Annotated in this window: 37 protein-coding genes and 4 pseudogenes; 26 read left to right on the top strand and 15 right to left on the bottom strand. The window is 66.2% G+C overall.

Going from position 1 to position 55,498, the window contains the following annotated elements; all coding sequences use genetic code 11:
• The 3 genes from N3J91_06245 to N3J91_06235 form a co-directional block, all read right to left on the bottom strand.
• The coding region (locus N3J91_06245) for an AAA family ATPase (protein ID MCX8156031.1) at positions 1-707 on the bottom strand (707 nt) is incomplete at its 3' end.
• A gap of 98 nt (positions 708-805) precedes the next feature.
• Positions 806-1,420: an ATP-dependent Clp endopeptidase proteolytic subunit ClpP gene (gene clpP / locus N3J91_06240; GenBank protein ID MCX8156030.1), complete on the bottom strand. Its 615-nt coding sequence runs from the start codon at positions 1,418-1,420 to the stop codon at positions 806-808.
• 98 nt (positions 1,421-1,518) lie between these two features.
• The gene (locus N3J91_06235; GenBank protein MCX8156029.1) at positions 1,519-2,400 is read right to left on the bottom strand and encodes a rhomboid family intramembrane serine protease; all 882 of its coding nucleotides are present in this window, start codon (positions 2,398-2,400) and stop codon (positions 1,519-1,521) included.
• A gap of 182 nt (positions 2,401-2,582) precedes the next feature.
• Between N3J91_06235 and rpsO the strand changes: the two genes are divergently transcribed.
• The 3 genes from rpsO (at position 2,583) to N3J91_06220 (ending at position 6,405) form a co-directional block, all read left to right on the top strand.
• Positions 2,583-2,837, top strand: a complete 255-nt coding sequence (gene rpsO / locus N3J91_06230; GenBank protein MCX8156028.1) for a 30S ribosomal protein S15 — start codon at positions 2,583-2,585, stop codon at positions 2,835-2,837.
• Positions 2,838-3,072: 235 nt separating this feature from the next.
• Positions 3,073-5,445, top strand: a complete 2,373-nt coding sequence (gene pnp / locus N3J91_06225) for a polyribonucleotide nucleotidyltransferase (protein ID MCX8156027.1) — start codon at positions 3,073-3,075, stop codon at positions 5,443-5,445.
• 69 nt (positions 5,446-5,514) lie between these two features.
• Positions 5,515-6,405 carry an SDR family oxidoreductase gene (locus N3J91_06220; protein ID MCX8156026.1) on the top strand — a complete coding sequence of 297 codons (891 nt, stop codon included), beginning with the start codon at positions 5,515-5,517 and terminating at the stop codon, positions 6,403-6,405.
• A gap of 27 nt (positions 6,406-6,432) precedes the next feature.
• Here the strand turns inward: N3J91_06220 and N3J91_06215 are convergent, their stop codons facing one another.
• On the bottom strand, positions 6,433-7,467 hold the full coding sequence (locus N3J91_06215; protein ID MCX8156025.1) for an alcohol dehydrogenase catalytic domain-containing protein: 1,035 nt from the start codon (positions 7,465-7,467) through the stop codon (positions 6,433-6,435).
• Positions 7,468-7,497: 30 nt separating this feature from the next.
• Complete coding sequence (locus tag N3J91_06210) at positions 7,498-8,229, bottom strand: SDR family NAD(P)-dependent oxidoreductase (protein MCX8156024.1); 732 nt, start codon at positions 8,227-8,229, stop codon at positions 7,498-7,500.
• Between the two features lie 600 nt (positions 8,230-8,829).
• Here N3J91_06210 and N3J91_06205 point away from each other — a divergent pair.
• The 3 genes from N3J91_06205 to N3J91_06195 all read left to right on the top strand — a co-directional run bounded on the left by N3J91_06205 (position 8,830) and on the right by N3J91_06195 (position 15,184).
• Positions 8,830-10,029, top strand: coding sequence for a DNA-binding transcriptional regulator (locus N3J91_06205; GenBank protein MCX8156023.1), 1,200 nt, complete (start codon positions 8,830-8,832; stop codon positions 10,027-10,029).
• 97 nt (positions 10,030-10,126) lie between these two features.
• The gene (locus tag N3J91_06200) at positions 10,127-12,613 is read left to right on the top strand and encodes a glycoside hydrolase family 127 protein (GenBank protein MCX8156022.1); all 2,487 of its coding nucleotides are present in this window, start codon (positions 10,127-10,129) and stop codon (positions 12,611-12,613) included.
• A 96-nt stretch (positions 12,614-12,709) separates the two neighbouring features.
• Positions 12,710-15,184 carry a DUF1080 domain-containing protein gene (locus N3J91_06195; protein MCX8156021.1) on the top strand — a complete coding sequence of 825 codons (2,475 nt, stop codon included), beginning with the start codon at positions 12,710-12,712 and terminating at the stop codon, positions 15,182-15,184.
• A 38-nt stretch (positions 15,185-15,222) separates the two neighbouring features.
• On the opposite strand, the gene N3J91_06190 is transcribed toward N3J91_06195, so the two are convergent.
• Together N3J91_06190 and N3J91_06185 are read right to left on the bottom strand one after the other, a co-directional pair.
• The gene (locus N3J91_06190) at positions 15,223-17,076 is read right to left on the bottom strand and encodes an ABC transporter ATP-binding protein/permease (GenBank protein MCX8156020.1); all 1,854 of its coding nucleotides are present in this window, start codon (positions 17,074-17,076) and stop codon (positions 15,223-15,225) included.
• A gap of 154 nt (positions 17,077-17,230) precedes the next feature.
• A complete protein-coding gene (locus N3J91_06185; GenBank protein ID MCX8156019.1) occupies positions 17,231-18,928 on the bottom strand; it encodes a hypothetical protein in 1,698 nt (565 codons plus the stop codon).
• Between the two features lie 143 nt (positions 18,929-19,071).
• Between N3J91_06185 and N3J91_06180 the strand changes: the two genes are divergently transcribed.
• On the top strand, positions 19,072-20,091 hold the full coding sequence (locus N3J91_06180) for a ThuA domain-containing protein (GenBank protein MCX8156018.1): 1,020 nt from the start codon (positions 19,072-19,074) through the stop codon (positions 20,089-20,091).
• Between the two features lie 30 nt (positions 20,092-20,121).
• Here the strand turns inward: N3J91_06180 and N3J91_06175 are convergent, their stop codons facing one another.
• A complete protein-coding gene (locus N3J91_06175; GenBank protein ID MCX8156017.1) occupies positions 20,122-21,477 on the bottom strand; it encodes a Gfo/Idh/MocA family oxidoreductase in 1,356 nt (451 codons plus the stop codon).
• A 600-nt stretch (positions 21,478-22,077) separates the two neighbouring features.
• On the opposite strand from N3J91_06175, the gene N3J91_06170 reads away from it, so the two are divergent.
• From N3J91_06170 to N3J91_06140, 7 genes are all read left to right on the top strand, one after another.
• Positions 22,078-24,315, top strand: coding sequence for a S8 family serine peptidase (locus N3J91_06170; protein MCX8156016.1), 2,238 nt, complete (start codon positions 22,078-22,080; stop codon positions 24,313-24,315).
• A 501-nt stretch (positions 24,316-24,816) separates the two neighbouring features.
• Complete coding sequence (locus tag N3J91_06165) at positions 24,817-26,628, top strand: ammonia-forming cytochrome c nitrite reductase subunit c552 (GenBank protein MCX8156015.1); 1,812 nt, start codon at positions 24,817-24,819, stop codon at positions 26,626-26,628.
• 48 nt (positions 26,629-26,676) lie between these two features.
• A complete protein-coding gene (locus tag N3J91_06160) occupies positions 26,677-27,510 on the top strand; it encodes a hypothetical protein (GenBank protein MCX8156014.1) in 834 nt (277 codons plus the stop codon).
• 18 nt (positions 27,511-27,528) lie between these two features.
• On the top strand, positions 27,529-29,619 hold the full coding sequence (locus N3J91_06155) for a hypothetical protein (GenBank protein MCX8156013.1): 2,091 nt from the start codon (positions 27,529-27,531) through the stop codon (positions 29,617-29,619).
• A gap of 91 nt (positions 29,620-29,710) precedes the next feature.
• Positions 29,711-30,034 (top strand): cytochrome c, encoded by a 324-nt coding sequence (locus tag N3J91_06150; GenBank protein MCX8156012.1) that lies wholly within the window; start codon positions 29,711-29,713, stop codon positions 30,032-30,034.
• 166 nt (positions 30,035-30,200) lie between these two features.
• On the top strand, positions 30,201-31,682 hold the full coding sequence (locus N3J91_06145; protein ID MCX8156011.1) for a NapC/NirT family cytochrome c: 1,482 nt from the start codon (positions 30,201-30,203) through the stop codon (positions 31,680-31,682).
• Positions 31,683-31,705: 23 nt separating this feature from the next.
• A complete protein-coding gene (locus N3J91_06140) occupies positions 31,706-33,862 on the top strand; it encodes a cytochrome c3 family protein (GenBank protein ID MCX8156010.1) in 2,157 nt (718 codons plus the stop codon).
• Positions 33,863-33,877: 15 nt separating this feature from the next.
• On the opposite strand, the gene N3J91_06135 is transcribed toward N3J91_06140, so the two are convergent.
• The gene (locus N3J91_06135; protein MCX8156009.1) at positions 33,878-36,034 is read right to left on the bottom strand and encodes a beta-galactosidase; all 2,157 of its coding nucleotides are present in this window, start codon (positions 36,032-36,034) and stop codon (positions 33,878-33,880) included.
• Positions 36,035-36,137: 103 nt separating this feature from the next.
• Here N3J91_06135 and N3J91_06130 point away from each other — a divergent pair, with 103 nt between their 5' ends.
• The 9 genes and pseudogenes from N3J91_06130 (at position 36,138) to N3J91_06090 (ending at position 46,111) form a co-directional block, all read left to right on the top strand.
• On the top strand, positions 36,138-36,983 hold the full coding sequence (locus N3J91_06130; protein ID MCX8156008.1) for an ABC transporter permease: 846 nt from the start codon (positions 36,138-36,140) through the stop codon (positions 36,981-36,983).
• A complete protein-coding gene (locus tag N3J91_06125; protein MCX8156007.1) occupies positions 36,980-37,624 on the top strand; it encodes an ABC transporter ATP-binding protein in 645 nt (214 codons plus the stop codon). The genes N3J91_06130 and N3J91_06125 overlap by 4 nt, the downstream gene beginning before the upstream one ends.
• 6 nt (positions 37,625-37,630) lie before the next feature.
• Positions 37,631-38,389, top strand: a complete 759-nt coding sequence (locus tag N3J91_06120) for a HesA/MoeB/ThiF family protein (GenBank protein ID MCX8156006.1) — start codon at positions 37,631-37,633, stop codon at positions 38,387-38,389.
• Positions 38,390-38,622: 233 nt separating this feature from the next.
• The gene (locus N3J91_06115) at positions 38,623-39,552 is read left to right on the top strand and encodes a hypothetical protein (GenBank protein MCX8156005.1); all 930 of its coding nucleotides are present in this window, start codon (positions 38,623-38,625) and stop codon (positions 39,550-39,552) included.
• 625 nt (positions 39,553-40,177) lie between these two features.
• Positions 40,178-41,125: pseudogene (locus tag N3J91_06110) on the top strand (SPFH domain-containing protein).
• Between the two features lie 434 nt (positions 41,126-41,559).
• Positions 41,560-42,075 (top strand): annotated as a pseudogene (locus N3J91_06105) (SPFH domain-containing protein).
• A 347-nt stretch (positions 42,076-42,422) separates the two neighbouring features.
• Entirely contained in the window at positions 42,423-43,508 is a 1,086-nt protein-coding gene (locus N3J91_06100) for a protease modulator HflK (GenBank protein MCX8156004.1), read from the top strand.
• 3 nt (positions 43,509-43,511) lie between these two features.
• Positions 43,512-45,560, top strand: a complete 2,049-nt coding sequence (locus N3J91_06095) for a cation-translocating P-type ATPase (protein ID MCX8156003.1) — start codon at positions 43,512-43,514, stop codon at positions 45,558-45,560.
• Positions 45,561-45,607: 47 nt separating this feature from the next.
• A pseudogene (locus tag N3J91_06090) lies at positions 45,608-46,111 on the top strand (ABC transporter ATP-binding protein).
• 514 nt (positions 46,112-46,625) lie between these two features.
• Here the strand turns inward: N3J91_06090 and N3J91_06085 are convergent.
• Positions 46,626-46,718 (bottom strand): annotated as a pseudogene (locus N3J91_06085) (energy transducer TonB).
• Between the two features lie 116 nt (positions 46,719-46,834).
• Between N3J91_06085 and N3J91_06080 the strand changes: the two are divergent.
• From N3J91_06080 to N3J91_06070, 3 genes are all read left to right on the top strand, one after another.
• Positions 46,835-48,220 carry a hypothetical protein gene (locus N3J91_06080; GenBank protein ID MCX8156002.1) on the top strand — a complete coding sequence of 462 codons (1,386 nt, stop codon included), beginning with the start codon at positions 46,835-46,837 and terminating at the stop codon, positions 48,218-48,220.
• A gap of 7 nt (positions 48,221-48,227) precedes the next feature.
• Positions 48,228-49,643, top strand: coding sequence for a hypothetical protein (locus N3J91_06075; protein ID MCX8156001.1), 1,416 nt, complete (start codon positions 48,228-48,230; stop codon positions 49,641-49,643).
• A gap of 78 nt (positions 49,644-49,721) precedes the next feature.
• A complete protein-coding gene (locus tag N3J91_06070; protein ID MCX8156000.1) occupies positions 49,722-51,047 on the top strand; it encodes a nucleotide sugar dehydrogenase in 1,326 nt (441 codons plus the stop codon).
• A gap of 1 nt (position 51,048) precedes the next feature.
• On the opposite strand, the gene aroC is transcribed toward N3J91_06070, so the two are convergent.
• From aroC to N3J91_06045, 5 genes are all read right to left on the bottom strand, one after another.
• On the bottom strand, positions 51,049-52,164 hold the full coding sequence (aroC, locus tag N3J91_06065) for a chorismate synthase (GenBank protein ID MCX8155999.1): 1,116 nt from the start codon (positions 52,162-52,164) through the stop codon (positions 51,049-51,051).
• Between the two features lie 148 nt (positions 52,165-52,312).
• Positions 52,313-52,927: a peptidoglycan-associated lipoprotein Pal gene (gene pal / locus N3J91_06060; protein ID MCX8155998.1), complete on the bottom strand. Its 615-nt coding sequence runs from the start codon at positions 52,925-52,927 to the stop codon at positions 52,313-52,315.
• 46 nt (positions 52,928-52,973) lie between these two features.
• Positions 52,974-53,594, bottom strand: coding sequence for a peptidoglycan-associated lipoprotein Pal (gene pal, locus N3J91_06055; protein MCX8155997.1), 621 nt, complete (start codon positions 53,592-53,594; stop codon positions 52,974-52,976).
• Between the two features lie 24 nt (positions 53,595-53,618).
• Positions 53,619-54,821 (bottom strand): hypothetical protein, encoded by a 1,203-nt coding sequence (locus N3J91_06050; GenBank protein ID MCX8155996.1) that lies wholly within the window; start codon positions 54,819-54,821, stop codon positions 53,619-53,621.
• Complete coding sequence (locus tag N3J91_06045) at positions 54,818-55,429, bottom strand: TonB C-terminal domain-containing protein (protein ID MCX8155995.1); 612 nt, start codon at positions 55,427-55,429, stop codon at positions 54,818-54,820. The genes N3J91_06050 and N3J91_06045 overlap by 4 nt, the downstream gene beginning before the upstream one ends.
• Positions 55,430-55,498 lie beyond the last annotated feature (69 nt).

Here is a 55,498-nt window from a genome sequence, read left to right as displayed (position 1 = left end):
AGATGTGTATAAGAGACAGGGGGGGGGACGTTGGAGACGGTGCCCTCGAGCATCTTGAGGAGGGCCTGCTGGACGCCCTCGCCGGAGACGTCGCGGGTGATGGAGATGTTCTCGCCCTTCTTGGCGATCTTGTCGATTTCGTCGATGTAGACGATGCCGATTTCGGCGGCCTTGAGGTCGTAGTCGGCGTTCTGGATGAGGGCGAGCAGGATGTTCTCGACATCCTCGCCGACATAGCCGGCCTCGGTGAGGGTGGTGGCGTCGGCGATGGCGAAGGGCACATCCAGCGCCTGGGCGAGGGTGCGGGCCAGGAGGGTTTTGCCGCTGCCGGTGGGGCCGATGAGGAGGATGTTGGATTTCTCGATCTGGACCTCCTTGTCGGTCGCGCCGGCGGGATGCGTGTCGGAGGCGGTGGTGTGGGCGATGCGCTTGTAATGGTTGTGCACGGCCACGGAGAGCACTTTTTTGGCGTGCTCCTGCCCCACGCAATATTCATCCAGCAGCCGCTTCAGCTCGACGGGGCGCGGGATGCGGGCCGGCCCCTGCGGCGGGGGCGGGGCGGGTCCCAATTCCTTGTCCAGCACGCTTTTGCAGAGCAGAACGCAGGTGTCGCAGATATAGACGCCCGGCCCCTGGATGAGCTTCTTAACTTCTGTGTGTGCCTTGCCACAGAAGCTGCACATGGGATTGGCTTTGATTCGGGCCATAGTTCAACCGGGCGGTTTCAGGTAAAATAAAATTAGTCCCTTTGCGGCAAACCGCCACTTTTTTATCATCAGCGGGGCCGGGGCGGGACTGAACGGGTTCAGTCCTTCTTTTGGGCGGGGATTTCCTTGCGGCTGACCACCACCTGGTCAATGAGGCCGTATTCCTTGGCCTCCTCGCTGGACATGAAGCGGTCGCGGTCGGTGTCGCGGGCCACCTCCTCCACGGAGCGGCCGCAATGTTTGGCGAGGATTTCGTTGAGGCGGTCTTTGAGGCGGAGGATTTCGCGGGCCTGGATGCTGATGTCGGTGGCCTGGCCCTGCACGCCGCCCCAGGGCTGATGCACCATGATGCGGGAGTTGGGGAGGCCGAAGCGCTTGCCCTTGGTGCCGGCGGCCAGGAGCACGGCCCCCATGCTGGCGGCCTGGCCGATGCAGTAGGTGTTCACATCGCAGGTGAGAAACTGCATGGTGTCATAAATGGCCAGGCCGGCGGTGACGCTGCCGCCGGGGGAATTGATGTAGAGGTGGATGTCTTTCTTGGGGTCATTCATCTGGAGAAACAACAACTGGGCGATGATGAGGTTGGCCACCATGTCATCCACCGCCGTGCCCAGAAAGACAATGCGGTCCACCAGCAGCCGGGAGTAAATGTCATAGCCGCGCTCGCCGCGCCCGGTCTGCTCGACCACCATTGGCACCAGAAAATTATTCATAATGACGATATCCTAACTTTGCCAACCTACTCGTGGGCCTGCCCAGCGTCAAGTTTTGCGCGGAAAAACCGGCGGGGCAGGCGGTTCAGGCCGGCCCTTCAAGGGGCGGCGGCCAGCAGGGCGGCGGCCCAGGCTGCCGCCAGCAGGGCGCCGCAGGCATACGCCAGCCAGGGGTCCCATTGCGCCAGGGTGGCCGGGATGTGCTGCCGCGCTTTGCTCAGGCCAAGGCCCAACAGCAGGCCGGCCCCCAGCCCGCCCAGGTGGGCCGTGACATCGCTGGCGGGGTTCAGGCCCAGGAGGACGGTGAGCAGGAGGGCGCCGGCCAGTCCGCGCGTGAGCCACTGGCGGCGGGGCTGGGCGCGGGCCTCGAGCACCGACTGGGCGGCGAGCAGGCCGAGCGCGCCCATCACCACGCCGGAGGCGCCCAGGCTCAGATGCGCTGGGCCGTGCACCAGGAGGGTGGCCGCGTTGCCGGCCGCCCCCGCCAGCAAACCGGCCAGCAGGGCGGCGCCCGGTCCAAACGCGCCCATGGCCAGGCCGAGGAGGAGCACGCCCGAGGCCAGATTGGCGAGCAAATGCGCTTCGTCGCCGTGGAGGGTGGTGGCGGTGAACAGCCGCCAGAGTTCACCCCGGGCCACGGCGGCGCCGTCCACCCGGCCGGCCAGCGACAAATCCACCGGCAACACCGCCTGCAGGTAAAACATCACCGCCAGGAAGGCCGCCCAAAACCACACCCGCCAGTCATAGATTTCGCCGGTCCCCCCCACGGGGCTTTGCCAGCGGCGGTTGCGGTTTTCCCGGAGGTAGAGGCGGAGGTGCTGGCAGGCGGCGGTCAGGTGGGCGGGGTCCAGCTCGAGGAACCACTGGCCGGAGGCGGGGTCCTGCTGCCAGGCCGACTCGATGCCCTGGCTGATGAGGACCAGGCTCCATTCGCGGGCTTGCTCTTCCGAGCGGACGGGCAGGCGGGCAGGGGACGCCATGGGGTACAAGCTAGCATTGGCGGGCGGCGGGGGCAATGCGGGGGAGGGGCAGGGAGGGCACTTTTGTGCGGAATAAACTTTACAGGCGGCTGGGGATGTGGTTATTTTGTCGCTTTATTGAAGTTAACGAAGCTGAAATAGAACGTTGAGATGAAAGACCGCCTGGGCGGTCGGAAGCCGATATGGACAAGAGCAAGACCATCGAGAAATTTAAGCTGCACGACAAGGATACCGGGTCGGCGGATGTGCAAATTGCGCTGTTGACCGAGCGCATCAATCAGTTGACGGAGCATTTGCAGAAGCACAAGAAGGATCACAGCTCGCGCCGCGGGTTGTTGATGATGGTGGGGCAGCGCCGGCGGTTGCTGGACTACCTGCACCAGACCGATGCCGCCCGGTATCAGGCAGTGACCAAAAAGCTGAAATTGCGCCGGTAGGAGCCGGTGACGGCCCGGGGCGGCGCGTCAGCCGCACCGGCCCGGGCAGGGGTTCAGTTTTTGGGGGGCGGGCCGTTTGGCAACGTGACCCGAGCGGCCCGTTTCCAGAAAAAACCGAAGTCACGAGAGATAGAAAGAAGCAACCGCCAGCCGAGGCATTTCCTTCAGCAGCCGCTCCCGGAGGAGGGTTGGATGTTGAACGAAGTACCCCGGTACTGGCGGTTGGATGTACAACATGGCAGAAAAAGTAACCGCCCAAGTGGGCAACCGTCCGATTCACATCGAAACTGGCAAACTGGCCAAGCAGGCCGACGGAGCCGTAACCGTTCAACTGGGAGAAACCATCGTCATAGTGGCGGCGGTGGCCGCCATCAAGGCCAAGGAAGGCCAGGACTTCTTCCCCTTAACCGTGGATTACCGCGAGAAGGCGGCCGCCGCCGGGCGCTTTCCGGGCGGCTATTTCAAGCGGGAAGGCCGCCCCACGGAGAAGGAAATCCTCACCAGCCGGCTGACGGACCGGCCGATCCGGCCGTTGTTCCCCAAAGGCTGGTTCAATGAGGTGCAGGTGCAGAGCATATTGCTCAGCGCCGACGGGGAGAATGATCCGGACATCCTGAGCGTCATTGGGGCGTCGGCGGCCTTGATGGTCAGCGACATTCCGTGGGCCGGGCCGCTGGGAGCGGTGCGGGTGGGGCGGGTGAACGGGCAGTGGATTGCCAATCCCACCCATCAGGAGCGGGATCAGAGCGATATGGACATGGTTTATGTGGGCAGCGAGACCGAGCTGCTGATGTTTGAGGGCTCGGCCAAGGAGATCAGCGAGGCTGATTTCATGGCGGCGCTGCAGTTTGGCCACGAGGCCATCCAGCCGCTCATTGCCGCCCAGAAGGAGCTGGCGGCCCGCGCCGGCAAGCCCAAACGGGCCATCACCGTGCAGGTGGTGCCGGAGGAAATCCTGGCCGAGGCCAAACGCCTGGCGGGCGACAAGATTGTGCCGGCGCTCCTGACCCCCGGCAAACTGGCGCGCGAGGCCGCGGTCAAGGCGGTGCAGGACGAGGTGGGCGCCCGGCTGGTGGAGAAATTTGGGGCCGAGAAGGTCACCGAGTTCGTCATCAACGACGCGTTTTACTACATACAGAAGGAGGCCGTGCGCAGTCTCATTTTGAATGAGAAGAAGCGGCTGGACGGGCGGCCGTTTGATCAGATCCGCCCCATTTCCTGCGAGGTGGGCCTGCTGCCGCGGGCGCATGGATCGGCCCTGTTCTGCCGCGGGGAAACGCAGGCGGTCACCCTGGCCACGCTGGGCACCAGCGAGGATGCGCAGGAGTTTGACGCCTACGCCGGGGGCGACACCACCAAGCGTTTTCTGCTGCACTACAACTTCCCCAACTTCAGCGTGGGCGAGACCGGGCGCATCAGCGGGCCGGGGCGGCGGGAGATCGGGCACGGGGCGCTGGCGGAGCGGAGCATTGAGCCGCTGCTGCCGCTGGAGAATTATCCATACGCCATCCGGGTGACCAGCGAGATCATGGAGTCCAACGGTTCGACGAGCATGGCCACGGTGTGCGGGGCGAGCTTGGCGCTGATGGATGCCGGCGTGCCGTTGCAGCGGCCGGTGGCGGGCATCAGCATCGGCCTGTGCACGGAAATGGACGCCCAGGGCGGCATCAGCCGCTATGAGCTGCTCACCGACATCATCGGCTGGGAGGACGCCTTCTGCGACATGGATTGCAAGATTGCCGGCACGGCCAACGGCATCACGGGATTCCAGTTGGATCTCAAGCTCAAGGGCCTGCCGCACCGCATCATGGCCGAGGCGCTGGAGCGCGCCAAAGCCGGGCGGCTGTACATTTTGGGCGAAATGAGCAAGGTGCTGGCGGCGCCGCGGCCGGAGCTGAGCAAGTATGCGCCGCGCATTGAGACGCTGAAGATCAATCCGGAGAAGATCGGCGCGTTGATCGGCCCGGGCGGCAAGAACATCAAGCGCATCGTCGAGGAGTCCGGCTGCGAAATCAACATCGAGGACGACGGCACCGTCAACATCTACTCCACCAGCGCCGAGGGCATGAAGATCGCCCGCGACGCCATCATGGGGATGACGGCCGAGGCCGAGGTGGGCAAGATTTATCGCGGCAAGGTGGTGACGATCAAAGACTTTGGCTGCTTTGTCGAATTCCTGCCGGGCAAGGACGGCCTCTGTCACATCAGCGAGCTGGCCAATTTCCGCGTCAAGCAGACCGAGGACATCGTCAAGCTGGGCGATGAAATCATGGTCAAGTGCCTGGGCGTGGACGAAAAAGGCCGGGTGCGCCTTTCCCGCAAGGCCGCCATGGCGGAGCGGGATCGCATGATGGCCGAGGGCCAGGAGGGCGCGCCGGCGGCCGATGACGCCGCGGCAGCCACCGAGGCCGCCGAGGAGCAGTCGGAGGCGGAGGAGGCGCAGCCCTACGAAGGCGAGCGCCGCGAACGCTCGGAACGCCCGGAACGCCCGGAACGGCGGGAGCGCCAGGCACCGCGCGGCGGGAGCCGTGCGCCGCGTGGCGGGGGCGGGGGCGGCGGGCGCGGCCGGCATGGCGGCGGGCGCGGCCATCACCGGCGCGACGACTAGGCCTGAGGCCCAAGGTTTGCCCAGGCCACCGGCCTGCGGGGCCCAACGCGCCGCGGTCCGCCCGGGATTATGCGCGCATTGATTTTGGGTTGCGGCTACGTGGGCACGGCGCTGGCGGCAGAGCTTCTCCAGCGCGGCGCCGAAGTCCACGCGGTGCGGCGCAGTGCGGCGGAGCCGGTGCCGGCGCCGCTGGAGCGCGTGCGCTGGCTCACCCTGGATCTCACCCGGCGGGAGGCGGTGCAAACCCTGCGCCAGCGGTGGGAGGTGGTCATCAACTGTGTTTCCTCCAGCCGCGGCGGGGTGGAGGTGTATCGCCAGGTGTTTCTGGAGGCGGGCCGGCATCTGCGCGAGGTGCTGGCCGCGGATCCCCCCGATTTGTACATCCATTTGAGCAGCACCAGCGTTTATGGTCAGACGGATGGAGGCTGGGTGACGGAGGACAGCCCCACCGCGCCGGCCAGTGAAACGGCGCAGGTGCTGGTGGCCACCGAACAGGAATGGCGCGCGGCGGGACTGCCGGTGACCATTCTGCGGCTGGCGGGCATCTACGGGCCGGGGCGGTGTTTCTGGCTGCAACAATTTCTGGCCGGCCAGGCCCGGCTGGGGGAGGGGGAAGGCCGCTGGCTCAACATGATTCACCGCGATGACGTGGTGGCGGCCATTCTGGCCGCGTGGGAGCAGCGCGCCGCGGCGGCGGGGCGAGTTTATAATGTGGCCGATGATCACCCGGTCACGCCGCGCGAGTTGTATGGCTGGCTGGCGGAGGTGCTGCACCGGCCGCTGCCCCCGGCGGCGGAAGCCGGCGAGCGCGCGCCGCGCAAACGGGCTTTGACGCACAAGCGCGTCAGCAACCTGCGGTTGAAAGCCGAGCTGGGCTGGCAGCCGCGCTATCCGGACTTCCGGCGGGGATTTGGGGAGGAAATCCGGCGGCTGCAGAGCGAGGGGCTGCCGGCCGGTTGAGCGGCGCCGGGGCGGAGGCGGGGGAGGTTAGAATTCAATCATGGCCTTGATCACACCGTCGCGATAGTCCGCCACCATGGCGAAAGCGTCGGCGGCTCCTTCCGGGCCGACGGTGTGTGTAACGAGGAAATCGGGTTGCACCGCGCCGGTGGCCACGAGGTCCATGGCAGGCTGCACGCACTGATTCTGGCGGCGGACATTGACGAGGGTGATTTCCTTGCGGCGCAGCGAGTCAATGTGGAAGGAGACGCGTTCTTCGCGGGGAATGCCGACAATCGCCAGCGTGCCGCCGGGCTTGAGGAGGTCCACGGCCTGGTCCAGGGCGGCCTGCTGGCCGGCGCACTCGAAGACGACATCCAACCCGTGAGGCTCGGCGTTGAGGATGTGGCGGACGACATCTTCGGTGTCGGGGTTGCCGGCCCAGCGCGCGCCGTGGTCTTGGGCGAATTGCACGCGATAGGGCAGGCGGTCGGTCATCCAGATGCCCGCGGCGCCGGCGTGGCGGGCGGCCAGCATGACGCACAGTCCGATGGGGCCTGCGCCGAGGATGCCCACGCTCATGCCGGGTTGCAGGCGGGCGAGGCGCACGGCATGGAGGGCGATGGAGAGCGGCTCGCAGAGGGCGGCCTGGACCAGGTTGATGCGCCGGAAGGTGCGATACACACTGGTTTCGGGCATGACGATGAACTCGCTCAGACAACCCGGCGCCTCGGTGGGGCAGCCCAGGAAACGCAGATGGCGGCAGGTGTGGGGACGGCCGGCACGGCATTGATCACACGCGCCGCAGCTCATGGCGGGGTCCACCGCCACTTCATCCCCCAGTTTGACCCGTTGCACAGCGGCGCCGGTGGCCATGACCACGGCGGAGCATTCGTGGCCCAGGACGAACGGGAACTGGACGCGGCGGGAGGCGATGCGGCCGGTTTCGTAATAATGCAGGTCCGAGCCGCAAATGCCCACGCAGCGGACTTGCAGCAGGACATCGTGCGGCGAGCGCAGCTCGGGCATTGGCAGCTCCATCCATTCCAGACGGCGCAGGGCGGTGAGAGCGAGAGCTTTCATGGCATGACTGATCCGCAGTCGGCCCGGACATCAAGTCCACGAATGCACCCGGCTGTCCAGTTGAAAGATTTGACCGGAGACATTCCGCATGCCTGCCAGAAACACGATGAAGCGGGCCACCTCGGGCAGGTCGTTCATCCGGCGCAGCAGGTTGGCCTCGGTGAGCGCGGCCAACTGCGCGGCGGTGAGTGATTGCGTCATGCCGGTGGGCAGCACGCCGGGGAGGACGGCGTTGACCTGCACGTTGTGGGGGGCCGCCTCGCGGGCCAGGCTCACGGTCAGGCCCAACAGGGCGGCCTTGGCGGCGGCGTAGTTGGCCTGGCCGCGCGCGCCGGCGCGGGCGGCAAAGCTGCTGATATGGAGGATGTGGCCGGCGCGCTGGCGGGCCATCACCGGCAGCACGGCGCGGGCGCAGAGGAACGCGCCTTTGACGTGCACCTGCATCACGGCGTCCCAGTCGGCGGGCGGCATCTGCGCCAGGAGGGTGTCGCGGGTGATGCCGGCGCAGTGGACGAGCAGATCGAGGCGTCCCCAGCGGGCCAGCAACTGCTCGACGGCCGCAGTCACGCCGGCGGTGGAGGTCACGTCCAGCGCCAGCGGCAGCAGGGCCTCGCCGGCGGGCGTCAACGGCTGCCGATGCCAGCCGGCGCCCACGCGCCAGCCCTGGGCCAGCAGCTCGTGGATCACCGCGTTGCCCAGGCCGCCCGCGGCGCCGGTGATCAGCGCCACCGGGGGAGGCGGTGTCGCGTGTTCGTTTGCCACGCCGGCAGTGTAGAGCGAGGCCGCGAAGAAGAAAAGGCGCAATGCCCCAGGCGCTCGCTTCCCATGCGCGCGAGGTTTTATCGCGGCTGGCGGAGAGAACGCGGCGGCGGGCCGCATGATTTATTGGCGCGGACACGCAGACGCAGAAAAAATTTCATGCGTGGAGCGGCGCGGGGACAGATGACGAGCGAAGCCACAAGTGCAGATTTTTTTGCGGGACAGTTGACGAAAGCAGCGGAGCGTGTCATATAAATGCCATGACACACCATCAGCAGCCTGCGCGGTGCACGCCAGAAGCCGCAGGGTGGTTTGTCTCTTCTGGTTCCTCCGGCGGTATTCAAGGAAGCGTGATTTTCTCTCCTCTCTCTCCCGACGCAAGTTTGCGCAGAAAGGAGGTGAAACACGATGGCCGATAAGAAGGCGAAGAAAGCGCCTGCCAAGAAGAAGGCAGCCGCCAAGAAGAAGAAATAACCTGAACCTTTAACCAACAAGCCAGAGTTACATGGGTTGGGTGCAACCGAGGTCCATTTAACTCTGGCTTTTGCTTTTAGCGGGGGGCGGCCGGGGGAGGGGGAAGTAACCGGTGAAGCAAGCTGGGGCATGAGCCAGGTCAAGCGGAGCAAATCTGCCGGCCGCGCCGGGGCACGGCGGCGGCAGGTGGCGCTGATTGTGGAGACCTCCGTGGTGTACGGACGCCAGATCTTGCGCGGCATTGCGCGGTATCTGCGGCGGCACGGCGGGTGGTCGGTTTTTTTGGACGAGCGCGAGCTGCGCGCGCCGCCGCCGGACTGGCTGCGGCGGTGGAAGGGGGACGGCGTGATTTGCCGCTCCACGACGCCGGAATGGGCGGAGGTGTTCCGGCAGCGGGGGCTGCCGGTGGTGGATTTGAATGATCAGCATCTGGAGCTGGGGCTGCCGCGGGTGGCGTCCGACATGGTGGCCATTGGCCGGCTGGGGGCGCGGCATTTGTTGGAGCGGGGATTCCGGCAACTGGCGTATTGTGGATTTCTGGGGGAGACGTGGTCGTTGCAGCGGCGGCAGGGTTTTACGGAGGTGGCGGGGCCGGCGCTGAAACGGGAGTGGATATTTGAGACGCGATGGCTGAGCGTGCGCGAGCGGCCGTACGAGGAGGAGCGCCAGCGGCTGGCCTGCTGGCTGCAAACGCTGCCGCTGCCCATCGGCATCATGGCCTGCAACGATGTGCGCGCGCAGCACGTGCTGGACGCCTGCCGCCAACTGGGGTGGTCGGTGCCGCGGCAGGTGGCGGTGTTGGGGGTGGACAACGCGGAAACGTTTTGCGAGCTGTGCGAGCCGCCGCTGTCGAGCGTGGTGCCCGATGCGGAGCGGGTGGGGTATGAAGCGGCGGCGATGCTGGACCGGTTGATGGCGGGGGCGGCGGCGCCGGCGGCGCCGCTGCTGCTGCCGCCCCGCGGGGTGATTACGCGGCAGTCCACCGAGGTGTATGCCTTTGCCGAGCCGCTGGTGAGCCGGGCCATGGAGTTTATCCGGCAGCACGCCTGCCGGGGGCTGCGGGTGGAAGAGGTGGTGCGTCATTTGAAATGCTCGCGCTCCTGGCTGGAGAGCGCCTTCCGGCGGCATGTGGGGCACTCGCCGCAGCGGGAAATCCGGGCGGTGCAAATGCAGCGCGCCCGCGAGCTGCTGCTCGCCACGGACTGGAAGTTGCCGCAGATTGCGCAGGCGGTGGGGGTGGAGCAGGCCGCCTACCTGGTGTGTCTTTTTCGCAAGTTCTACGGCCTGCCGCCCGCCCGCTACCGGCGCCAGTACGGGGTGGCGGACTAGTCCCGCCGCCAGCCCCGGCGGGCGCCCCTAAAAATACGAAATTTTCCAGATAAAAGATTGCAACCGCGGCGGCGGACGATGTGGTAAGGTGCGGGGCATGGAATGCAGCAGCGCAGCACACACAGCGGCACGGGGTCAGGGACAACCGGCGGCAAGGGCCCGGGCGCGGTTCTGGCGGCTCTGGCTCCGGGTGGGTCTGGTGGCGCTGGGGTTGACCGGCGGCGTCAGGGGGGCGCCGGCCCCGCTCACGCCCGTGCCGGTGGCACAGGTGGTGATCGAGGATGCGTTTTGGTCGCCCAAACTCAAGGTGTGGCGGGAGGTGACGATCCCGGACTGTTTCGCCAAGTTTGAGCAGGACGGGGCACTGACCAATTTTGACCGGGTCCGCGAAGGCCGCAGCGGCCAGCATGCGGGGCCGCCGTGGTATGATGGTTTGATCTACGAGATGATCCGGGCGAGCGCGGATTTTCTGGCGGCGCGGCGGGAGGCCGCGCTGGAAGGGCGGGTGGATGGTTACATTGAACGCATAGCGGCGGCGCAGGCGCGGCATCCGCAGGGTTATCTCAACACCTACACGCAACTGGAGCGGCCGCATCAGCCGTGGGGGCTGAACGGGGGCGACGACAACTGGCAGCACGATGTCTATAACGCAGGGGCGCTGGTGGAGGCGGCGGTGCATTATTACCGGGCCACGGGCAAGACGCGGCTGCTGGAGGTGGCGGTGCGGCTGGCGAATCACATGGCGGACGTGATGGGGCCGCCGCCCAAGGCGAACGTGGTGCCGGGGCACTCGCTGCCGGAGGAGGCGCTGGTCAAGCTGTATGGATTGTTCAAGGAGGAGCCTGGCTTGAAGGCGCGGATGCCGGTGCCGGTGGAGGAGCTGCAGTATCTGCGGCTGGCCGAGTTTTGGATCGAAAACCGGGGGCGGCATGCCGGGCGCAAGAGCTTTGGGGCGTATGGGCAGGATCATCGGCCGGTGCTGGAGCAGGAGACGCTGGAGGGCCACGCGGTGCGGGCCACGCTGTTATGCGCCGGCGTGGTGGCGGCGGCGCGGGCCAATGGGCGGGCGGATTATCTGGCGGCGGCCACGCGGCTGTGGAGCAATATGGTGCAGCGGCGCATGTACATCACCGGCGGGCTGGGGGCGGTGGCGCAGCATGAGGGGTTTGGCGGGGATTATGAGCTGCCCAATGACGGCTATCTGGAAACGTGCGCGGCGGTGGGGGCGGGATTTTTTCATCACCAGCTTAATCTGGCGCTGGGCGAGGCGCGCTACGCGGATGAACTGGAGCGGGTGTTGTACAACGCCATTCTCACCGGTGTTTCCCTGAGCGGGGACCGGTATTTCTACGACAATCCGCTGGCCGCCGGCCCGCAACGGCAGCGCTGGGCGTGGCATTCCTGCCCGTGTTGTCCGCCCATGTTTCTCAAGATCATGGGGGCGCTGCCGGGCTGCATTTATGCCCAGGCGCCGGGCGAGGTGTATGTCAATTTGTTCATCGGCAGCCGGACGACGGTGCCGGTGCAGGGTGTGCCGGTGCACTTGCGCCAGCTCACGCGTTATCCCTGGGAGGGCGAGATCAAGCTGGTGGTCACGCCCGAGCGGGCGGTGGATTTTGCCTTGTATGTGCGGTTGCCGGGGTGGGGTGAGCAGCCGCGGCTGCGGGTGAACGGGCGCGGGGTGGGCACGGTGGAGGTGGTGCGGGGTTATGCGCGCCTGCAGCGCACCTGGCGGCGGGGCGAGGTGGTGGAATTGTCCCTGCCGCTGCCGGTGCGGCGCGTGCAGGCGCATCCGAAGGTGGAGGCCAACCGCGGGCGGGTGGCGCTGCAACGCGGGCCGCTGTTTTACTGTTTGGAGGGCGTGGATCACGGCGGCAGTGTGCGGCATCTGGTGATTCCGCCCGAGGCCCCGCTGCGGGCGGAGCATCAACCGGGCCTGCTGGGCGGGGTGACGGTGCTCCGCGGTCCGGCCGTGGCCGTGCATCGGGCGGAGTGGCCGGACACGTTGTACCTGCCGCAAAACCGGGTGCCGGGAATGTCCAACGCCACCTTCATGGCCATTCCTTATTTTGCACATGCCAACCGGCAGGCCGGGGAAATGCGGGTGTGGATGGCGGAGACGCCGCTGGTGGCCGAGCCGCTGCCGCGGCCGACGCTCGCCAGCGGGGCGCGGGCCTCGGCGTCGCATTGTTTTGCGCGGGACACCGTGGCGGCCTTGAATGACCAGGTGGAGCCGGCGGCGTCGGATGACGCCAAAATCCCGCGGTTCACCTGGTGGGATCATCGGGGGACGGTGGAGTGGGTGCAGTATGATTTTGGCCGGCCCGTGCGGGTGCGCGCGGTGGAGGTGTATTGGTGGGATGAGCGGCGCATTCAGGCCCATTGCCGGGTGCCGCAATCATGGCGGGTGCTGTATCGGGACGGGGAGGAGTGGCGGCCGGTGTCCCAGCCGAGTGGCTATGGCACGGAGATGGACCGGTTCAACCGGGTGACTTTTGCGCCGGTGGAGACCCGCGCCCTGCGGTTGGAGGTGCAACTGCAGCCGGGCTGGTCCGGCGGGATCCTGGAATGGCGCGTGGAATAGAAAGCGCGCAGGCCAACGCCTGGGATTAAGAAAACATCAGAAACTGGGCGATATTCAATCGAGCCGGCGGAGCTGGCGCAGGAAAAGGTGAAGAGCATGAAAATGAGGGTGTTGCTGATAGGTGGTTGGTTGATGCTCGGGGCCGGACTGTGGGCGGCGCCCGAGGCCGTGATTACGGTGGATGCCGCGGCGCGTGCCCACCGGATTTCCCCTTATCTGACGGGGGCGTGTTTGGAGGATGTGAATCATGAGGTGTATGGCGGGCTGGACAGCCAGATGGTGTTTGGCGAGAGCTTTGCCGAGCCGGCGCCGCCGCTGCCGGTGCGCGGTTTCACGGCTTACGGCGGGAGCTGGACGGTGCAGGAGGGGGTGCTGCACGCGCCGGGCGGGGACGGGCCGAAATTATTGTGCGATCTGGCGCCGGCGCTGAGCGAGGGCGAGGTGAGTGTGGAGGTGTTTTTCCCTGAGCGCGCCCCGGGCAATGCGGGACTCATTGTCAAGGTCAGCGAGCCGGGAGTGGGGGCGGATCGTTTCACGGGCTATGAGATCGCGCTGGAGACGTCCGGGCGGCTGGTGTTGGGGCGGCACCGGCAGAATTGGGAGCCGATTCGCACGGTGCCGTGCGAGGTGGCGGTGGGGCAATGGAACAAGCTGGCGGTGCGGATGGAGGGCACGGCGTTGGAGGTGCGGGTCAATGAGCGCCTGATCACCCGTTATGAGGATACGCAACATCCGCTGGGCGCGGGGCTGGTGGGGCTGCGCACGTGGCAGCGGGAGGCGCGTTTCCGCAACCTGGTCCTCACCACGGGCGGCGCGGTGCGGCGGGTGGAGTTTGCGCAGGCGGAGGCGGAGCTGTGGGGGCGGGGCGTGAGTGGCATGTGGCGGCCCCTGCGCCGCGGCAGTGCGCGGGGCGAGTTCGGGCTGGAAACCCGGGATGCGTATTCAGGGCCGCAAAGTCAGCGCCTCACCTTCAGCAGCGGCGTGGGGGAGATCGGGATCGAGAATCAGGGCTTGAACCGCTGGGGCATGTATTTCCAGCGCGGCAGGGTGTACGAGGGCCTGGTGGTGGCGCGCGCGGCGGAGGACACCGAATTATGGGTGGCGCTGGAGAGCCGCGACGGGGCGCGGGTGTATGCGGAGCGGCGGCTGCCGGTGGCGGCGGGAGGCTGGCAGAAGCTGAACTTCAAGCTGACGCCCGGCGCCACGGACCCGGCGGGGCGGTTGGCGCTCAAGCTCAAGCAGCCGGGCAGCGTGGTGGTGGGCTATGCCCTGCTGCAACCCGGCGCCTGGGGGCGGTTCAAGGGCCTGCCCGTACGGCGGGATGTGGCCGAGGCGCTGGTGGCCCAGGGGCTGACGGTGATGCGTTATGGCGGGTGCATGGTGAATGCGCCGGAGTATCGGTGGAAAAAAATGATTGGCCCGCGCGAGCAGCGTCCGCCCTACAAGGGATGGTGGTATCCCTATGCTTCCAACGGGTGGGGCATTTTTGATTTTCTCAATTTCTGCGAGGCGGCAGGTTTTTTGGCCATTCCGGCGGTGAACATGGGGGAAACGCCGCAGGACATGGCGGATTTCATTGAGTACGTCAACGGCCCGCCGGAGACGCCCTGGGGGCGGCGGCGGGTGGCCGACGGCCATCGGGCGCCATACCGGCTGCGGCATTTGCAACTGGGCAACGAGGAGCGCGTGGACGAGGCGTATTATGCGAAATTTAAGGCGCTGGCGGAGGCCATCTGGGCGCGTGATCCGGAGATCATTCTGGTGGTGGGAGACTTTGCCTATGAGGAGGTCATTACCGATCCCCAGGCCGTGCGGGGGGCGGCTTCGCGCATCACGCATCTGAACGCGCAGCGGCAGATTCTCGAGCTGGCCCGGCAGCACGGGCGCGAGGTGTGGTTCGATGTGCACGTGTGGACGGATGGGCCGCGCCCCACGGGCTCGCTGGAGGGCGCGCTGAGTTTCCGCGATGCGCTGGAGAAGCTGGTGCCGGACGCGCGGTTTCGGCTGGCGGTGTTTGAATTGAACGCCAACAACCCCGCGCAGCGCCGCGCCCTGGCCAACGCGCTGGCGCTGCAACGTTTTCAGCGCGACGGGCGCGTGCCGGTGGTCTGCTCCGCCAACTGCCTGCAGCCCGACGGGCAGAATGACAATGGATGGGATCAGGGGCTGCTTTTTTTGAATCCCGCGCAGGTGTGGTTGCAGCCGCCAGGGTATGTGACGCGGCTGTTTGCGCGCCATTATCAACCGTGGGCGGTGCGGGCGGAGGTGCAGGGCGCCGGCGAGGCCCTGGAGGTGACGGCCACGCGCAGTGAGGACGGCCGCGCGCTGGTGGTGCAGGTGGTCAATCTGAGCGATCAGCCCGTGCCGGCGCGGCTGGAGCTGGCCGGGTTTGTGCCCGCCCGGGCGGAGGCCGTGGTGGAAGAGCTGGCCGGGCCGCTGGATGCCCGCAACACCGCCGCCGCACCGGAGCGCGTGGCGCCGCAGAGCCGGCGGTGGCGGCACGGCGCCGCCGGCGGTCCGCCGCGGTGGGTTTTTGCGCCGCATTCCGTGACGTTCCTGCAGTTCAAGTAAGCGAAATCGCCGGCGGGTGCCGCGGCGCGGCCTGGCCATCAACCCAGTCCCTGGCGGCGGGCCATGCGGGCGAAGACGCCGTCCTGCGCCAACAGTTCGGTAAAAGTGCCCTGCTCAATGATGCGCCCTTTTTCCAGGACGATGATCTGATCCATGGCCTGAAGAGTGGAAAGGCGGTGGGCCACGCAGATGACGGTGCGGTTCTCCTCCAGTCGTTCAATGGCGGCCTGCACCTCGGCCTCGGACTGGGCGTCGAGGGCGGCGGTGGCTTCGTCGAGGACGAGGATGGGGGCGTTGCGGATGAAGGCGCGGGCGATGCAAATGCGCTGGCGCTGGCCGGCGCTCAGCTCGACGCCGCGCTCACCCACGGGCGTATCGTAGCCCTGGGGTTTGGCCATGATGAAATCATGGGCATAGGCCATGCGGGCGGCCTGTTCGATCTCGGCGCGGGTGGCGCCCGGTTTGCCGCAGGCGATGTTTTCGGCGATGGTGCCGTCAAACAGGACGACCTCCTGGCTGACGAGCGCCATCTGGCGGCGGAGGTCGGCGCTGTTCAGGTCGCGCAAATCCACGCCGTCGAGGCGGATGGCGCCCTGTTGGGGGTCGTAGAAGCGGAAGATCAGATTGACGAGCGTGCTTTTGCCGCTGCCGCTTTCGCCGGCGATGCCCAGGCGCAGGCCCTTGGGAATGGTGAGTTGAATGTCCTGCAACACCGGTTGATCGTGGTAGGCGAAGGTGACGTGTTCAAAAGTGATGGCGCGGGCGAAGGCGGGGGCGGGCCGGGGGTGGGCGGGTTCCTTGACGGTGGGCTGCTCGGCAAAGATTTGCATGAGCCGTTGGACGCCCACGCTGGCCTGGGTAAAAAACATGGGCACATTGGCCAGGCGTTTGATGGGGGTGAACATGACGGCCACGCCGGTGAAAAAGCCCACCAAGTCCGGCACGGAGACCTGGCGGTAAAAGACCACCACAATCAGCAGGCCCAGGCCCAGCATGCCGATGACCTCCATGAGGGGGTTGACCAGCTCCTTGGCCTGGACGTTTTTCATGCTGTGGTGGACGGACTGGCGGATGTACTCGCGGTAGCGCCGGCTCTGCTCGGCCTCGAGGCCGAAGGCCTTGACCACGCGGATGGCGCTCAGGGCCTCGACGAGCAGGTTGGCCTGGGAGACGGTGGCCTGGACCAGGCGTTGCATGGCGTGGCGGACTTTGCGGCCGAGGATGATGAGCGGCACCACGCACAGGGGGAGAAACACGATGGCCAGCAGGGTGAGCGGCGCGTTGACCATGAGCAGGGCCAGGAAGACCACGGCGATGGTGAACGGTTCCTTGATGAGGTCATTGAAACCGTTGGTCATGCAGCGCTGCAGGGCCGCGGTGTCGCTGTTGATGCGGGTCAGCAAATCGCCCAGGGTGGAGCGGTTGAAGAAATCGAGCGACAGGGCATAGAGCTTTTCCAGCAAACTGACGCGGACATCGGCGATGAAGCGCTCGCCCACCCAGTTGTTGCAATAGGTGGCCAGATAACCGAGATAGCGGCTCACCGCCACCATGAGGGGGAGGATCAACAGGCCGCCGAGCATCTGCCGCCAGTCGGGTCGCCGTCCGGCCTTGGGCAGCCAGGGGTCGAGGGCGGCCTGCACTTTTTCCGAGGCTTGCGGCAGCCAGCCGGGCTGAACGAGTTGGGGGGCGGCGGGGGGCCGGGCTTTTTCCTCGGCGCGGCGGGCGGCGTAGGCGGGGTCCATGCGCTCGAAGAGCGTGCGCGAGACCCAGACGAAACTGGCGTTGGTGAGGCCGAAACTCACCGCCAGCAGGATGCCCATGAGCAGGCGCGGCCAGTACTTGCGCAAGTACGGCCAGCCAAATTTAAGCACCGTCCAGATATGGCTCATGATGATGAACCGCGAGTCCGCGGGGACCAACATAACGGTTGGGGCGGTCTGGCGTCGAGCCAGAAGCGGCGGCCGCCGTCACGGCCTCCCGTCCCAGGGGGCGGGCGCCGCCCCGGAGGGCGGGCTTGATGCCGGGGCGGTTGGCGGCCGGGAGTCATTCCCGATACGGGCGCAATTCGTGCTGGGGCGGGGATTTCATTTGATCCCGCACCTGGGCCACGGGCAGCTCGGATTCGAGCAGCCAGACGGTGCGGCCGGCAAAGTATTGGAGCAGCCGCCGGTTTTTCTCCGGGCCCATGTCGCGCGCCCAGAGGACGGGGGCGCCGTCGAGGTCGGCGCCGTTGTGGACCCAGTCATCATGCACGGATTGTTTGGGGCCGTAGCGGACAAGGATGAGGTGCTGACCGCCCTGGCGGGTGAGGCGGGCGATCATTTCCTGGCGCTGGTAGTCCCAGTCGCGGCGCTGGTTTTCCCAGCGGCGGGTTTTCAGCCACAAGGCGGTCTGGCCCAGAAAACCGAGCAGGATCAACACCACCACGGCGCGCCCCAGGGGCCGGCCGCCGGGGCGCCAGCCCGCCCATTGGCGCAGGCCGTGGAGCAGGACGACAAACAGGAAACCGCCGATGGGGGCGGCGTAGCGGTCCCACATCCAGGTTTCCTGCAGAGTGAGCAGCCCGAAAGCCAGCACCGCCCCGAGGGCAAAGCGGGGCCAGCCGCCGCGGCGCCAGACCCACGGCAGCGCCAGCAGGGGCAGGGCCAGGACGTAGAAGCGCCCCAGATAATCCCGCGCCAGGCGCTTGAGTTTCACCCCGGACTGGCGGAGGAATCCCGTCAGCGTTTGCTGGGCGTAATATTCCTCGCAGGCATAGCCGACAAAGTGCTCGCGGATGAGGGCGTGATGGTAGGCTGGTTCCGGGCGCGGTTTCATCCACACCAAAAACGGGGCCACGGCGTAACGTTCCTCATAGACCATGTAGGGAAACTTGAGATATTGGCCGGTGAGGCGCGCGTTGTAATAACCCTGCCAGCCGAGGTAGAGGCCGGCGACGATGGCGGCGGGCAGCAGGGCGCGTTGCAGTGTTTTAATGTCCAGGGTGGCCCGCTGGCGCCACGTCCACACGGCCAGGCCGGTGAGGGCGATGAGGGCCACCAGCAGCCCCTCAAAGGGGCGGCTCAAGGCCATGCAGGCGCCGCCGGTGGCCAGCCAGAATCCATGGGCGGGCCGGGGGCCGTTGACCCAGCGGCGAAAGGCGCCGGCCACCAGCGCGCCGCCCAGGAGGGCCTCCGCGCCGCCCCAATAAACCTGGCCCCACTTGAGCAACACCGGATGCAGGGCCACCAGCAGGCCGCCCAGCACGGCCCAGCGCGGCGGCAGCCAGGCAAAAAAGGCCCAACACAGGGCGGCGCAGGCCAGGGCCACGCTCAGCCACATGCCCACGATGGGCTGGCCCACGGTCACCTGGCCCAGGGCCAGCATGAGGCCTTGGGCCGGGGGGTATTTGGACATGCGCACGGGCGTGGGCGAGTGGGGCGGCTCGCAGAGGACGTGGATTTCCTCGAAAAATTCGGCCAGGGGATGGGCCGGGTTGGCCAGGCGCCCGCGGGCGAAGGTGTCGGCGGCCAGGAGATTGGCAAACTCATCGTGGATGTGGGGCGCCGAGCGGCCCACCACGAGCGTGAGGCCGCCGTGCAGTGCAAAAGTGAGCAGCCCCACCAGGGCGATGGTGAGGCGGGGCCGGCGGCCGAGCGCGCCGGTAAGCAGCTCAAGGCCGCGCAGGGCGCGGGAAAACCAGCGGGGTTGCCAAAGGGCCAGGGCGGCGAGGGCGGCGGCAAGCAACAGGATTTTGGTCATGGTCGTGACGCCCGCAGGTCATACCATAAGCGGCGGCGGAGTGCCAGTGCGGTGTGGGAGGGCGCGGCTGGCGCGGGGGTTGGAATATCGGATTGCTTTTTGGCGTCCAATGCGGCAGAACGCAGATGCACAAAGCCAATACTATGAAGCAATCCATATTCTCCTGGGCCTTGCTGGCGGGACTGATCTGTGGGGGGGGGATGGTGTTTGCGGCGCCGGCGGCGCCGTGGGTGGTGTATGACGGTTTTCCCGGCCCCGGCAAGGGCAAACACATCGTGCTGGTTTCGGGCGACGAGGAGTATCGGTCGGAGGAGGCGTTGACGCAACTGGGACGGATTCTGGCGCGGCATCATGGGTTCAAGTGCACGGTGTTGTATGCGATTGACCCGGCGACCGGCGAGATCAATCCCAATGTGAACAGTAATATACCCGGGCTGGAGGCGCTGAAGACGGCGGACTTGATGATCATTTTCACGCGCTGGCGCAATCTGCCGGACGAGCAGATGAAGCCCATTGTGGATTATGTGGAGGCGGGGAAGCCGGTGCTGGGGATACGCACGGCGACGCATGCGTTCAAGTTGAGCAACAAAAACAGCCCGTATTTCAAATACAGCGACGGCTACGGGGGCGCGGATTATGAGGGGGGCTTCGGGCGGCAGGTGCTGGGGGAGAAGTGGATTGCGCATCACGGCAATCACGGCACCGAGGCGACGCGCGGGATGATCGCGCCGGGCGAGGCGAATCATCCGATCCTGCGGGGAATCAAGGACGGGGAGATTTTCGGGCCGACCGATGTGTACCGGGTGCGCCTGCCGCTGCCGGGGGACAGCCGGCCGCTGGTGCTGGGGCAGGTGGTCAAGGGGATGAAGCCGGAGGATCCGCCGGTGGAAGGGGAGAAGAATAATCCGATGATGCCGATTGCGTGGACCAAGACCTACAAGGGCGGGCGGGTGTTCACTTCCACGATGGGCAGCGCGGTGGACATGCAGAATGAGGCCTTCCGGCGGCTGCTGGTCAACGGGGCCTACTGGTGCCTGGGCATGGAGGCGCAAATCCCGGCGCGCAGCCGCGTGGAAATTGTGGGCGAGTGGAAGCCGACGTACTTCGGCTTCGGCAAGCATGTCAAGGGCATCAAGCCGGAGATGCTGGCGGAGATTAAGTAGGCGGCCGTCCCGCCGCGGGCGGCCGGCCGGCTAGACTTCCGGATGTTTCCACGGTTTGCGGTAGGCGCGGCGCAATAATTTGGTGGCGGCGGCATCGCCTACGACCACCCGTTTGACGGGGTCGTAGGTGACGGGCCGGCCCAGTTGCATGGCGATGTTGGCCAGGATGCAACTGGCGGTGGAGATGTGGCCTTCCTCGATGTCCGCCACGGGGCGGCGGCCCTCGGTGATGGCGGCCAGCCAGTCGAGCATGTGGCGGCGGGTGGCGGGGGCGGCGTGCAGCTCGATGCCCTTTTCGGTGACGTCTTCCGGGAATTGCTCGCGTTCGTAGAGGCAGTCCTTGCGGATGGGTTTGCTGTTTTTGTCGCGGGGGATGAAATCGTAGCGGGTGACGCTGGCCTTGAGGGTGCCGCGATCGCCGTAGAGGAACATGGCCCAGGGATAATCCGGGTCGGGCGGGTCGCCCCAGGTGCGGTGCTGCCAGACGATGGTCAGCTCGGGGTACTCAAAGACGGCCGTCTGGGTGTCGGTGATGTTGGACTTGCCTTCTTTCTGCACAAAGATGCCGCCGCTGGAGCTGATGCGGCGCGGCCAGCCCAGGCCCAGCATCCAGCGGACGGTGTCGAGCATGTGGATGCACATGTCGCCCACGATGCCGTTGCCGTACTCCATGAAGGTGCGCCACCAGCGGACATGCGGGAGGCCGTCGTAGGGGCGCCAGGGGGCGGGGCCGGTCCACATTTCATAATCCAGGAAATCAGGAACGGGCTGAACGGGAGGATTGCCATTGGCCCGCATGTGGTAATAGCAGCAGATTTCGATGTGGGAGACCTTGCCCAGCAGGCCGGCGTCCACGATGTTTTTCTTGGCCTCGACGAGGTGGGGGGTGCTTTTGCGCTGGGTGCCCACCTGCACCACGCGGCGGTGTTTGCGGGCGGCGGCCAGCATGGCCTCGCCCTCGAGGACGTCCACGCTGATGGGTTTCTGCACATAGACATGGGCGCCGGCTTCGAGGGCGGCAATGGTTTGCAGGGCGTGCCAGTGGTCGGGCGTGCCGATGAGGACGAGGTCCAGATCCCGCTCGGCGAGCATCTGGCGGTAATCGGTGTAGAGGCGCGGCACTTTTTTGGACTTCTGGCGCTGGCTGACCAGCTCGCCGGCCTCCTTGAGGAGGTTGCGGTCCACATCGCAAAGGGAGATCACCTCCACCGGCGCCACCTGAATGAGGCGGAAGAGATCGCTCTTGCCATACCAGCCGGTGCCGATCAGGCCGACGCGCCAGGTTTTTTGCTGGATGAGGTCCGCGGCCCGGGCGCCGACCACCGAGAGGGCCAGCGAGGCGGAAGCGGTTTTGAGGAAGTGGCGGCGATTGATCATGAAGCTCATAGGACGGGAGGTGGCATGGAGGTTGAACACAGGGCAGGCCACGGCCGCCGGCGGCATGCTCCCGGCAGGCGGGCGGTGATTTCCGTGGTCCACTGCATGGGGGTTAATGTGTCGGTTTTGCCGGGCGGGCGCAAGTCCAAGTGAAGTGGCGGGCGGCGGGCGTTTTTGGGCCGGCCGCCCGCGGAAAAGGGCGAAACGGCGATGGAAAAAGGGGGAGATTGCCATTATGGTTAGGCGTTGTTCATGCGTGGTTTATGGCGATGGGGCGGGGCCGTGTTGCTGGCGCTCGCGGCGGTGGCCGGGGCGGCGGAGACGCGGCGTTTTGTGTGGCGCGAGCCGGAGCTGCGGGTGGTGGAGGTGACGGCAGCGCTGGGCGTGAGGGAGGCGGCCACGCTGCCGGGGGTGCGCGAGGATGGCGTCCGGCGGGAGTATGGGCGGCGGGTGGTGGTGGGGGTGGCGGCGCCGGCGCGGGTGCGGGATTTTCTGGCGCGCGAGGGGGTGGAGGCGGAGTTTTTGATCGGGGAGCAGATGGCGGTGGTGGCGGCGCCGGCGGCGTGGGCGGCGCTGGAGCTGGCGGAGCGCTGGAGCCGGCGGGCGGAGGTGCGGGTGGCGAGTCCGGAGGAGTATCGGCCGTTGCGGCGGGAGGGGCCGTATGCGGCGGCGCCGAATGATCCGTGGTTTGGGCGGCAATGGCATCTGGAGAATCGGGCCACCAACGGGCTGCCGCTGGGGGCGGATTTGAATGTGCGGGCGGCGTGGCCGTTGAGCCGGGGGGCGGGGCAGATCATCGCGATTGCGGACGGGGGGATTGATCTGGATCACCGGGACTTGACGAACCGCCAGGCGGCGGGGCTGCACTACAATTTTGACACGCTGCAAACCAACGGCTGGCCGAGCATGGCCAATGACGCGCATGGGACGTGGGTGGCGGGGCTGGCGGTGGCGGAGGCGGGCAACCGGCGCGGGGTGGCGGGGGTGGCGCCGGAGGCGCAGTTTGCCAGTTGGGTGATCCTCAGCGCGAACGGAAATTTTGTGAGCAATCTGCGGCTGGCGGAGATGTTTCAACACCGGATCCAGCGGGTGGGGATTCAGAATCACAGTTGGAATGAATCGAATGAAATCCGGCAGACGCGGCCCACGGAGGCGGAGCGGCAGGCGCTGGCGGTGGCGTTGGGCGAGGGGCGGGGCGGGCGCGGGGTGATCATGTGCCGGCCCAGCGGGAATGCGCGGCCGTATGTGCGGCTGGCGACGGACGACGGTTATTTGAACGATCCGCGGGTGATCACGGTGGGGGCGGTGAAGGCGGACGGGCGGGTGGCGCCCTACAGTTGTCTGGGGACGTGTGTGCTGTTGGCGATGCCCAACGGGACGGGGCTGTATTGGAATGGGGTGTGGAGCACGGACTTGAGCGGGGCGGCGGGCTGGAGCACCAATGCCGCGGGGTGGCCGGAGAACGACGCGAGCGATTACACGGGGGATCTGGCGGGCACGTCCTTCAGCGTGCCGCAGATGGCGGGCCTGGCGGCGCTGGTGCTGGCGGTCAATACGAATCTGACCTACCGGGATGTGCAGCAGGTTTTGCTGCTCTCGGCCGGGCACTATGATCTGGCGGATCCGGCGGTGAAAACCAATGGCGCGGGGCTGCGGGTGAGTGTGAATGTGGGCTTCGGCGTGCCGGAGGCGGGGCAGGCGGTGCGGCTGGCGCGGGGGTGGAGCAACCGGCCGCCGGCGGTGGAGGTGTCGGTGGTGTCCACGCAGGCGGTGGCGATTCCGGAAAATCCGTTGCGCTTGGAGGTGGCTCGGGAGCAGGGCGGCAGCCCGGAGTTGTCGTTCCCGGCGGAGCCGAATCGTTGGGGGCCGCGGGCGGACCGGCCCACCGCGTGGCTGCCGCTGGTGGCGCTGAACGGGGCGGAGGAGCTGTCGCCCACGAATGCGCAGGGCAGGTATGTGGTGTTGCCGGTGGCGGGGACGAATTATGAGGCGGTGATCCAGGCGGCGGCGGCCGCCGGAGCGGGCGGCGTGTTGTTTTATCTGACCAACGCGGGGACGCCCGCGGCGCTGGCGGTGTCGGAGTTTTGTCCGCTGCCGGCGGCGTTGCTGGCGCAGACGCACGGGGCGCAGTTGCGGGGCTGGCTGACCACCAACGCCGGGGCGACGGCGCGGTTGCGGTTGCAGGCGGCGGCGGTGGATTTTACGGTGACCAACGGCCTGGTGTGCGAGTGGGTGGGGCTGCGGGTGAAGACCACGCATCCGCGGCGGGGGGATTTGCGCATCACGTTGCAATCGCCGGCGGGCACGGTGAGCGAGCTGCAGATGCGCAACACGGATACGAGCGCCGGGCCGAGCGACTGGACGTATTACACGTGCCACCATTTTTACGAGGCCGGGCGCGGGGTGTGGCGCGCCCAAATCAGCGATGAAGTGAGCGGTGCCACGGGGGTGTGGACGTATGCGGAGCTGGTGTTGCAGGGGGTGTCCATCACCGACACCAATGCCAACGGGTTGGACGACGCCTGGGAGCTGGCCTGGCTCCAGACCACGCAGGGCCAGCCGCAGGGGGACCCGGACGGGGACGGCTACAACAACGCGGTGGAGCAGGTGTTGGGGACGGATCCGCGGGCGCCGAATCAACCGCTGGTGCTGGATTTGTCACCGTTCAATGCGCACTACCTGCGGTTGAGCTGGCCGGCGGGCGGGGGCGAGCTGTTTGAATTGTGGACGGCGGGGACGCTGGGCGGGGGGTTCAGTCCGGCGGCCGCCATCCCGGGACGATTTCCCGAGACGGAGGCCTTTGTGCCGCGGACGGAAAGCAGCCGGTATTTCCGGCTGAGGCGCTAGCGGGCGGCCGCGAGGAGGGCTTGGGGGTGAGGGTTGCCGGTGGCGAGTGGTGAGGAGGTGGGGGCCATCTGCCGGTGGGGAGGACGCCGGGGGTGCGGTGAATAATGTCATGCGCATATAAGAATATCTCAATCGCCGAAGATTATTTTAGTTCTACTAATATATATTATTAGTCCATGCCCCACCGGGGCGGGCTGGGGCGGGACGGCGGCCCGGGAGCGCATTATTTAAGAAAATATTAAAATAATTAACCATAAACTTGTATATAATCACGATAACTTATTATGTCGGCTAACCGTGGCCAGTAGGGGCGGGGCAAAAAAGGTTATGAGCTTACCAAAATTGGTGTGGCTGGGGTGAGGGCCGGCGCGTACAAATGGTAACGTGCATGCTGGTCAACAACGGCAAGTGGCGTCCGGTCCTGCGGCGGTGCCGCACGGGCGCCGGCCAGCCCCCCGGCGCGGTAGGCCGGGTTGAACCCTCCACACAGTACCGGTGGCTATGAAGACGATGGCATCTGGTTTTCGGCAACAGGCGCGCCTGGCGTGGCGCCGCGGCGTGGTTTATGGACTGGCGCTGGCGGCGGCCGGATGGGCGGCGGCGATCCAGGGGGCGGCGCATGGGGATCCGTATGAGATTCATTTGCAGGAGCCGCACGAGGGCGGGATGCCGGCGCGGCCGATCATCACCAGCATCCGCACGACCACCAACAACCAGGTGGTGGTGACGTGGCGCGGGTTTGTGGATCCGGTGACGCCGTTCCTGTTGCAGGGCAACAGGGGGTTGCGGAGCAACGGGTGGCAGACGCTGGCCACGACCTACGGCTTCAGCGCCACGGTGCCGCTGGGGGACAATGCGACCTTCCGGGTGGCGGGGCCGTCGCCGGTGTTTGCCGGGAGCACGGAGTGCTCGGCGTGCCATCGCAGCGCGCATGGCGGCTGGCTGCAGACGCGCCATGGCAATGCGCTGGCCTCGCTCAAGCGGATCAACATGCACAACAACAGCCGGTGCCTGCCGTGTCATACGGTGGGGTATGGGCTGCCGACGGGGTACAAGAGCGAGGCGCTGACGCCGGATCTGGCCAATGTGGGCTGCGAGAGCTGCCACGGGCCGGCGGCGGCGCATGCGGCCAATCCGTTTGATCCGACGACGCGGCCGGTGAAGGAGCTGGCGTCGCAGTTGTGCGGCGGCTGCCACACTGACGCGCATCATCCGACGTTCAATGAATGGGAGACGCATTTGCATGCGGAGGTGAACGAGGAGCTGGTGGCCGGTTTTCTGGGGACGGAGGCGACCTCGCTGGGGCGGATGAATTCGTGCGGGGCGTGCCATTCGGGCAGTGTGCGGTATGCGATGTTGAAGGAGCCGGCGACGACGAATGCGCTTTCGACGCTGATGACCAATGTGTTCCGGCTGCCGCCGGGGGTGTCGGCGGGGCGGGAGGCGGCGGCGATTGGGATTACGTGCGTGGTATGCCACGATCCGCACAGCAAGACGCAGTACGGGTACATGCTGCGGTATCCGTTGTTCTCGACCAATGCCTACAACATGGTGACGTCGGGGACGAACCTGGTGCAGAAGGGGTACAATGCGAGCGTGCAGGTGTGCGGGCAGTGCCACAACGGGCGGGGGGCGGATCCGTATGGGACGGCGCGGGCGCCGCATTATTCGCCGCAATATAACATTCTGGTGGGCAACCTGGGGGTGGTGCCGACGAATGCGCCGGTGCCGATGTCACCGCACTGGCAGTTGCAGAAACAGTGCGTGGACTGCCACATGCAGAAGGTGACGGTGACCAATCCGACGGCCAACAACCCCAATCACACGGGGCACAATTTCAATCCGACGCAGACGTTTGACAAATGCCGGGACTGCCACACGGGCCAGGATGACGAGTGGATGGAGCTGCTGATTGAATTCACGCAGGAGGTGACGCGCAACAAGATGGCGGAGGTGCAGAGCAACCTGGTGTTGTGGGCGCGGACGAAGGCACCGGCGGCCCTGCGGAATGCGGGGCGGGTGGTGCAGGTGGTCAACGGGGTGCGGGTGACCAACAGCGTGCCGGAGCTGGCGTGGGAGTTCAACACGCCGGGTTCATTGTCGCCGGCGCCGGCGGGGGCGTTGTCGTGGACGGGGCCGACGGCGGCGCAGCAGACCAACCCGACCAACGGGCTGCCGCGGGCGATCATGGAGGCGCGGTTCAATTTGTACATGGTGAAGCAGGACGGGAGTTATGGCGTGCACAACAACGCCTACACGCGGTATTTGTTGAAGGTGGCCAATGACAAGGTGAAGGCGGAGCTGGCCAGGTAGCGCGGACGGCGGTGTGCAACAGGCAACACGCAACAGGTGAGGCCGCTTATGTTAAAACGAATGCTGGACGGGATACCGGGCGGGGGCTGGGGCCTGGCGGCGGCGGGGGCGCTGGCGGTGCTGGCGGCCTCATGCGCCACGGTGACGCGCACGGTGGTGGTGCCGCCGGACATTCCCGGGGCCAAGTATGTAGGCTCCAAGGAATGCGAGCAGTGCCATGAGGAAATCTACAAGGATTTCCAGACGGCGGCGCATGCGCGGCTAATGGCCAAGGGACCGAATGCGATCAACATGGGCTGCGAAAGCTGCCACGGGCCGGGCAGTCTGCATGTGGAATCGGGCGGGGAGCGGCGGATTGCGAGCCACAATCTGACGCTGGAGGCGGCGGTGGTGAGCGACCGGCCGACGATTTTGAATCCGCGGAAATCGAGCGAGACGTGTTTCACCTGCCATGTGGACAAGCGCGGGGCGTTTCAGGCGGCGCATCATCATCCGGTGCCGGAGGGGCGGATGAGCTGCACGGACTGCCACGATCCGCACAAGGGGCCGGCGACGCGGGGCGGGGGGACGGCGTGGCTGGCGCAGAACGAGGCGTGCCTGCGATGCCATGAGGCGCAGCGGGGGCCGTATGTGTTTGAGCATGCGGCGATGCGGGAGGGCTGCACGAGCTGCCATGATCCGCACGGGACGGTGAACGCGAAGCTGCTGACGGCGCGGAATGCGAATTTGTGTTTGAAGTGCCATTTCCAGCAGGTGACCCCGGGCAAGATTCTGATCGGCGGGGTGGATCACAAGATCAGTTTGCAGCAGGGCACGTGTTGGACCGCGGGATGTCATGAGGCGGTGCATGGCTCGCGGGTGAATCCCTCATTGCGGTTCTAACCTCCCGGAGTACATCCCATGAAAACGACCATGCTTTGCCGGGGTTCCACAGCCAGAACGGTGGGCTGTTTGTTGGTGTGCGGAGGTTTGGCGGCGGCCTTGGGCGCCCAGGCCGCCGAAACCTCCGAGGCGGCGGCCAAGTCGCTGGAGGAAAAACTCGAGGCCTACAACAACTGGATCGAGTTTTCCGCGGGCGGGTTGTCACTGGACGGCAACCGGGCGGCATTCCAGCAGCGGCAGCAGATCCGCCGGCGCACCTTTGGGGGGATGGAGGACTTCCATTACCAGCGGGATTTGGGGAAGAAGGTGACGCTGTTGATGGATGGCCGCGTGTTGTTTGACAACCAGGACTACAAGGCCCGGCTGGAGATCACCAAGGAGGATCTGGGCTTCCTGCGGGGCGGCATGACGTACTACCGGACGTGGGACGACGGGAGCGGCGGGTTTTTCCGGCCCACCGAGGGGTGGTACGATCTCTATGATGACGCGCTGGCGCTGGATCGGGGGGAGATCTGGGTGGAGGGCGGCCTGCGGTTGAAGAAACTGCCGCAACTGACGTTGAAGTACACGCATCAGATGCGGGAGGGGCTGAAAAGCTCGACCTCGTGGGGGTATGTGCATCCGTACGGGCTGGGGCCGGTGCGGGGCATCGCGCCGTCGTTTTACGACATTGATGAGGAGCGGGACATCTGGCAGGCGGACCTGCGGCATACGGTGGGGAAATTCACCCTGGGGGCGGGCGTGCGCTATGACAAGAGCGATCTGGACAACGCCCGCAAGATGCGGCAGTGGCCGGGCGAGGCGGCGGACCGGCGGGTGACGCACCGGGAGACGGTGCGCTCGGAGGCGTGGAGCGCGCATGCGTTTGTGGAGAGCCGGCTGCATCAGAAGCTGTTTTTCTCGACGGGCTATGGGTACACCACGCTGGACAGCGACGTGGGAGGGAGCCGGATTTACGGGAATGATTATGATGTGCAGTTTGTGCCGGCGCTGGCCAGCGGGCTGGGCTTCTACGGATTGAGCGGCGGCTCGCAGTTGAAGGATCACGTGGCCAACCTGAACCTGATGTACACGCCCTGGCCGAATCTGACGCTGGTGCCCTCCTTCCGGCTGCAGCGCACGGGGACGGACAGCGAGGCGTGGTATTTCCAGACGGGCGTGGGGCCGGTGACGCCGGTGAGCGCGCGGAGCGAGCGGGACGTGCTGGAGCTGGCGGAGCAGTTGGAGCTGCGGTACACGGGGGTGACGAACTGGGTGTTTTACGCGCGGGGCGAGTGGAGCCAGGGCGAGGGCGATCTGACGGAGATCGGGGCGGCTTTTCCGCTGCCGGTGAATCATTATGTGGAGGATTCGCGCTTCGGGCAGAAGTACACGGTGGGGGTGAACTGGTATGCTTCGCGGCGGGTGACGCTGGACGCGCAGTATTATCGGAAGATGCGCTCGACGGATTACGATCATCTGGTGGACAACACGGCCAATGATCCGCTGAGCAACAACCGGTATCCGGGCTTCCTGGCGGGGCAGGATTTCACCACGGACGACGTGAATGCGCGGCTGACGCTGCGGCCGCATCAGAAGGTGACGCTGGTGTCGCGGTATGACTACCAGATCTCCACGGTGGACACCAAGCCGGTGAACGAGGCGGGGCTGGGGGCGGTGGAGAGCGGGCGGATCACCTCGCATGTTTTTGCGCAGAACCTGACTTATGTGCCGTGGACGCGGCTGTATTTGCAGGGCGGCTTCAATGTGGTGTTCAGCAAGACGGAGACGCCGGTCAGCTCGTTCACCCAGGCGGTGCTGGACGCGCGGAACAACTACTGGAGCGCGAGCGCGACGGTGGGGTGGGTGCTGGACAACAAGACGGACGCGCAGGCGACGTATTTCTATTACCGGGCCTTTGATAATTACAGCGACAACTCGACCTTTGGGGTGCCGTACGGGGCCAATGCGCGGGAGCACGCGGTGACGGCGGGGCTGACGCGGCGGCTGCGGGACAACATCCGGCTGGCGTTGAAGTACGGGTTTTTCACGCACCGGGATGCGACGGCGGGGGGCCGGAATGATTTTGATGCGCACATGGTGTATTCGTCGCTGCAGATCCGGTTTTAGGGGACGCGGGGCTATTTGACGGAGACACCACACAAAGAATGAAACAAACAGCGCCCGGGAGCGTCCAAGAGACAGAGAGATTGACATGACTATGATGAAACACCTCGTCATTATCGGGGCCGTCGCGCTGGCGGCGGCCGGGTTGCAAGCCCAGGATGCCAAGGCCATCTACGAGAAGGAGTGCGCCAAGTGCCACGGCTCGGATGGCAAGGGCGACACCAAGATGGGCAAGAAGCTGGGCGCCAAGGATTACACCGATCCGAAGGTCCAGGAGAAGATGAAGGATGAAGACGCCTTCAAGGCCATCAAGGAGGGCTTGAAGGAGGGGGACAAGACCCTGATGAAGCCCACCGAGGGCCTGACGGATGACCAGATCAAGGCGCTGGTCAAGTACATGCGTTCTTTCAAGAAGTAAAGGATACCGCCGCTCCGCGGCTCTGCTCCAGCCGTTCCGTGGAACGGAACGGTGCACGAAACAGCCCGCCAGCGCCCACGGTGGCTGGCGGGCTTTCGTTGTGCGGGGCAGGCAGCGGGCCGGGCGGCCGGGCTGAACGGGACGGGGAATATCATTCATAAGGCTTATGGCTGAACCAACGCCGCGCGAGAGTCCCGCCAATCCGCTGCTGCATCGCAACTGGCTGCTGGTGGCCGGCTTGATCATCATGGCGGGCAGCCTGTTTTCGTTTTTGATGCTGTTCGTCATGCACGGCATGAAGGGCGGCAGCAATGCGTATGTGGGGATTCTCACCTTTTTTGTGGCGCCGGCGTTTTTGTTTCTGGGGCTGGGGCTGGCGGTGTTTGGGGTGTGGTGGCGGCGGCGGCAAATCTTGAGGGCGGGGGGTCCGGCGCCGCGGCTGCAGTTTGACCTGAGCATGGCGCGGGACCGGCGGGTGGTGTTGGTGGGGGTGGGCGGGCTGCTGGGCTTTCTGTTGATTTCGGCGCTGGGGAGTTATCAAACATATCATTTCACCGAGTCCACCGTGTTTTGCGGGCAGGCGTGTCATCAGGTGATGGAGCCGGAGATGACGGCCTATCAAAGCGGGCCGCATGCGCGGGTGAGCTGCACGGAGTGCCATATCGGGCCGGGGGCGGAGTGGTTTGTGAAGTCGAAGCTGAGCGGGAGCTACCAGGTGTATGCCACGCTGGCCAACAAATATCCGCGGCCCATACCGACGCCGATCAAGGATTTGCGCCCGGCGCAGGAGACGTGCGAGCAGTGCCACTGGCCGGCGAAGTTTGTGGGGAATACGGACCGGCTGTACACGTATTATTTGGGGGACGAGACCAACACGGTGCATCATTTGCGGCTGCTGTTGAAGGTGGGCGGGGCGGATCCGACGCACGGGCCGGTGGGGGGCATTCACTGGCACATGAATGTGGGGCACATCGTCGAATATGTGCCGGCGGATGATTCGCGCATGGTGATCCCCTATGTGCGGCTGACGGACCTGCAGGGGAAGGTGACCGAGTTTCATCTGCCCGGCTACACCAACCGGGTGGACATGAGCCGGCTGCGGCGGATGGATTGTGTGGACTGCCACAACCGGCCGGCGCACATTTTCAAGGCGCCGAATGACGCGGTGAATCTGGCGATGGCGCTGGGGCAGATTGATCCGGGGCTGCCGTGGATCAAGACCAATGCGCTGTACATCCTCACGCAGAATTATGCGAGCACGGCGGAGGCCACCAACCGGATCGCGCAGTTCATCCGGGGCAAGTATCCGGGGCATCCCCGGGCGGAGGCGGCGGTGGCGGCGCTGCAGGAGATTTACCGGCGCAACTTTTTCCCGCAGATGAAGGTGAACTGGCGGGCGTATCCCAATCACATCGGGCACAAGGACTGGCCGGGGTGCACGCGGTGCCACGATGACAAGCATGTGTCCACCGACGGGCGGAAGAAGATTGTGTTCAAGGATTGCAGCATCTGCCACATCATTCTGGCCCAGGGGGACGGGGAGAAGCTGCTGCAGCTCAACGCGCGGGGCCAGCCGTTTGAGCATCCGGGGGATGAGATTCCCTCGGGCTATCAATGTCACGAATGTCACAACGGCGGCCCGATGTAGCCGCCGGCTTACCAGGTTGAATTATGTCAAGGTATCAACGCCTGCGCCGGGCGGTGGCCGGGTGGGTGGCGAGTCTGGGACTGGCCGCGGTCTGTCTGCCGGTGGCGGCAACGGCGGCGGAAGTTCTCAGCAACGCCGATTGTCTGGATTGTCACGGAGAGGCGCAGGTGCGCAAGGTGAAGGGCAAGGAGGTGCCGTTGCCGGCGTTTCCCACCAACCTGTTTGCGGCGTCGGTCCACGCCAAAATCAACTGTGTGGACTGCCATGTGGGGATCAAGGAGGCGGTGCATGACACGCCGCTGCCGCGCCCGCAATGCGTCACCTGCCACACGCCGCAGACCAATCACGTGCAGGCGGCGGCGGAGTATGCCACGAGCATCCACGGGTTGAGCCACGTGATGGGGGCGTCGGCCTCGGCGCAGTGCTGGGACTGCCATGGGGCGCATGAGATCATTCCCACCCAGCATCCCGGCTCGCCGGTGTACAAGCTGAATCTGGCGCGCACGTGCGCCAAATGCCACGACAATCCGGGGCTGACCAAGGAGTACCGGATGCGGTTTCCGCATGTGGCGGACGAGTATCAGGAGAGCATCCACGGGCGGGCGCTGCAGGTGAAGGGGTTGATTGTGGCGCCGAGCTGCAACGACTGCCACGGGGTGCACAACATCAAGCGGACGGTGGACCGGAGCGCGCCGATCAATCCGGCCAACGTGGCCCGGACGTGCGGCAAGTGCCACGTGAAGGTGGAGGAGATTTATGAGCGCAGTGTGCACGGGCAGTTGTTGGCGAAGGGGGACAAGCGGGCGCCCTCCTGCAATGACTGCCACACGGCGCACACCATCGAGCCGCCGCACAGCGGGCACTTCAAGAGCATCAGCGACCGCATCTGCGGGCGGTGCCATGAGGACCGGCTGACCAATTACCGGGACACCTACCATGGCAAGGCCATGGCGCTGGGCAAGCCGAATGCGGCGCCGGATGTGGCGGCGTGTTTTGACTGTCACGGGCATCATGATGTGCAGCCGGCCAGCCATCCGGAATCGCGGCTGCATCCCTCCAACATTGTGCAGACGTGCGCGCAGTGTCATCCGGGGGCCACGGCGAGCTTTGCGCGGTATATTCCGCATGCCAACCCGATGGACCGGAAGAATTATCCGGTGCTGCACGCGGTGTTTGTGGGGATGACGGGGCTGCTGCTGGCGGTGTTTGCGTTTTTTGGGGCGCACACGCTGCTGTGGCTGGTGCGGTCGGTGTACCTGTATTTGACGGATTCCAAGAAGTTCCGGGAGGCGAAGATTCAGACGCAGCAGGGGGATGAATGGTTCACGCGGTTTGTGCCGTTTGAGCGGTTTTTGCATGTGCTGGTGGTGAGCAGTTTTCTGCTGCTGGTGATCACGGGCATGCCGCTGAAGTTTTATTACACCGACTGGGCCAAGGCGATGTTCCGGGTGATGGGCGGGCCGGATGTGGCGCGGATTTTGCACCGGTTTGGCGCGATCATCACCTTCCTGTACTTCGGCCTGCACCTGGCGGATCTGGGGTGGAATGCGTGGCGCAACCGGCAGGCGGTGCGGGATCCGGCCACGGGCCGGTGGTCCTGGCGGCGGTTGAAGGCGGTGCTCATCAGCCCGGACAGCATGATCCCGACGCTGCAGGACTGGCGCGATTTCATTGCGCACAACCGCTGGTTTTTCGGTAAAGGGCCGAAGCCGCAGTTTGACCGGTGGACATACTGGGAGCGGTTTGATTACTTTGCGGTGTTCTGGGGGGTGGCGATCATCGGAGTGTCGGGGCTGATCATGTGGTTCCCGCAGTTTTTCTCGCACTTCATGCCGGGCTGGATGATCAATGTGGCGTTGATCGTGCATTCGGACGAGGCGCTGTTGGCGGCCGGTTTCATTTTCACCATCCATTTCTTCAACACGCATTTCCGGCTGGAGAAGTTTCCGATGGACACGGTGATTTTCTCCGGGCGCATTTCAAAGACGGAGATGCTGCACGAGCGGCGGCGGTGGTATGACCGGCTGGTGGCCGAGGGCCGGCTGGATCAATTCCGGGTGAAGGACGAATGGGCGCGCTGGCAGGCGATTGCGCGGGCCTTTGGGTATTTCTTCTTCGGCACGGGGGTGGTGCTGCTGCTGCTGATCATCTATGCCATGACTTCGCGCCTGTTGCACTGAGCGCGGGGAGGTTGCTCAGGGCGCGGGGCGCGTCTGGGCCAGCAGGCTGGGGAGGAGCTGCTCCTCGGGCACGGGTTCCGGAAGCAGGGCCAGGAGGGTGGGGCGCCAGGGATCGAGGCGGCAGGGGACTTCGCGGAGCCGCCCCAGATACTTTTGGGCACGCAAATCATAGACGTGGGCCGGCTCGGCGAGGGTGGCGGTGATCTGCAGGGGTTGTTCAAGCGCTTCATTGCCGCCGGCCTGTTTCAAGTCTTCGCTCATGTGGTAGTCAATGCCGCGCTCGAGGGCCACCAGGCGGGCGGCGCCAAGCCGGAAGCGGTGCACGCGCACGCGGGCTTCGAGGGGGACGATGACCGGGCGGGGCAGGGGCAGGCGATGGGAGGCCACCCATTGCGCCCAGCTCAGGTCGGGGTTGGGTTTGAGCCGGTCGCGGGCATAGGCGCCGAGGTCGCCGCTCCGGGACTGGGGCGGACCTTTTGAGGCGTCCCACTGGGCGAAGGCCGCGGGCAGGGCCACGGCGGGGGGCAGATGGTTGTCCTGGTAAAAGCGGGCGGTGTAGTTGGTGCGGAGGCGGCCGTGGGCGTCAAAGAGGCCCGGGAGATCGTTGCCATAGACAGCCAGCGGGTTTTGGGCACGGCGCTGGGCGGCGCTGATGGCCTCGCGTTCGCGGTCGGACAGGGCCCAGGAGGAGGGCAGGACGAGGAGGCGATAGCCGGCTTTGTCGAGTTCGCCCTGTTCGATTTGCTCCTGGCTGACGAAGCGGGGGGTGTAGCCGAGGTCCTGGAAGATTTTGAGCCAGCTATTGCGTACTTTGGCCTGGTGATTATGGCTGGCCTCGAAACTGGAGAAGCGGCGCAACCAGGTGGAGCCGTCCACGGTGGATTCCAGGAGCCAGGCGACTTGAATGCTGGGCTGGGAGTAGTGGAGGGCGATGGGATCGTGCTCTTTGGTGGCGAGCATGAAAAGGCGGGCCAGCGGGGAGGTCATTTCGCGCAATACCGGCTCCAGGGCGCGGGCCTTGGGGGTGAGGGGCAGCTCGGGGTTTTTCCAGTCCAGGCAGTCTTCGCTCCACCAAATGATGCAGCCGCGGTCGCCCTGCAGCAGGAGATGCCAGAGGCGGCGGGCGGCGGGGAGGGTTTCCTTTTCAAAGACGGTGGTGAGGAAGAGTTTGCCGGGCATGAAGGAGCCGAAGATTTCGCGGGCGTTGGCGATGTCGTAAGGCTCGACCCAATCGAGGACGCGGGAGAGGCGCCAGAGGTCGTAGCCGCCGAAGGCATGGGGCATCTGGGTGCCTTCGATGCCCACCGGGGTGTGGGGATCCAGGAGGCGGGCGGCCTGGCGGAAATCGTCCAGGGCGCGGGCGAGGGAGAGGTCCATGTAGGTGCGGTGATCCGCCCAGGGGGAGAAATTCCAGCGGGTGGGTTGCTCGCGGGCGGTGCGAGGGTTGAAGCGGAGGCGCTGGAGGGCCTGCCAGTCGGGGCGGCCGCGCGGGAGGGCTTCGCCGCTGGCCATGCGGTTTTTGATTTGATCCGTGGTGAAGGGCTTGATTTCGTCCCAGGCCTTGAACTGGGTTTCCCACTGGGCATTCAGGGCGGCGAGGGAGGGGTATTGGGTGGTGAGCCACTCGCGGAAGGCGGTGAGGGCAAGCGGGTGGAAATCGTAATCAAACGGATTGGCGGAGATGGTGACGGAGAGTTCATCGCGGATGTCGTAGAGGAGGGGCGAGTAGTCGCGGTTGCCGCGGGCGACTTTTTGCATTTCGGCGCGGCCCCAGGCGCGCCATTGGGGGTCGTCGAGGCAATAATCGCGCACCAGCGAGGCTTCATCGCGGGGATCTTTCCAGCGGGTGACAAACTTGTCCCAGTCGGTGACGCTGGAATGGAACTTGAGGCAGAGGCCGCGGTTGATGATGTTTTCGACGTAGTAGGGGAACTGGCTGGCGACCCAGGGGCGGGGATCGCCGCCATCATAGACCATGCCGGCGGTGACGCCCATTTCGCGCAGGCGCTGTTGGAAGCGGCTCCACTGGTGTTTTTGTTGGTGGATGGAATCGCCCACCCACATGATGACGTGGTAGTTCGTCCAGGGGCGGAGCGCGGGGGCGGTGTCGGCGGCCAAGGCGCAGGCCAGGCCGCCCGCCAGCAGGGCGGCGGTGAGGCGAAGTGCGGTCATCGGGCCCATTCTGACGTGGGGGCAGGGGGAGCGCAAGCGCGGCATGCGGGGCGGGTGGTTGGGAGTGGCGGTTTGCGGGGGCAGCCGTTATACTGGCTGGCGGATGACGGCACCACCGACAAGTGCGGGCACGCGCCAGGGGCCGCGGCGGCGGTCGGATGCGCCGTTTCTGGTGGGCTTGTCGGTGTTGGGAGGGGTGTATGTGGTGTTGATTGTGGCGATGTTGGTGGCGGATCTGGCCTACACTTCACCCGGGCATCTGCTGGCGGCGCTGCAGAGTGAGAACATCCAGTACGCGGTGCGTTTGAGCCTGTTGTCGTGCAGCATCACGGCATTGTTGTGTGTGTGGATTGGGGTGCCGCTGGGGTATGTGCTGTCGCGTTGCACGTTTCGCGGGAAGGGATTGTTGGAGGCTTTGCTGGACATTCCGATAGTGCTGCCGCCGCTGGTGATTGGGCTGAGTCTGCTCATCTTGATGCAGACGGCGCCGGGGCGGTGGCTCGAGCGGTGGGTGCCGGTGACCTACGCGGTGCCGAGTGTGATCCTGGCGCAGTTTGCGGTGGCCTGCGCGTTTGCGGTGCAGACGATGCGGGTGACGTTTGATCAGATCAGCCCGCGCAGCGAGCAGGTGGCGCGGACGCTGGGCTGCACGCGGCGGCAGGCCTTCTGGCGGGTGACCCTGCCCGAGGCGCGGCGGGGGGTGCTCACGGCGGGCACGCTGGCGTGGGCACGGGCGCTGGGGGAGTTTGGGCCGATTCTGGTGTTTTCCGGGGCGACACGGATGAAGACGGAGGTGTTGTCCACGTCGGTTTTTTTGGAGCTGAGCGTGGGGGCGCTGGAGGCGGCGGTGGCGGTTTCGCTGTTGATGATCATCGCGGCGGTGGTGGTGTTGTTGGTGGTGCGATGGTTTGGGTCGGGGGCAAGTTTTCATCAGGGGCAGGCGCCATGATCCGGGTGGAGCAATTATGTGTGCGGGCCGGGACGTTCCGGCTGGGGGCGGTGAGCTTTGAGCTGCCGGCAGGGAGTTACACGGTGTTGATGGGGCGCACGGGTTGCGGCAAGACCACGCTCTTGGAGGCGTTGTGCGGGCTGCGGCGGGTGGAGAGCGGGCGCGTGTGGGTGGATGGGGAGGAAGTGACACACTGGGATCCGGCGGGGCGCGGCATCGGGTACGTGCCGCAGGATCGGGCGCTTTTTCAGACGATGACCGTGGAGGAGAATCTGGCTTTTGGATTGACGGTGCGGGGGGTGGCGGCGGCGGAACGGCGGGCGCGCGTGCAACATCTGGCGGAGCTGCTGGGCATTACGCATTTGTTGGAGCGGCGGCCGGCGGGGTTGAGCGGGGGGGAGGCGCAGCGGGTGGCGCTGGGGCGGGCGCTGGCCATCGCGCCGCGGATCTTGTGCCTGGACGAGCCTTTGAGCGCGCTGGATGAAGAGACGCGGGGGGAGATGTACGCCCTGCTCAAGGCGGTGCGGGCGCAAACCGGGGTGACGACGTTGCACGTCACGCATCATCCCGAGGACGCCCGGCAACTGGCCGATCAGGTGTTTCGTTTGGAGAACGGGAAGATGACGCAAGTTACCCTCTAATTGGCCATGGATACCTCCCCTGCCTTGCTGACGGATGCCGAGCGCGAGCGTTATGAATGGCAGCTTTGGGTGCCGGGCTGGGGCGAGGCCGGCCAGCAAAAACTCAAAGGGGCGACGGTGCTGGTTTCGCGGGTGGGGGGCGTGGGGGGACAGGTGGCCTATCAACTGGCGGCGGCGGGGGTGGGGCGGCTGGTGCTGGCGCATGGGGGCGTGTTGCGGCTTTCGGATTTGAACCGGCAGTTGTTGATGACCCATGACTGGGTGGGCCGGCCCCGCGTGGAGTGTGCGGCGCGGCGGTTGCGGGAGCTGAATCCGCACGTGGAGATTATGGCGGTGGCGGAGAATATCAGCGCGGCCAACGCGGCGCGGCTGGTGGCGGAGGCGGATGTGGTGGTGGATGCGGCGCCGTTGTTTGAGGAGCGGTATGAGTTGAACCGGCAGGCGGTGCGGCAGCGCAAGCCCATGGTGGAGTGTGCCATGTATGAGCTGACGGCGCAGGTGACCACGATTTTGCCGGGCGAGACGGCCTGCCTGGCCTGTTTGTGTCCGGAGAAGCCGCCGGACTGGCGGCGGCAGTTTCCGGTGGTGGGGGCGGTGGCGGGTCTGGCGGGGTGTGTGGGGGCGATGGAAGTGTGCAAGCTCATCACGGGGGTGGGGGAGGTGTTGAAGAACCGGCTGTGGCAATGCGACTTGCGGACGATGACATTCAAAACCGTGCGCACGCGGCGGGCTCCGGAGTGTGCGGTGTGTGGCACGGTTGCGTGAAAAACGAGCAACGGGCGGGGGCGGGTGGGTGCGGTTGAGACGGAAAATGCTGTGCGGGAGTCACTTGCATGAGGTGGGCGGGCGTGGCACGGTTCTGGCTTGAACAGAAGCTGTTCAGACCCTGTCCAAGCGGATAGGATGGGGAGTGCGCCGGTTGAAGCAGCGGCGGGGGCGGTTGGGAAAGGGATGAGCGGGACATGCGGCAATTTTGGACCATCGCAGCCAATACATTCATGGAGCTGATACGTCAGCCGGTGTTTCCGTTGTTGGCGACGGCTTCGGCGTTTTTCGAGGTGTTTTTGGCGTGTGTGCCGTATTTCGGGCTGGGCGATGATCCGAAGATGGTGAAGGACAGCGTGCTGGCGGTGATGCTGCTGGCGGGGCTGCTGGGGGCGGTGCTGAGCGCGTCGGCGTCGCTGGCGCGGGAGATCAAGTTTGGCACGGCGCTGGCGGTGCTGGCGAAGCCGGTGGGGCGGGCGCGTTTTTTGCTGGCCAAATATGCGGGGCTGGCGGGGGCGATGACGTTGATGACGTACCTGAATTTGCTGGGGGCGCTGCTGGCGAGCCGGATGGCGTTTGATGCGTATGGGCGGGCGGATCGGCTGGGGCTGGCGCTGTGGGTGGTGTCGCTGGGGCTGGCCTACGGGCTGGCGGGGTTGAGCAATTATTTTTTGCGCCGGCCGTTTGTGTCGGATGCGGTGTTGAGCCTGGTGCTGACGGCGACACTGGGTTTTGTGCTGATCAATTTTCTGGACAAGAGCGGGAAGGTGCAGGCGTTTGGGACGGGGGTGGACTGGCGGATGCTGCCGGCGGGGCTGTTGATCTTGATGGCGGTGTGGATGCTGGCGGGGCTGGCGCTGGCGTGCTCGACGCGGCTGGAGATGGTGGCCACGCTGGCGGTGTGTTCGGGTTTGTTTTTACTGGGGTTGATGTCGCCGTATCTTTTTGGCACGCTGGCGGCGCAAGGCTCGTGGGTGGGTTCCAGTCTTTACGCGCTGGTGCCCAACTGGCAGAGTTTCTGGATTGCCGATGCGATGGAGACGGATCAGGCCATCCCGGGATTGTGGGGTTATGTGGGGCGGGCGCTGGGGTACAGCGTATGTTATACGGGGGCGGCCTTGATGGTGGCACTGGTTTTGTTTGAGGATCGCGAGCTGGGTTAAGGGCATGGAACGCCAATGGCGCACAAATGCGAGCATGAACACCGCGGTGCTGTTGCTGGCCGCGGGGGTGACCTTTGCCATGGGGCGGTATGCCGGCTCGGCGGCGGGGCAGGTGGTGGCGGTGTTTTTGGGGATGGGTTTTCTGGCCGCGCTGGTGAGCCGGTTCCAGATGGGGCTGGAGGAAAGCGAGCGGCAGGAGCAGCTTGAGCTGGAGGAGCTGGCCCGCAAATCCACGGAGGCCGCGTTGTTTCGGGGGGAGGAGGCCGAGCTGCGGCCGGCGCGGCGGGCGCGGGAGCAGTTTGAGAAATACTTTGCGCCGGGGGTGGCGGTGGTGCTGCTGGCGTTGCAGTGGGGGGGCGCGTGGCTGTTGTGGCAGTGGCTGGGCAGTCCCGCCCGCCGGCTGGAGGAGCCCACGGGCGGGGTTTTGGCGCATGGGGGGGTGGCGCTGGCGATTTATGGCGGGGTGGGGCTGGTGTTGTTTTTGTTTGGGAAAGTGGCGGCCAACCTGGTGCGGCTGACGCGGGAGCGGCTGCTGCGGCCGGCGGCGGGGTATGTTTTGCTGGGGGCCTATCTGTGCGGGCTGGTGGCGGCGGGCGTGGGGGCGGATCTGGCAGGCTACCCGCGGGTGGACGGCTGGGTGGCGCGGGCGCTGGTGCTGGCGCTGGCGGTGGTGGGGGTGGAAAACGCGCTGACGCTCATCCTGGAGATTTACCGGCCGCGGGTCAAAGGGGCGGAGCGGCGGCTGCTTTTTGAGAGCCGGCTGGTGGGACTGGCGAGCCAGCCGGAGGGCATCTTCACCACGGTGGCCCATGCGCTGGATTATCAGTTTGGGTTCAAGGTATCGGAGACGTGGTTTTACCAGTTTTTGCAGCGGTATCTGGGGTTGTTTTTGCTGGCGCAGCTTGGTCTGCTGCTGCTCTCGACGTGTGTGGTGTTCATCGAGCCGGGGGAGCAGGCCATTTTGGAGCGTTTTGGCCGGCCGGTGCCGCGGTTGCTGGAGGCGGGCGGACACTTGAAATGGCCGTGGCCGGTGGACCGGGTGTATCGTTATCGCACGGAGCGGATTCAGACTTTTTCCATTGGGCACAGTCCCCATGAAGAGGAGGCGGCGGAGGAGGAGGGGGGGGCGCATGGCCATGCGCACGGGCGGGCGAAGGCGGGGGGGGCGGAGGAGCCGCAGGCGGTGTTGTGGACGGAGGCGCACGCGAAGGGTGAGTTTAATTTGCTGGTGGCCAGCCGCGAGGACAGCGAGGCGGGGCGGGAGGGCAACCAGGCGGCGCCGGTGAACCTGCTGGCGGTGGACCTGCCGGTGCAATACCAGGTGACCAACCTGCTGATGTGGGCCACCAATTACAGCGACGGGGCGGCCCTGCTGGAGCGGGTGGCCACGCGGGAGGTGGTGCGGTATCTGGTGAGCGCGGATTTGAACGACATTTTGACCACCGGCCGCCAGCGGACGGCGGAGGAGCTGCGCCAGCGCATCCAGCAGCGGGCCAACGAGCTGAAGCTGGGGGTGCGCATTGTGTTTGTGGGGCTGCAGAACATCCACCCGCCGGTGCGGATTGCGCCGGCCTATCAGGAGGTGGTGGCGGCGTTGCAGGAGAAGGAGGCGAAGATTCTGGAGGCCGAGGGCTACGCCGCCAAGACGCTGCCGGAGGCCCGGGCGGAGGCGGCGCGGCGGCGGGCGGAGGCGGAGATTTACGCGCTGCGGCGGGCGGCGGACGCGCAGGCGCAGGCCATCCGGTTCAACCATCAGCGGCAGGCCTGGCAGGCATCGCCGCAGGTGTTTGCGGCGCGGGGCTATTTGCAGGCGCTGGTGCGGGGCGGGGCGGCGGGGCGCAAAGTGGTGCTGGCCGCCACGAACACCGAGGACGTGATCCAGTTGAATCTGGAAGACAAGCTGCGTCCGGGGATAGACGACGTGGTGCTGCCTCCCCCCAAAACCAAATAAACGGGCAACGGTCTATGAACCGCAATCGCATCAATCTGGCTGTCGGCATCCTGCTGATGGTGTTGTTTGTCTTTTTGCTGGTGGCGTTTCAGGTGCGCCAGACCGAGCTGGCCATCGTGACCACCTTCAGCCGCGTCTCGCGCACCATCACCGAGCCGGGCCTGAAATTCCGGCTGCCGTGGCCGATTCAGAAGGTTTATTACCTGGACCGCCGGGTGCAGAACTTCGAGAGCAAGCTGGATGAAACGCTGACCAGCGACGGGCGGAATCTGTTGATCTCGGTGTATGCGGGCTGGACGATTGCCGATCCGGAAAAGTTCTTCGTCAACTTTGCCGGCGGCTCGCTGACCGAGGCCACGCGGCGGCTGGATGAAATGATCCGGAGCAAGAAGAACGAGACGGTGGGGCAGCATCCGTTCCGGCATTTTATCTCGACCGATCCCAACGAAATGAAGCTGGCGCAGGTGGAGGAGGAGATTCTGGCCCGGGTGAAACCCGAGGCGGCGGCGGGCTACGGGATTGCGGTGGAGTTTGTGCGCATCAAGCGCCTGGGCCTGCCGGAGAGCATCACGGAAAAGGTGTTTGACCGGATGCAGAAGGAGCGGCAGCGGCTGGGGCAGACCTTTCAAGGGGAGGGCGAGTCGCGGGCCATGGAAATCCGCACGGCGGCGGAGCGGGACCGCGAGAAAATCCTGGCGGAGGCCGAGCGGGAGGCGGCGTTGATCCGGGGGCAGGGGGACGCGGAGGCGGCGAAGGCGTTTCAGGTGTTCGAGCAAAGCCCGGAGCTGGCGGTGCTGCTGCTGAAGCTCAAGGCGCTGGAGCAGGCGCTGCAGGAGCGGAGCACGTTGATTTTGGATCAGCGCACGCCGCCCTTTGATTTGATGAAGGAGCCGGCGGCGCCGGCGCGCGGGACCCAGCCATGAACCCCACGCCAACCAAACCGCCCGCCCCGGGCGGATGGAGTGACGCCGGCACGCAGGCGCTGGCCGAGGCGTTGAAGAGCAGCTTTGGGCTGGTCCGGCTGGCGCTGGTGGTGCTGGTGGTGTATTTCTGCGGGTCCAATTTCTTCACCGTTTCGCAGAACGAGCGCGCCGTGCTCCTGCGGTTTGGCCAGCCGGTGGGGCGGGGCGAGGAGGCGGTGCTGGGGCCGGGTTTTCATCTGGCCTGGCCGTATCCGATTGACGAGGTGGTGAAGATACCGGCGCAGCAGATTTTGAGCGCCAGCTCGACGGTGGGCTGGCCGCGGGAGCTGCGGGGCCCGGCGGCCAACACGCCGCCGCCGCGGTTGAATCCGGTGCTGGACGGGTACGCGGTCACGGGGGACGGCAACATCATTCACGCGCAGGCGCAGTTGCGGTACCGGGTGGTGGAGCCGGTGCGGTTTTACTTTGGGTTCACCAACGCGATGGCGCTGGTGACCAACGCCCTGAACAATGCGTTGTTTCATGCCATGGCGCAGTTCAGCGTGGACGACGCCCTGCGGCTGAACCTGCCCGCGGTGAAGGAGCGGATGCTGGCGCGCGTGGAACAACTGGCGCGCGAGCAGGGGCTGGGGATTGTGGTGGAGCAACTGGATCTGGTGACCGTCCCGCCGCGGCAGGTGAAGGCGGCCTTTGACCAGGTCACGGCGGCCGAGAGCGAGCTGCACACCAAGGTGAACGAGGCCCAGGCCCATGCCAACGGCGTGCGGGCCCGCGCCCAGGGCGAGGCCAGCGCCCGCCGCAACGCCGCCGAGGCGGAGCGCAACCGGCTGGTGGCCGAGGTGGAGGCGGAGGCGCGATATTTTCTGGACCTGCTGCCCAGCTACCGGCGGGACGCCGCGCTGTTCACGGCCCGCCTGCAGGTGGAGACGCTGGGCCGGGTGTTGACCAACGCGCAGGACAAGTTTTTCCTGCCGGCGCGCGCGGACGGGCGGCCGCGCGAGCTGCGGTTGCAGTTGAATCGTGAACCTGCGCGGTTGAAGACCGAAAGCCCGGCGCCCGCCGCCCCCGAGCACAAGCATTAAGTTATGCAAGTCACCTCCCTGCTCAGCCGCCGGAAGGCCGAGGATGGCCCTGACGCTCATCCTGAGGCGCATCATCATCATCATGCGGGCGGGAGCTGTCCGGCCTGCGGGCATGATCACTCGCACACGCAGGTGCGGCTGACGTGGACGCTGATCGGGTTGATGTTTGTGATCAACGCCTATGTGGTGGACTGGGTGGTGGAGCGGGCCACGCTGGTGGCGGCGGCCAGCGGGATGCTGGGGGCGGTGATCCTGGGGACGCCGATTGTGCGGACCGCCATTCAGGATTTGCGGCGGGGTTTGCTGAGCATCAACGAGCTGGTGGCGCTGGCGGTGCTGGCCGCGATCTCCACCGGGGATTACAAGACGGCGGGGGTGATCGCCTTTTTCATGTTGATGGGGGAGATCATCGAGACGCGCACGGCCGAGGGCGCGCGGGCCTCCATTGAGTCGCTGATCAAACTCACCCCCACCAAGGCGCGGCGGGTGACCGGCCAAGCGGAGGAGGAGGTGCCGGTGCATGAGCTGAAGGTGGGGGACATCATCCGGGTGCGGCCCGGGGACAATGTGGGGGCGGACGGGGTGGTGGTGGCCGGGCAAAGCTCGCTCAATCAGGCGAGCATCACCGGCGAATCGCTGCCGGTGGACAAGAAGGTGGGGGACGAAGTTTTTGCGGGCACGATGAATTTGACGGGGGTGCTGGACATCAAGGTGAGCCGCGCGGGGCGGGACACCACGCTGGGGCGGGTGCGGGACTTGATCCTGGCGGCGGAGCAGACCCGGCTGCCGATCATGCGGATCATAGACCAGTACATGGGTTTTTACACGCCGCTGGTGCTGGTGGTGGCGGCGCTGGTGTGGGTGTTCACGCGGGATTTGAATCGCGTGATTGCGACGCTGGTGGTGTCGTGTCCGTGCGCCTTTGTGCTGGCGACGCCGACGGCGATTGTGGCGGCGTTGTCGGCGGCGGCGCGGCTGGGCATCTTGATCAAGAACGTGGCGGATCTGGAGCTGGCAGGGCGGTTGACGGCGTTCATTTTTGACAAGACCGGCACCATCACGACGGGCAAGCTGGCGGTGAGCCGCCTGGCCCCGCAGGAGGGGGTGAGCGCGGCGGAGCTGTTGCGGCTGGCGGCCTCGGCGGAGAAATACAGCAATCATCCGGCGGCCCGGGCGCTGGCGGCGCTGGCGGAGGAGGTGAACGTGCCGCTGGCGGAGCCGCAAAACTTTGCCGAGACGGCGGGGCGCGGTGTCAGGGCGGAGGTGGAGGGCGCGGAGGTGCTGGTGGGGCGGGCGCAATGGCTGCGGGATCACGGGCTGGAGGGGGATTTTCTGCAGTCGGTGGATTTGAACGAGACGGAGGGGTTCAGCCTGATATTTGTGGCGCGGCAGGGGCGGTTTCTGGGATGGATCGGGCTGCGGGATGAGACGCGGCCGGAGGCGCGGCCGGCGCTGGAGGAATTGAAGGCCATCGGCGTGCGGCGAATTGCGATGGTGAGCGGGGACCGGCAGCCGGTGGCGGCGCGGGTGGCGCGCGAGATTGGCTGCGAGGAGAGCCGCGGGGAGTGCCTGCCGCAGGACAAGGTGGAGTTTGTGCGCGCGTTCAAGCAGCAGGGGCTGCGCGTGGCGGTGGTGGGCGACGGCGTGAACGATGCGCCGGCGCTGGCGGCGGGGGACATTGGGATTGCGATGGGGGCGGCGGGGAGCGAGGTGGCCATTCACAGCGCCACCATTGCGCTGATGAACAATGATTTGCGGCGGCTGCCGTTCCTGGTGCGGCTGTCGCGGGCCACGCGCTCGGTGATCAATCAAAACTTTGTGGTGGGCATTCTGTTCATCGTGGGCGGGCTGGCGCTGTCGGCGTTTGGGTATTTAAGCCCGATTGTGGCGGCGATCATGCACAATGTCGGCTCGTTCATCGTCATCTTTAACAGCGCGCGGCTGGTGCGGCAGGGGGAGGAGTTGGAGCATTATGAGCCGGTCCGCCCGCCCGCCGCGCCTGCGGCGTCCGCGCCGGAGCAACCCATCACCTTCAAGCCGCAACCGGCCTGAGCGGGGGCGGGGAGGGAGGCGGAGGCAACCCTATGGCAACGCAAGTCATGCCGGAACAACCCAGCCGCCCGCAGGCGCCCGCGCCGGCGGGCGCGGCGGCCGCGGGGCGCGAGGTGGTGGTGTCGGTGCGGGGGCTGACCAAGGTGTTCAAGGATTTCTGGGGCCGGCCCAAGGCCCGGGCGGTGAACGGGGTGGATTTCGATGTGTACCGCGGGGAGGTGTTCGGGCTGCTGGGGCCGAATGGGTCGGGCAAGTCCACCACGGTGAAGATGCTTCTGGGGCTGTTGCGGCCCACGGCGGGGCAGATTCTGGTGTTCAATCACTCGCCGCGGCATGTGGCCACCAAGGCGCGGATCGGGTATCTGCCGGAGGAGTCCTATCTGTACCGGTTTCTGGACGCGCGGGAGACGCTGCGTTTTTTTGGGGATTTATTTGAGCTGCCGCCGCGCGAGCGGGATCGGCGCACCGAGCAACTGCTGGAGATGGTGGGGTTGGGCGGGGTGCGGACGCGGGCGGTGGGGGAGTTTTCCAAGGGGATGCAGCGGCGCATCGGACTGGCGCAGGCGCTCATCAATGACCCGGATCTGGTGATTCTGGATGAGCCGACGGCGGGGCTGGATCCGCTGGGCTGCCGGGAGGTCAAGGATTTGATCCTGGCCCTGGCGCGGCGGGGCAAGACGGTGATTTTGAGCAGTCACCTGCTGGCGGATGTGGAGGATGTGTGCGACCGGGTGGTGATTTATTACGGGGGCAAAATCCAGGCCATGGGGGCGCTGAAAGATTTGCTGACCGAGCGCGACACCATCCGCATCACCACGCCGGTGCTGTCACGGCCCACGCTGGAAAAGGTGCTGGAGATTCTGCGGACGGAGGTGGCGGCGGAGCAGGTGCAGGTGGACAATCCGACGCAAAATCTGGAGCGGTATTTTCTGGAGGTGGTGCGCCGGGCCCGCGAGCAGGCGGAGGAAACCTCGGGGGCCACTTCGGCCAACGTGCTGGCCGAGTATTTGCGGCCGGCGGAAAGCGGGGAGCCGGATCGCCGGCTGGAGCGTTTTGTGCGGCCGGAGCCGGCCGTGCCATCGGCGCCCGCGGCCACGGCCGCGCCGGCGGAGGCCGCGCCTGATGCGGCCAAACTGGCGCAACTGGCGCAGCCGGCGGTGACGCCGCCCGCCGCGGAGAAGCCGGCCGCGCCGGCGGCCGATCCGCGGCAGATGGCGGAGGAGCTGCGGCGGGCGGAGGAGAAGTTGCGCAACCTGGTGAAAGGCTCCTAGGGCATGAAATCCCTGCTGGCCATGATGTGGCTGACGTGGAAGGCGGCCTTTCGGTACCGGCTGATCTGGGTGTTGAGCGCGCTGCTGGTGGTGGCGGCGGTCCTGCTGCCGGGCATCATCAAGCATGATGAAACGGCGACGGGCTTTACGCAGATTGTGCTGACGTATGCGCTGGGCAGCATCTTTGCGCTGCTGGGGGCGGCCACGCTCTGGCTGGCCTGCGGGACGCTGGCGCGGGACATCGAGGAGGGGCAGATGCAGATGGTGGCGGTCAAGCCGGTGCCGCGCTGGAAAATCTGGGCGGGCCGCTGGCTGGGCATCGTGACGCTGGATGCGGCGCTGCTTTTCGCGGCGGGGCTGATGGTGTATGGCCAGTTGCAGTGGCGCTCGCGGGAGCTGCCGCCGGCGCAGCAGGAGCGGTTGCGGCAGGAGGTGCTGGTGGCGCGGGCCTCGTTGAAGGAACCGCCCAAGGACTTCAAACCGCTGGTGGCCCGGGCGTTTGCGGACTGGCGCAAACAACATCCCGGCCCGCTGTCGCCCCAGGATGCCGCGGCGGTGTTGCGGGAAATCGAGGAGCAATTCAAGGCGGCTGATGAGATTGTGCGGCGCGATTATGCGCGCGCGTGGCGGCTGGACGCGCGGGGCCTGCGGGAGCGGCTGGGGGACGGGCCGCTGCACATCCGCGCCAAGCTGTATCTGCCGGAGTACCGGCCGGGGGTGGTGGTGGAGGGGCGGTGGCGGTTTGGGCCGCTGGAGGCGCCGTTGTACGAGCACGTGATGCCAATGACGCCCGAGGCGTTTCAGGAATTTAGCGTGCCGGCGTCGCGGGTGATTGCCGAGGATGGCACGCTGCTGATTCATTTTGTGAATCGCAATCCCACGGCGGTGGTGTTTCTGCTCGAGGACGGGCTGGAGGTGTTGTATCGGGAGGCGAGCTTTGAGGTGAACTACGCGCGGGGGCTGCTGATCTTGTGGATGTGGCTGGCGCTGCTAGCGGCGCTGGGGCTGGCGGCTTCGGCGTTTTTGTCGTTTCCGGTGGCGGCGTTTTTTGCGCTGTCGCTGATGGTGGTGCTGATGTTCAGCGGCTCGATGGCCGCCGCGCTGGAGGAGGGGACGGTGATGGGGCGGGATCATGAGACGGGGAAGGTGGACATGCCGATGGTGGACCGGGTGATGCTGCCGGTGTTCAAGGGCATTCTGGCGGTGGTGCAACTGGCGCGGTCCTTTTCGCCGATTGACGCGCTGAGCACGGGGCGGAGCATCACCTGGGGCACGCTGGGGCAGGCGTGGCTGCAGGTGATGGTGGTGTTGGGGGGCGCGTTTGCCCTGCTGGGCATCAGCACCTTCAGCCGGCGCGAGCTGGCGGCGGCGCAACTGGCGGCCACGTAGTCCGGCTATGGTGTCACGCGCCAAAATCCTGTACGCCGCGCTGGCGCTGGTGCTGCTGATGGGCGCCAGCCGCTGGCAGGGGCCGCTCGAGGCGCGGCGCACGGCGATGATCCCCAAGGGGGAGGAGCTGAAAAACGCGCCGCCGATGCTGGCGTTTGTGACGGTGGCGCTGGGCGGGTTTCGGGGGCTGGTGGCCAATGCCCTGTGGATGCGCGCCTCGCGGCTGCAGGACGAGGAGAAATATTTCGAGATGGTGCAGCTCTCGGACTGGATCACCAAGCTGCAGCCGCGGCTCAAGCAGGTCTGGATCAACCAGGCCTGGAACATGGCCTACAACATCTCGGTCAAGTTCAACGCGCCGGAGGACCGGTGGCGCTGGGTGCAGCGGGGCATCCGGCTGCTGCGGGACGAGGGGCTGCGGTACAACCCGGACGAGGCGCTGATTTACCGCGAGCTGGCGTGGCATTTCCAGCACAAGATCGGCAAGGATCTGGACGCGGCCCATTTGTATTACAAGGCCCAGTGGGCGGCGGAGATGATGCGGGTGCTGGGCACCAATGCGTTGGGCTACCGGGAGCTGATTGCCCCCCAGAGCGAGGAGGCCCGCGCCCGGGCGCGGGTGCTGCGCGAGCAGTACAAGATGGATCCCGCGCTGATGCAGGAGGTGGATGAGACCTACGGCCCGCTGGATTGGCGGCTGCCGGAGGCGCATGCGTTGTACTGGCTGCATCTGGGGCTGAAGAAATCGCGCCCCGGCGAGGTGCGGCCGCTGCATCAGCTCATTCATCAGGCGTTGCAGTTGTCCTTTGAGCGCGGGCGCATCCTCTCCTTCACGCCGGAGGGGGTGCCCGTGCTGGGGCCCAAGCCGGAGGTCATCGAGCGGTTGCATCCCACTTTTCTGCGGGAGATGCAGGAGGAGCCCGGGGCGGTGGAGAACATCCGGCGGGCGCATCGCAATTTTCTGCGCTCGGCGGTGGAGACGTTTTACGCGTTCAACCGGATGGCGGAGGCGCGGCGGTGGTTTCAGGTGCTGACGCAGATGTACCCCGAGGATGTGCAGGTCAAGGCGGCCGGGGGGGATTTGGACACCTTCTGCGTGCGGCGGATCACCGAGACGGTGTCGGAGTCGGGGCGGGATCGGGTGACGGCGACGATTCTGGGTTATCTGCACACGGCCTATTTCTACCTGGTGCAGGATCAGGACGATGAGGCCACCGGGTTGCGGCTCATGGCCCAGCGGATTTGGAGCAGCTACCAGGCGGGGCTGGGCCGGGATCCGGAGGTGGTGGCCCGCATTGGCCTGCGGCCCTTTGCCGAAATGGATCAGCAGGTGCGGGACGAGCTGCTGGCGCCGGGCGCGATGGATCCGCGGCTGCAGGCGGTGTTGCGCGCCAAACTCAACCTGCCGCCGCCGAAGAATTGACGCGGGCGCGCGGTGGGGGGCGGGGCGGGGTGCCTCCAGACTTGACTTGGCCGGGTGCAAACGAAAGGCTCACAGCCCATGGACAGCATCGCCATTGTTGGACAAGGTTACGTGGGTCTTCCTCTGGCTCTGCAATTTGCCCGCGCCGGGGTGCGGGTCATCGGCCTGGACATTGATCCCCACAAGGTGGACGCGCTGAATCGGGGCGAGAGTTACATCCTGCACATACCGGCGGCGGCGGTGGCGGCCGAGCGCCGGGCGGGGCGGTTTGAGGCTTCGACGGATTTTTCGCGGGTGCGCGAGGTGCAGGCGGTGATCATCTGCGTGCCGACGCCGCTCAACAAGCATCGCGAGCCGGACTTGTCGTTCATCCTGAACACGGGGCGGATGGTGGCGCCGTATTTGCGGCCGCGGCGGGTGGGGCGGGGCAGCCGGGCGGTGCGGGAGAAGAAGCTGGTGGTGCTGGAGAGCACGACGTATCCCGGCACGACGGAGGGCGAGCTGCGGGCGGTGTTGGAGGAGCAATCCGGCCTGCGGGCGGGGGAGGATTTTCATCTGGCCTTTTCGCCCGAGCGCGAAGATCCGGGCAACCCGGCCAGCCAGGTGTCCGCCATTCCCAAGGTGGTGGGGGGCCTGACGCCGGCCTGTCGGGAGCGCGCGGCGGCGTTGTACCGGCGGGCGATTCAAACGGTGGTGCCGGTGTCGTCGTGTCGCGTGGCCGAGGCCACCAAGCTGCTGGAAAACATTTTTCGGAGCGTCAACATCGCGCTCGTGAACGAGCTGAAGGTGGTGTACACCGCGATGGGGATTGACATCTGGGAGGTGATTGAAGCGGCGAAAACCAAGCCGTTTGGTTTCATGCCGTTTTATCCGGGGCCAGGTCTGGGGGGGCATTGCATACCGATTGATCCGTTTTATCTGACCTGGAAGGCGCGGGAGTATGGCCAGTCCACGCGGTTCATCGAGCTGGCGGGCGAGATCAACACGCGGATGCCGGAGTATGTGATTCACCGGTTGATGGACGCGCTCAACCAGCGGCAACGGGCGCTCAAGGGGGCGCGGATTCTGGTGCTGGGGGTGGCCTACAAGCCGAATGTGGATGATGACCGGGAGTCGCCCTCCTATGTGCTGATGGATTTGCTGGCGGCGCACGGAGCGCGGGTGGCCTACCATGATCCGCATGTGCCGGTGATCCGCAAAAACCGGGAGCATCCCCACTGGGCGGGCACGCGCTCGGTGCCATTGACGGCGCAGGCGCTGCGGCAGTATGACGCGGTGCTGATTGCCACGCATCATCGGCAGGTGGATTACGCGCTGCTGGCGCGGCATGCACGGCTGATTGTGGACACGCGCAACGCCATGGCCGGACAGCGGACCCGCCCGGGACAGGTGTGGAAGGCGTGAATTATTTGGGGGGCGGCGGCGCGGCCGGGTTGAGCCAGGGGCCGCATTGGGCCTGCTGCCGGAGGGCGTGATCCACGAGGACCAGCGCGGTCATGGCCTCCACCAGCGGCACGGCGCGCGGCAGCACGCAAGGATCATGGCGGCCGCGTCCCTTAAGGGTGGTGTTGTGGCCGCGGACATCCACGGTGGGCTGCTCGTGCATGACGGTGGCGGTGGGTTTGAAGGCCACGCGGAAGTAAATGGTTTCCCCGTTGCTGATGCCTCCCTGCACGCCGCCGGAGCGGTTGCTGAGGGTGCGCACCCGCCCGCCTTGCATGCGGAAGGGATCGTTGTGGGTGAGGCCGGTGTAGTTGACGCAATCAAAGCCGGAGCCGATGTCAAAGCCTTTGGCGGCCGGCAGGCTCATCATGCCCTTGGCCAGATCGGCCTGGAGGCGGTCAAACACAGGGTCACCCCAGCCGGGCGGCACGCCCCGGGCCAGGCCCAGCACGATGCCGCCCAGGCTGTCGCCCTGGCGGCGGGCGCGTTCAATGGCCCGGACCATTTTCTCCGCGGCGGCGGCATCGGGGCAGCGGACGATGTTGGCTTCGATGTCCTGCGCTTGCACGCGCTCGACGTCCACCTGGGCCTTGATGCGGCCGACCTGCGTCACGCAGGCCAGGACTTCCACGCCGAAATGCAGGCGCAGGATTTTTTTGGCAATGGCGCCGGCGGCGACGCGCCCCACGGTTTCGCGGGCGCTGGCGCGGCCGCCGCCCTGCCAGTTGCGGATGCCGTATTTGGCCCAGTAGGTGTAATCGGCGTGGGAGGGGCGGAACTTCTCGGCCATTTCGGTGTAGGCCTCCGGGCGGGCGTCCTCGTTTTTGACCCAGAGACAGATGGGCGAGCCGAGGGTCAGGCCCTCAAACGTGCCGGAGAGGATTTCGACGTGGTCCGGCTCCTTGCGCGGGGAGACGATTTTGGACTGGCCGGGCCGGCGGCGGTTGAGATCGGGCTGGATGTCGGCCTCGGTCAGCGGCAGGCGGGGCGGGCAGCCTTCGACGACAACGCCCACGCCGCCGCCGTGAGATTCGCCCCAGGTGGTGATGCGAAACAAATGCCCAAAGATGTTGCCCATGGGATTATTGTAGAGCCAACGGGCTTCTGGCTCAATGCCCGTTTCCGGGAAGGGCGCGGGTCAGGGACAATCGGCACGGGGCCGGATTGCGGGGCCCGGCGGGCGCGGGCGCGCTGCGCCTCAGTGGCTTTGGCGGCGAGCGGCGGCCTCAGGGCTTGCGGTAAAGGATGAACTCGCCGCGGCGGTTTTTGGCCCAGGCTTCTTCGTTGTGCCCCTGGACGGCGGGTTTGTCCTCGCCGAAGCTGACGGTGTAGATGCGGTTGCCGTCAATGCCCAGGTTGATGAGGAATTCGCGCAGGGCCAGGGCGCGGCGCTCGCCGAGGGAGCGGTTGTATTCCTCGGTGCCGCGCTCGTCGCAATGGCCTTCGATTTGCAGCTTGGTGTCGGGCTGGGCCTTGAGGACATTGGCCACGGCCTGGACCTTGGGCTGCTCGCTCTGGCGGACGGCGGAGCGATCAAACTCGAAATAGACGGTGTAATTTTTGAGGGCTTCGCGGTCCGGGGTCATGCCTTCCAGACCGGCGCGGGAGGGTTGCTCCCACGGGTTGCCGGGCAGGTTGGCGCCGGAGGGGTTTTGGGTGCCGCCGGGCAGGGCGGGGACAGTTTCGGTGCCGGTGCCGCTGGCGCCGGAGCCGGTGCCGGCGGTGCCCTTTTGCGCCGGCAGACTGGTCACGGGTTTGGTGGATTTTTTGGAGCAGCCGGAGGCCGCGGTGAGGATGACAGCCAGACTGAGGGTCAGAATCAGGTACAGCGGTTTTTTCATGATGGAGGTGTGGAGTTGCAGAGCGTGGTGGGTCAAGCTCAAAAGGTTAAGGTTTGGGGGTTAACAGGATGAACTCGCCCCGCCGGTTTTTGGCCCAGGCCGCTTCGTTGTGGCCCGGCACGGCGGGTTTGTCTTCGCCAAAGCTGACCGTGAAGATGCGCTCGCTGGAGATGCCCAAGAGGATGAGATACTCGCGGATGGCCAGGGCGCGGCGCTCGCCCAGGGAGCGGTTGTATTCCTCGGTGCCGCGCTCGTCGCAGTGCCCTTCGACTTCGACGGAGGCCTGCGGCCGTTTTTTGAGGGCCTCGGCGACGGCCTGCACCTTGCCGCGCTCGCTGGCGCGGACGGCGGCCTTGTCGAAGTCAAAATAGACGGTCTGGTTTTTGAAGAACTCGCGGTCCTCGTTCATGTTTTCGCGGCGCGAGCGATCGGGCAGCGGGATGGAGCCGATGTCGGGGCCGCCCGGTTTGAGGCCGGTGGCGCCGGGGCTGGTGGAGGAGGGCGCGCGGGTGGCGTCGTCCATCAGGCCGGCGACTTCATTGGTGACACTGCGGCTGTGGCCGGGGATGTAGGTCAGGGCGGTGGGGCGGCGACGGCAGCCCTCGCCCACGACAATCAGGAGGGCCAAACCCAGGCTCAAGCCGATGGAGGCGGTGAGGCGGTTCATGGTGTTCGCTTCAAGGGTACGGGGTCAACGCGCCCAACTGGGCTGGGACGCACTGCCGCCGACCTGGTGGGCATCCTTGACCCGTTTGGTGGGAACGTCAAGCAAAGACAACACGCGGTTGCCGTTGCCGGTGCGGCGGGCGATGATCAGCGTGCGGGAATTGGGCGCCCAGGAGGGATCTTCGCCCGGGGCCAGCCGGAGGGCTTCGCCGCCCTCGGCCGGGACCACGCACACTTCAAAGCTGTTGGCGCCGGTCTGGGTGGTGAAGGCAATCCATTTGCCGTCGGGGGACCAGTCCGGCTCGGTGGCGTTGCTGACCAGCGCGGTGCGCAGGCGCCGCGGCTCGCCGCCGACGGCGCTGACCACGTACAGGCCGCGCCCGCCCTCCTGGCGCGAGGCGAAGCAAATCTGTTTGCCGTCGGGGGACCAGCAGGGGGAGGATTCGCCCTCGCGGCCGCGGGTCAACTGCCGCAGGTTTTGTCCTTCGGCATCGGCCACGTACAAGTTGGGGCTGCCGCCTTTGCTCAGGATGAGGGCCAGTTTGCCATCGGCCGAGATGGCGGGGCTGATGTTGGAGCCGGCATGGCGCGCCACCGGCCGCCGCACGCCGGCGTTGAGGTCATGCAAATAAATGGCGGGGAAACCTTCCTTGTAGGAGACATAATACAACTGCCGCGTGCCCGGCCGCCAGCAGGGGGCGGCGGTGATGGAATTGTCGCGGGTGATGGGGACCGGATTATGGCCGTCGAAGTCGCTGACGTAGATTTCCTTGACCGGCCCGCGGTCCACCTTGAAGGCGATCTGGGTGTGGAAAATGGGCTTGGTGCCGCGGAGCGAGAGGATCACATCGTTGGCGAAGGCATGGGCCTGCGCCCGGAGGGTGCCGCCGGTGTAGGCCTTGGCCAGGAGAGAGTTTTTGGTGCGGGCATCCATGAGGGCGCCCTGGACGTTGCCGCTGTTGGAGCCCTGGACGAGATAGACGGCGCGCTCGAGGGGGACGATCTCGCAGCCGAGCACCTCCAGATCAAAACGGATTACCTGGTCCACCTCGCCCGAAAAGCCGCTGACGGCCACAGGGATGACGGAGGCCGGGTTGGCCTCCTTGGGGATGACCAGGGTTTCCTCGCCCGTTTGGGCGCGAAGGCCTGCGGCCCACAGACACAGGCCCGCCGCGCTCCAGCCCAGCCGTTGCCCAAATGTCCGCCGTGAAAGATCCAGGTTGTTCATCCGATGCCTCGTTTCACTTTAAGATTAAATTCGATTTTGAACGTGCGTTCCAAATCCCGCGCGCCCTCGGGGAAGGGCGGCAGTTCCTTGACCGCCTCGAGGGCGTTTTGCACGGACAAATCCATGAGATGATTGCCGGAGCGCTTGATGATGCGGGCGTCCACAATCCGCCCGGTGCGGTGCACAATGATGCGCGCCACGGTCACGGCGGTGTCCTCCTCCAGCTCGGGCGGGGGCTGCCAGGCGTCGTCATACGCGCCCAGCACGGCCTGGCTGTAATTGATGGCCGCCGGGCCGCCGCCGACGCCGGAGCCGACGACATCGCTGAGGGTCAAACCGCCGGAGGTGAGGCCCTGGTGGAGGGATTGCATGACGCGCTCCACCGCCTGGGCGCGTTGCGCGGACTGGGCCGCGCCGGTCTTGGCGGTGGGCGAAGAGGTCGTTTTTTCGGTGGCGGCCTTGTCGGAGGATTTGCGCGTGGTGAGAGTGGTGTTGATGCGCGGGTTTTTGGCGGGCGGGGCCGGGGTGGTGGTCTTGGCGGTGGACTTGGCGGGCGGCTCGGTCTTGGGCGGGGTGGGAGTGGGATTGGCCTTGGGGGGCGTGGTCACGGGCGGCGCGGGGGTGGGCGTGGGCTGGGCCGGGGGGGCCGGCGGGGCGGCTGTCTCTTATACACATCT

Source organism: Verrucomicrobiia bacterium, assembly GCA_026414565.1.
Classification (GTDB): domain Bacteria; phylum Verrucomicrobiota; class Verrucomicrobiia; order Limisphaerales; family Fontisphaeraceae; genus Fontisphaera.
This window is presented reverse-complemented; position numbering and strand designations above follow the sequence as displayed.

Bases quoted from the DNA above. Each gene is read 5' to 3' on its own strand.
- clpP (MCX8156030.1), bottom strand. From the start codon at position 1,420: ATGAATAATTTTCTGGTGCCAATGGTGGTCGAGCAGACCGGGCGCGGC.
- N3J91_06235 (MCX8156029.1), bottom strand. From the start codon at position 2,400: ATGGCGTCCCCTGCCCGCCTGCCCGTCCGCTCGGAAGAGCAAGCCCGC.
- rpsO (MCX8156028.1), top strand. From the start codon at position 2,583: ATGGACAAGAGCAAGACCATCGAGAAATTTAAGCTGCACGACAAGGAT.
- pnp (MCX8156027.1), top strand. From the start codon at position 3,073: ATGGCAGAAAAAGTAACCGCCCAAGTGGGCAACCGTCCGATTCACATC.
- N3J91_06220 (MCX8156026.1), top strand. From the start codon at position 5,515: ATGCGCGCATTGATTTTGGGTTGCGGCTACGTGGGCACGGCGCTGGCG.
- N3J91_06215 (MCX8156025.1), bottom strand. From the start codon at position 7,467: ATGAAAGCTCTCGCTCTCACCGCCCTGCGCCGTCTGGAATGGATGGAG.
- N3J91_06205 (MCX8156023.1), top strand. From the start codon at position 8,830: ATGAGCCAGGTCAAGCGGAGCAAATCTGCCGGCCGCGCCGGGGCACGG.
- N3J91_06200 (MCX8156022.1), top strand. From the start codon at position 10,127: ATGGAATGCAGCAGCGCAGCACACACAGCGGCACGGGGTCAGGGACAA.
- N3J91_06195 (MCX8156021.1), top strand. From the start codon at position 12,710: ATGAAAATGAGGGTGTTGCTGATAGGTGGTTGGTTGATGCTCGGGGCC.
- N3J91_06190 (MCX8156020.1), bottom strand. From the start codon at position 17,076: ATGAGCCATATCTGGACGGTGCTTAAATTTGGCTGGCCGTACTTGCGC.
- N3J91_06185 (MCX8156019.1), bottom strand. From the start codon at position 18,928: ATGACCAAAATCCTGTTGCTTGCCGCCGCCCTCGCCGCCCTGGCCCTT.
- N3J91_06180 (MCX8156018.1), top strand. From the start codon at position 19,072: ATGAAGCAATCCATATTCTCCTGGGCCTTGCTGGCGGGACTGATCTGT.
- N3J91_06175 (MCX8156017.1), bottom strand. From the start codon at position 21,477: ATGAGCTTCATGATCAATCGCCGCCACTTCCTCAAAACCGCTTCCGCC.
- N3J91_06165 (MCX8156015.1), top strand. From the start codon at position 24,817: ATGAAGACGATGGCATCTGGTTTTCGGCAACAGGCGCGCCTGGCGTGG.
- N3J91_06160 (MCX8156014.1), top strand. From the start codon at position 26,677: ATGTTAAAACGAATGCTGGACGGGATACCGGGCGGGGGCTGGGGCCTG.
- N3J91_06155 (MCX8156013.1), top strand. From the start codon at position 27,529: ATGAAAACGACCATGCTTTGCCGGGGTTCCACAGCCAGAACGGTGGGC.
- N3J91_06150 (MCX8156012.1), top strand. From the start codon at position 29,711: ATGATGAAACACCTCGTCATTATCGGGGCCGTCGCGCTGGCGGCGGCC.
- N3J91_06145 (MCX8156011.1), top strand. From the start codon at position 30,201: ATGGCTGAACCAACGCCGCGCGAGAGTCCCGCCAATCCGCTGCTGCAT.
- N3J91_06140 (MCX8156010.1), top strand. From the start codon at position 31,706: ATGTCAAGGTATCAACGCCTGCGCCGGGCGGTGGCCGGGTGGGTGGCG.
- N3J91_06135 (MCX8156009.1), bottom strand. From the start codon at position 36,034: ATGACCGCACTTCGCCTCACCGCCGCCCTGCTGGCGGGCGGCCTGGCC.
- N3J91_06130 (MCX8156008.1), top strand. From the start codon at position 36,138: ATGACGGCACCACCGACAAGTGCGGGCACGCGCCAGGGGCCGCGGCGG.
- N3J91_06125 (MCX8156007.1), top strand. From the start codon at position 36,980: ATGATCCGGGTGGAGCAATTATGTGTGCGGGCCGGGACGTTCCGGCTG.
- N3J91_06120 (MCX8156006.1), top strand. From the start codon at position 37,631: ATGGATACCTCCCCTGCCTTGCTGACGGATGCCGAGCGCGAGCGTTAT.
- N3J91_06115 (MCX8156005.1), top strand. From the start codon at position 38,623: ATGGAGCTGATACGTCAGCCGGTGTTTCCGTTGTTGGCGACGGCTTCG.
- N3J91_06100 (MCX8156004.1), top strand. From the start codon at position 42,423: ATGAACCCCACGCCAACCAAACCGCCCGCCCCGGGCGGATGGAGTGAC.
- N3J91_06095 (MCX8156003.1), top strand. From the start codon at position 43,512: ATGCAAGTCACCTCCCTGCTCAGCCGCCGGAAGGCCGAGGATGGCCCT.
- N3J91_06080 (MCX8156002.1), top strand. From the start codon at position 46,835: ATGAAATCCCTGCTGGCCATGATGTGGCTGACGTGGAAGGCGGCCTTT.
- N3J91_06075 (MCX8156001.1), top strand. From the start codon at position 48,228: ATGGTGTCACGCGCCAAAATCCTGTACGCCGCGCTGGCGCTGGTGCTG.
- N3J91_06070 (MCX8156000.1), top strand. From the start codon at position 49,722: ATGGACAGCATCGCCATTGTTGGACAAGGTTACGTGGGTCTTCCTCTG.
- aroC (MCX8155999.1), bottom strand. From the start codon at position 52,164: ATGGGCAACATCTTTGGGCATTTGTTTCGCATCACCACCTGGGGCGAA.
- pal (MCX8155998.1), bottom strand. From the start codon at position 52,927: ATGAAAAAACCGCTGTACCTGATTCTGACCCTCAGTCTGGCTGTCATC.
- pal (MCX8155997.1), bottom strand. From the start codon at position 53,594: ATGAACCGCCTCACCGCCTCCATCGGCTTGAGCCTGGGTTTGGCCCTC.
- N3J91_06050 (MCX8155996.1), bottom strand. From the start codon at position 54,821: ATGAACAACCTGGATCTTTCACGGCGGACATTTGGGCAACGGCTGGGC.